This window comes from Bacteroidota bacterium (genome assembly GCA_016195025.1).
GTDB lineage: Bacteria > Bacteroidota > Bacteroidia > Palsa-948 > Palsa-948 > Palsa-948.
This window is the reverse complement of the sequence record JACQAL010000072.1, coordinates 1-55,207: the sequence shown is the minus strand read 5'-3', so window position 1 is coordinate 55,207 and position 55,207 is coordinate 1. Positions and strand designations below refer to the sequence as shown.

The 55,207-nt window shown below is 41.2% G+C and carries 47 protein-coding genes and 1 tRNA gene; 18 read left to right on the top strand and 30 right to left on the bottom strand.

The annotated features are described in order from the left end of the window. Positions 1-2,315 (bottom strand): hypothetical protein (locus tag HY063_13990; protein ID MBI3502897.1); only part of this gene is annotated, 2,315 nt, incomplete at its 3' end. Between the two features lie 500 nt (positions 2,316-2,815). Between HY063_13990 and HY063_13985 the strand changes: the two genes are divergently transcribed. From HY063_13985 to HY063_13965, 5 genes are all read left to right on the top strand, one after another. Further along, on the top strand, positions 2,816-3,643 hold the full coding sequence (locus tag HY063_13985) for a hypothetical protein (protein MBI3502896.1): 828 nt from the start codon (positions 2,816-2,818) through the stop codon (positions 3,641-3,643). A 622-nt stretch (positions 3,644-4,265) separates the two neighbouring features. Next, positions 4,266-5,369: a hypothetical protein gene (locus HY063_13980; GenBank protein ID MBI3502895.1), complete on the top strand. Its 1,104-nt coding sequence runs from the start codon at positions 4,266-4,268 to the stop codon at positions 5,367-5,369. 2 nt (positions 5,370-5,371) lie between these two features. After that, a complete protein-coding gene (locus HY063_13975) occupies positions 5,372-5,878 on the top strand; it encodes a hypothetical protein (GenBank protein MBI3502894.1) in 507 nt (168 codons plus the stop codon). 7 nt (positions 5,879-5,885) lie between these two features. After that, positions 5,886-6,443, top strand: coding sequence for a hypothetical protein (locus HY063_13970; GenBank protein MBI3502893.1), 558 nt, complete (start codon positions 5,886-5,888; stop codon positions 6,441-6,443). A gap of 98 nt (positions 6,444-6,541) precedes the next feature. Then, complete coding sequence (locus HY063_13965) at positions 6,542-7,426, top strand: hypothetical protein (GenBank protein MBI3502892.1); 885 nt, start codon at positions 6,542-6,544, stop codon at positions 7,424-7,426. 143 nt (positions 7,427-7,569) lie between these two features. Here HY063_13965 and HY063_13960 read toward each other — a convergent pair whose 3' ends face one another. Next, the gene (locus HY063_13960; protein MBI3502891.1) at positions 7,570-7,971 is read right to left on the bottom strand and encodes a hypothetical protein; all 402 of its coding nucleotides are present in this window, start codon (positions 7,969-7,971) and stop codon (positions 7,570-7,572) included. A 126-nt stretch (positions 7,972-8,097) separates the two neighbouring features. On the opposite strand from HY063_13960, the gene HY063_13955 reads away from it, so the two are divergent. Beyond that, entirely contained in the window at positions 8,098-9,222 is a 1,125-nt protein-coding gene (locus tag HY063_13955) for a hypothetical protein (GenBank protein ID MBI3502890.1), read from the top strand. 86 nt (positions 9,223-9,308) lie between these two features. On the opposite strand, the gene HY063_13950 is transcribed toward HY063_13955, so the two are convergent. The 10 genes from HY063_13950 to HY063_13905 all read right to left on the bottom strand — a co-directional run bounded on the left by HY063_13950 (position 9,309) and on the right by HY063_13905 (position 27,199). Further along, positions 9,309-11,060: a gliding motility-associated C-terminal domain-containing protein gene (locus HY063_13950; GenBank protein MBI3502889.1), complete on the bottom strand. Its 1,752-nt coding sequence runs from the start codon at positions 11,058-11,060 to the stop codon at positions 9,309-9,311. Positions 11,061-11,087: 27 nt separating this feature from the next. After that, positions 11,088-12,188, bottom strand: a complete 1,101-nt coding sequence (locus HY063_13945) for an SBBP repeat-containing protein (protein ID MBI3502888.1) — start codon at positions 12,186-12,188, stop codon at positions 11,088-11,090. A 65-nt stretch (positions 12,189-12,253) separates the two neighbouring features. Next, positions 12,254-13,423, bottom strand: a complete 1,170-nt coding sequence (locus HY063_13940; GenBank protein MBI3502887.1) for a hypothetical protein — start codon at positions 13,421-13,423, stop codon at positions 12,254-12,256. Between the two features lie 78 nt (positions 13,424-13,501). After that, positions 13,502-15,502: a hypothetical protein gene (locus tag HY063_13935; GenBank protein ID MBI3502886.1), complete on the bottom strand. Its 2,001-nt coding sequence runs from the start codon at positions 15,500-15,502 to the stop codon at positions 13,502-13,504. Positions 15,503-15,742: 240 nt separating this feature from the next. Beyond that, positions 15,743-19,453, bottom strand: a complete 3,711-nt coding sequence (locus HY063_13930) for a gliding motility-associated C-terminal domain-containing protein (GenBank protein ID MBI3502885.1) — start codon at positions 19,451-19,453, stop codon at positions 15,743-15,745. Between the two features lie 9 nt (positions 19,454-19,462). Continuing rightward, positions 19,463-19,612, bottom strand: a complete 150-nt coding sequence (locus tag HY063_13925; GenBank protein MBI3502884.1) for a hypothetical protein — start codon at positions 19,610-19,612, stop codon at positions 19,463-19,465. Between the two features lie 185 nt (positions 19,613-19,797). Beyond that, positions 19,798-21,858, bottom strand: coding sequence for a T9SS type A sorting domain-containing protein (locus HY063_13920; GenBank protein ID MBI3502883.1), 2,061 nt, complete (start codon positions 21,856-21,858; stop codon positions 19,798-19,800). A 15-nt stretch (positions 21,859-21,873) separates the two neighbouring features. Continuing rightward, positions 21,874-23,451, bottom strand: a complete 1,578-nt coding sequence (locus HY063_13915; protein MBI3502882.1) for a T9SS type A sorting domain-containing protein — start codon at positions 23,449-23,451, stop codon at positions 21,874-21,876. Further along, positions 23,451-25,328, bottom strand: a complete 1,878-nt coding sequence (locus HY063_13910; protein ID MBI3502881.1) for a T9SS type A sorting domain-containing protein — start codon at positions 25,326-25,328, stop codon at positions 23,451-23,453. The genes HY063_13915 and HY063_13910 overlap by 1 nt, the downstream gene beginning before the upstream one ends. A 95-nt stretch (positions 25,329-25,423) precedes the next feature. Continuing rightward, positions 25,424-27,199, bottom strand: a complete 1,776-nt coding sequence (locus HY063_13905) for a T9SS type A sorting domain-containing protein (GenBank protein MBI3502880.1) — start codon at positions 27,197-27,199, stop codon at positions 25,424-25,426. A gap of 174 nt (positions 27,200-27,373) precedes the next feature. Between HY063_13905 and HY063_13900 the strand changes: the two genes are divergently transcribed. Continuing rightward, positions 27,374-28,858, top strand: coding sequence for a hypothetical protein (locus tag HY063_13900; GenBank protein MBI3502879.1), 1,485 nt, complete (start codon positions 27,374-27,376; stop codon positions 28,856-28,858). Positions 28,859-28,860: 2 nt separating this feature from the next. Here HY063_13900 and HY063_13895 read toward each other — a convergent pair whose 3' ends face one another. Genes HY063_13895 through HY063_13885 form a run of 3 tightly spaced genes read right to left on the bottom strand, consistent with a single transcriptional unit; the run spans position 28,861 to position 31,705 of the window. Next, entirely contained in the window at positions 28,861-30,240 is a 1,380-nt protein-coding gene (locus HY063_13895; protein MBI3502878.1) for a T9SS type A sorting domain-containing protein, read from the bottom strand. A 29-nt stretch (positions 30,241-30,269) separates the two neighbouring features. Continuing rightward, entirely contained in the window at positions 30,270-30,557 is a 288-nt protein-coding gene (locus HY063_13890) for a DUF721 domain-containing protein (GenBank protein ID MBI3502877.1), read from the bottom strand. 44 nt (positions 30,558-30,601) lie between these two features. Next, positions 30,602-31,705, bottom strand: coding sequence for a DNA replication/repair protein RecF (locus tag HY063_13885; protein ID MBI3502876.1), 1,104 nt, complete (start codon positions 31,703-31,705; stop codon positions 30,602-30,604). Positions 31,706-31,806: 101 nt separating this feature from the next. On the opposite strand from HY063_13885, the gene HY063_13880 reads away from it, so the two are divergent. The 5 genes from HY063_13880 (at position 31,807) to HY063_13860 (ending at position 34,735) form a co-directional block, all read left to right on the top strand. Beyond that, the gene (locus tag HY063_13880; GenBank protein MBI3502875.1) at positions 31,807-32,490 is read left to right on the top strand and encodes a tetratricopeptide repeat protein; all 684 of its coding nucleotides are present in this window, start codon (positions 31,807-31,809) and stop codon (positions 32,488-32,490) included. Between the two features lie 7 nt (positions 32,491-32,497). Then, complete coding sequence (locus HY063_13875; GenBank protein ID MBI3502874.1) at positions 32,498-32,968, top strand: 6,7-dimethyl-8-ribityllumazine synthase; 471 nt, start codon at positions 32,498-32,500, stop codon at positions 32,966-32,968. Between the two features lie 89 nt (positions 32,969-33,057). Then, positions 33,058-33,148, top strand: a tRNA-Ser gene (locus HY063_13870). A 1-nt stretch (position 33,149) separates the two neighbouring features. Beyond that, positions 33,150-34,376 carry an MFS transporter gene (locus HY063_13865; protein MBI3502873.1) on the top strand — a complete coding sequence of 409 codons (1,227 nt, stop codon included), beginning with the start codon at positions 33,150-33,152 and terminating at the stop codon, positions 34,374-34,376. Next, the gene (locus tag HY063_13860) at positions 34,373-34,735 is read left to right on the top strand and encodes a CoA-binding protein (GenBank protein MBI3502872.1); all 363 of its coding nucleotides are present in this window, start codon (positions 34,373-34,375) and stop codon (positions 34,733-34,735) included. The genes HY063_13865 and HY063_13860 overlap by 4 nt, the downstream gene beginning before the upstream one ends. 48 nt (positions 34,736-34,783) lie before the next feature. On the opposite strand, the gene HY063_13855 is transcribed toward HY063_13860, so the two are convergent. The 5 genes from HY063_13855 to HY063_13835 all read right to left on the bottom strand — a co-directional run bounded on the left by HY063_13855 (position 34,784) and on the right by HY063_13835 (position 38,661). Beyond that, on the bottom strand, positions 34,784-34,987 hold the full coding sequence (locus tag HY063_13855) for a hypothetical protein (GenBank protein ID MBI3502871.1): 204 nt from the start codon (positions 34,985-34,987) through the stop codon (positions 34,784-34,786). Between the two features lie 141 nt (positions 34,988-35,128). Next, positions 35,129-36,445, bottom strand: coding sequence for a HAMP domain-containing histidine kinase (locus tag HY063_13850; protein MBI3502870.1), 1,317 nt, complete (start codon positions 36,443-36,445; stop codon positions 35,129-35,131). 4 nt (positions 36,446-36,449) lie between these two features. Continuing rightward, on the bottom strand, positions 36,450-37,124 hold the full coding sequence (locus tag HY063_13845; GenBank protein ID MBI3502869.1) for a response regulator transcription factor: 675 nt from the start codon (positions 37,122-37,124) through the stop codon (positions 36,450-36,452). A 5-nt stretch (positions 37,125-37,129) separates the two neighbouring features. Beyond that, positions 37,130-38,350 (bottom strand): aspartate aminotransferase family protein, encoded by a 1,221-nt coding sequence (locus HY063_13840; GenBank protein MBI3502868.1) that lies wholly within the window; start codon positions 38,348-38,350, stop codon positions 37,130-37,132. Then, the gene (locus HY063_13835) at positions 38,347-38,661 is read right to left on the bottom strand and encodes a hypothetical protein (protein ID MBI3502867.1); all 315 of its coding nucleotides are present in this window, start codon (positions 38,659-38,661) and stop codon (positions 38,347-38,349) included. Before HY063_13835 ends, HY063_13840 begins: the two co-directional genes overlap by 4 nt. Here HY063_13835 and HY063_13830 point away from each other — a divergent pair. Next, on the top strand, positions 38,650-39,432 hold the full coding sequence (locus HY063_13830; protein MBI3502866.1) for a class I SAM-dependent methyltransferase: 783 nt from the start codon (positions 38,650-38,652) through the stop codon (positions 39,430-39,432). The genes HY063_13835 and HY063_13830 overlap by 12 nt on opposite strands. On the opposite strand, the gene HY063_13825 is transcribed toward HY063_13830, so the two are convergent. Then, positions 39,425-39,895 carry a redoxin domain-containing protein gene (locus HY063_13825; protein MBI3502865.1) on the bottom strand — a complete coding sequence of 157 codons (471 nt, stop codon included), beginning with the start codon at positions 39,893-39,895 and terminating at the stop codon, positions 39,425-39,427. The genes HY063_13830 and HY063_13825 overlap by 8 nt on opposite strands. Positions 39,896-39,982: 87 nt before the next feature. Here HY063_13825 and HY063_13820 point away from each other — a divergent pair, with 87 nt between their 5' ends. Beyond that, a complete protein-coding gene (locus HY063_13820; GenBank protein MBI3502864.1) occupies positions 39,983-40,633 on the top strand; it encodes an aquaporin in 651 nt (216 codons plus the stop codon). A 9-nt stretch (positions 40,634-40,642) separates the two neighbouring features. Further along, positions 40,643-41,536, top strand: coding sequence for a 3-hydroxybutyryl-CoA dehydrogenase (locus HY063_13815; protein ID MBI3502863.1), 894 nt, complete (start codon positions 40,643-40,645; stop codon positions 41,534-41,536). A gap of 48 nt (positions 41,537-41,584) precedes the next feature. Here the strand turns inward: HY063_13815 and HY063_13810 are convergent, their stop codons facing one another. Continuing rightward, positions 41,585-42,229: a DUF4294 domain-containing protein gene (locus tag HY063_13810; GenBank protein ID MBI3502862.1), complete on the bottom strand. Its 645-nt coding sequence runs from the start codon at positions 42,227-42,229 to the stop codon at positions 41,585-41,587. 184 nt (positions 42,230-42,413) lie between these two features. On the opposite strand from HY063_13810, the gene HY063_13805 reads away from it, so the two are divergent. Next, positions 42,414-43,343 (top strand): hypothetical protein, encoded by a 930-nt coding sequence (locus tag HY063_13805; GenBank protein ID MBI3502861.1) that lies wholly within the window; start codon positions 42,414-42,416, stop codon positions 43,341-43,343. 60 nt (positions 43,344-43,403) lie between these two features. Here HY063_13805 and accC read toward each other — a convergent pair whose 3' ends face one another. From accC to bioB, 6 genes are all read right to left on the bottom strand, one after another. After that, entirely contained in the window at positions 43,404-44,897 is a 1,494-nt protein-coding gene (accC, locus tag HY063_13800; GenBank protein MBI3502860.1) for an acetyl-CoA carboxylase biotin carboxylase subunit, read from the bottom strand. Between the two features lie 109 nt (positions 44,898-45,006). Continuing rightward, positions 45,007-46,314 carry an adenosylmethionine--8-amino-7-oxononanoate transaminase gene (gene bioA / locus HY063_13795; GenBank protein ID MBI3502859.1) on the bottom strand — a complete coding sequence of 436 codons (1,308 nt, stop codon included), beginning with the start codon at positions 46,312-46,314 and terminating at the stop codon, positions 45,007-45,009. Positions 46,315-46,431: 117 nt separating this feature from the next. Continuing rightward, the gene (gene bioD, locus HY063_13790; protein ID MBI3502858.1) at positions 46,432-47,043 is read right to left on the bottom strand and encodes a dethiobiotin synthase; all 612 of its coding nucleotides are present in this window, start codon (positions 47,041-47,043) and stop codon (positions 46,432-46,434) included. Beyond that, a complete protein-coding gene (locus HY063_13785) occupies positions 47,040-48,212 on the bottom strand; it encodes a pyridoxal phosphate-dependent aminotransferase family protein (protein ID MBI3502857.1) in 1,173 nt (390 codons plus the stop codon). The genes bioD and HY063_13785 overlap by 4 nt, the downstream gene beginning before the upstream one ends. 11 nt (positions 48,213-48,223) lie before the next feature. Then, positions 48,224-48,958 (bottom strand): hypothetical protein, encoded by a 735-nt coding sequence (locus HY063_13780; protein ID MBI3502856.1) that lies wholly within the window; start codon positions 48,956-48,958, stop codon positions 48,224-48,226. Continuing rightward, the gene (gene bioB / locus HY063_13775; protein MBI3502855.1) at positions 48,955-49,947 is read right to left on the bottom strand and encodes a biotin synthase BioB; all 993 of its coding nucleotides are present in this window, start codon (positions 49,945-49,947) and stop codon (positions 48,955-48,957) included. Before bioB ends, HY063_13780 begins: the two co-directional genes overlap by 4 nt. 135 nt (positions 49,948-50,082) lie before the next feature. On the opposite strand from bioB, the gene trmD reads away from it, so the two are divergent. Both trmD and rplS read left to right on the top strand, forming a co-directional pair. Next, on the top strand, positions 50,083-50,757 hold the full coding sequence (gene trmD / locus HY063_13770) for a tRNA (guanosine(37)-N1)-methyltransferase TrmD (protein ID MBI3502854.1): 675 nt from the start codon (positions 50,083-50,085) through the stop codon (positions 50,755-50,757). Positions 50,758-50,817: 60 nt separating this feature from the next. After that, on the top strand, positions 50,818-51,219 hold the full coding sequence (rplS, locus tag HY063_13765; protein ID MBI3502853.1) for a 50S ribosomal protein L19: 402 nt from the start codon (positions 50,818-50,820) through the stop codon (positions 51,217-51,219). A gap of 117 nt (positions 51,220-51,336) precedes the next feature. Here rplS and HY063_13760 read toward each other — a convergent pair whose 3' ends face one another. Both HY063_13760 and HY063_13755 read right to left on the bottom strand, forming a co-directional pair. Further along, positions 51,337-53,526, bottom strand: a complete 2,190-nt coding sequence (locus HY063_13760) for a tetratricopeptide repeat protein (protein MBI3502852.1) — start codon at positions 53,524-53,526, stop codon at positions 51,337-51,339. A gap of 3 nt (positions 53,527-53,529) precedes the next feature. Next, a complete protein-coding gene (locus HY063_13755; GenBank protein ID MBI3502851.1) occupies positions 53,530-54,879 on the bottom strand; it encodes a tetratricopeptide repeat protein in 1,350 nt (449 codons plus the stop codon). Positions 54,880-55,207 lie beyond the last annotated feature (328 nt).

Sequence of the window (55,207 nt, the reverse complement as noted above, 5' to 3'; positions counted from 1 at the left end):
TAAGGGCTCTTTGCGCTGGTGTTGCCGCAACTATCTTTCACAGCAAGTTTATATCTCCAGGAAGTAACATTCGGGTCGCCATTGGCGGCATAGAGTGTGCGCACGGTATCAATGAACCAACTCAGCGAATCGTACGGAACTTTTCCGATTAATCCATACGCATTGTTTGCCGTGTCGCGGTAAATTAAAAAAGTATCGCCAAGCACATATGTGGTTTTATCCCACACAATCAAATTATTTTTGGAAATAGAATCCACTGTGATTAAACAAATCGAAGGAGGAGCAGGATTTGAATTAGTAATTGTTACGGAAGCGGAACTTGTGCATCCATTATTATCAGTTACTGTAACACTGTACGTTCCTGATAAAAAAGTATTGGGGTTGGGAATTACTTCCCCGTTGCTCCACAAATAAGTATAAGGAGCAACTCCTCCTGAGGGAGTTACCGCTGCGCTTCCATCCGGATTTCCGCAGGAAGCGTTAGCCACAACAGAAACACTTGCCGACAAAATAGCGGGCTGAGTGATGCTGACAGTTTTTGTTGCAGTGCATGAATTGGCATCGGTAATTGTTATAGAATAATTTCCGGCCGCAAGATTTGTAAATTGATTACCGGGTAAAATGGAATAAGTATATGGAAATGTTCCGCCCGATGCAGTGGTGGATATACTGCCGTTGTTTCCAGCGAAGCATAAAACATTTGTTACGGTAGTTGAAAGAGAAAGAGCCGCAGGCTGAGTAATGCTTACTGTTTGCTGCGCACTGCAGCCATTTGCATCGGTAACCTGAATAGTATTTGTTCCCTGCGAAAGTCCGGTGACCGCAGAAGTGGTTTGCCCGTTAGGCATCCATGAATAAGTATAGGGTGAAACTCCGCTTGAAACAGAAACCACTGCGCTGCCATTGTTTCCCCCGCTGCAGGAAACACTTTGAGAAGAAACAGAAAGCACAGGAAGCGCGTTCACATTTACACTTGCAACGGCTGTGTTTGTGCAGGCATTCGTGTTTGTGCCGGTTACAGAATAAGAAGATAAAGTTGTTGGCGAAACAACAATTGAACTTGTTGTCTGGCTGGTGTTCCACGAATATGAATTTGCTCCTGAAGCGGAAAGGGTGACGGAAGTTCCAGCGCACACAGTAGTAGCACTTGCGTTAACAGTAATATTTGGACCAAGGCAATATCTGAATATGGTGCCGACATTGCTTGTTCCACCCTGAAAAGTCATTCCGTACAAAACTCCTCCACCGGAAAGAAGAGAGCCGTAAGGGATGCTTCCGTTTGCTGTGCCCGAGAAATTTAGCAGTTTCGAAAAGCCCGTTCCATCCGTTTGTATTTTAAAAAGCGATCCTAAACTATTTGTGCCTCCGTTAGAGGTCATTCCATACAAAATGCCTCCGTCAAAAACAAGATTTGCCGTAGGTTTATCTCCATTGGTTCCATTGAAATCAAATAAATCGGAATAGCCGGTGCCATCGGTTCTTATTTTAAAAATGTTTCCATGAACTGGAGAGCCGCCATAATAGGTCATTCCATACATATAAGTTCCGTCATAAACGAGAGAGCCGTTAGGATCATATCCATTCGCTCCGTACATATCCAGCAGTTTGGAAAAGCCGGTGCCATCGGGTTTTATTTTGAATACGGTTCCATCATTGCTTGTACCACCCGTATTGGTCATTGCGTTGAAATATATTCCGTCAGAGGTAAGAGAGCCGAAGGGATAACTACCATTTGAAGAGCCAGCGAAATCAAGGAGGTCAGTATATCCAGTGCCATCGGGTTTTATTTTGAAGACGACTCCTAAATCGTTTGCCCCGCCCCGTCTTGCCATTCCATAGAGATAAGTTGTTCCGTCACTAATCAAATCACCCGCTGGATAAGAGCCGTTTGTGCCTGCGAAATCGAGAATTTTAAAATAGCCGGTACCATCGGTTCTTATTTTGAAAATTGTTCCAAGATTATTTGCCCCTCCATCTTCTGTCATTCCATATAAATAATTACCGTCATACAGAAGAGAGCCCTTGGGGTAAGCACCATCCTGAACATTGTATCCGAAATAATATATGTTGGTATATCCTGTTCCATCAGGTTTTATTTTAAAGATGGCACCCTGATTGCCCGCGCCTCCAATATAGGTCATTCCATACAGATAGGTTCCATCAGAAATAAGAGAACCCATTGGCTCGCTTCCATTTGCGGTGCCTGTGAAATCAAAGAGTTTGGTGTATTGCGCATTTGCAATTCCGCAAGCCGCAATAAATAAAATGGAGAGCAGCAGCGGAAGAAACTCACGGCAACAGCGAATACTGAACAATCGAACAATCGAACAATCGAAAGACGAATGAAAGTTTATGAGAAGTTTGTTCGAATGTTCGTAAATCGATTGTTCGAATGTTCGTACTTCTGTATTTAAAAGAGAGGGGTGACGAAGTCGGGGTGAGTTAGTTTTGGAAAGAGGGAGAGTTCTTAAAAGAGTAAAAAGTTTTTTCATCGTTATATATATTTTAGAAAAGAACGGCTAAAGATAAAAGAAAAAAAATAGCAGGAGCGGGAATAATTTCAACAGGTACGGATAACGAATAACTGCGAATCTTCGAATGAATACAAGGGCTGTTATTCGCTCCGAACAAAGTTAACTCGTCTCCGACTTGTCGGAGCGGTGCCGTATTCCATCGGACAGATTCGTAACGATTAGTTATCCGCACCCGCAAACTATTTTTTCTTTTGTTTATGGAATTATTTATGGAGGCGCATCTTCCCGCTAAACAATTAAAAACAATCAGTAACGCTGGCGAGCATAAACGCAAAAACAAAATGAAAAAGAAAACCATGACCGCAGGAGAATTATCAAGGATAATTATCCTGCTTGCAGCAACCAAAAAGAACCTCCCGAAAATCGTAGTGCTCAGCGACATCAGTTTGCTCACGGTAACCGATGCGGTGAGCGAAGTAAAAGGCGTTGTATTTACAGGCGATGCCGATGCCACCAATCCGCCCGTGCCCGATGGCACTGCGCATGCGCAAGCAGATACGCTGCTCAACATTCATACCAAGCGGCAAACCGTTCCGCCCACCGCCACGGCTGCCCAGGAAACCGAGCAGCGCAACATTGTAAATGAAACCTACCGCCTCAATGCCGTGTATGCGCAGGGAGTGGCGCGCGCGGTGGCGAAAGCGCAAGGCGATGTGAATGCAGGAATTGCTGTGGTGCTTCGCCTCGGACTTAAACTCAAAAGCAAAAACACCGGCACCAAACCCGATTTCGGACAAATTAAATCAGGACCCGGCACGCTTCACCTGCATGCAAAGAAAATGGAGAAGAGTAAAACAGAAGCGCACCTGTGGCAGTATGCAGGGGTTCCCAATAACAAAACCGTGCCCGCTGCCGCTCAACTGAAAACAAGAGTTACTCCGCAAACCGATGTTATTTTCAGCGACCTCGACAGCGGAGCCCTCGTAGCCGCCCGCCATGCCAGCATAGGAACGGCACGCAAGGGCAAGAGCCAGAAAACGCATCATACTACGAAGACCTCTGAAAAAAGCGTTTCTTCCTCTTCGGAAATCTCCGGTCATCATGTTTTCAGCGATAAAATGGATGACCCTTACACCTGGACGGCTTTTGAATACTTCTCCGTAGGGTAATAAGTGAGTGGAACGGCTTCTGTTAAGCCGGAAGTACCGCTCGTTAAATGAGAAGTACCGATGGTCTTAACAGAAGTACCGATTGTTAAGCCAAAAGTACCGATGGTCTTAACAGAAGTACTGATGGTTAAGCCAAAAGTACCGATGGTCTTAACAGAAGTACCGATTGTTAAGCCCGAAGTACCGATGGTTAAATGAGGAGTGTCTTCTCATTTAACAGAAGTACCTTTGGTTAAGCCGGAAGTACCGATTGTTAAACCGGAAGTATCTTCTGTTAAGCCAACGGTGCGCTTTTTACCCTCCGATAAATCGGAGAGCTATTGTCTGCACTTAATTGCCCCGACCTTCAGGTCGGGGATTAGAATGAAAAGCAAAAATGGACTTTAGTCCCAATAATCTTGTTTTTGTATTAAATAGGACTTACGCAAAACGGTGTCATTCCGAGCGAAGCGAGGAATCTCCTTTGTGCCAAACATACGAGATTTCTCCCTATGGTCGAAATGACAATACTCACTAAACTTCTGCGTAAGTCCTATTAAAAATATTTTCATATGCATACTGAAGCAACCCGGGCTACCGAAGGTATACTTACAAGTAAAAAATAATTTCTATACTTGACGGCATGAAACAATTCTTAAAAGATGCGCTGCGGTTTGCCGGATGGGTTTTCTTTGGCGTATTTTGCCTGCTCACGCTGGTGTGTTTCCTGGTTGCAGAATGGAAACTTGGAATACTGTTAGCAGTTCCTGCTCTGGGCATCCTGTTTTTATTCTGGCGTTTGAAGATGTTTCAGGTGGGAACGAATTTTTTCAGGCAACTGCTTATCTTTACCGGGTGGGTTTTGTTTGTGGTTTTTCTCCTGGTATCCTTGAATTTTTTCCGGTACGGGAACATTATTCAGGGTGTTAGTTTAGTGCTGCTCTCGCTCGCATGCCTGCCTCCGTTCACCAAAGCCATTATCAGCCGCGAGACAAGAACCGCGCTGGCAAAATCGTTTTCAGAAGGAATGGCTTCCATAAAAAAAGATATTGTGTCGCTGCCCGCTGCTATTTATCACGCGCCAAAAAACATTTTGCAAAGCATAAAACGGGGCGAGTTTAAAAATTTATCCCTCCTTGGATTTATCATCGCTAATAATCTTGTTCCGCTGGCGGGCATTGTATATTATAATTGGAATCCGATGGGAATTGTGCTGCTTTATTTTTTCGAAGTTTTCATAATCGGGTTTTTCAACATAATAAAAATCATTATCGTTTGCAGAGATTCGTGGTTGCTCCTGCTTTTTAATCTCGTTGTATTTTGCGTAACTTATTTCACCTTCCTGATTGTAATCGGTTATTCTTTTTTCCTTAATCTACTCAATTCAATAATCGGCTCGCCACATCTTGTAGATAGTATGCCAAACATCATATATCTCTATTGGATGGGTGTTGCCCTATTTATACAGCACTTGATTTTTCTGATTCAATATATTATTTCCGAAAACGACAATACCGTTAGTGACACGCAATCACAATTATTTGCTCCGCTAAAACATATACATGTGCTCATAATTTGCGTAGCGCTTGGAGGATTTGCAAGTATAGAAACAACAGGAAGCGGGAATGCAATGGTAGTGATTTTGGTTCTTTCCAAATTAAGCGTTGACATCTACAACTGGCATTCGGATTCTAAAAGCAGGATGATACCTGCTGCTGCGATTACAAACGCTAACAAAAAATTATAATCATGCGCGCATTAAAGTTTATATTTCTTCTGCTCAATGTTGCCGGATTGGTCTGGGCTGCCTATAATGCAAGATGGGAATGTTGTCTTCAAATTGAAAACAAAACAATTTCCTGCATTGTGTATGACTGCCCTTTATGGCAACCTCCGCCAAAACCCGCTTACAAAGAATTCCAAAGCAGTGACGAACCTTTGCCTGATAATCCTAAGAACATTGAAATCTCCCGAGACATTCAATATGATTCAGTAGCATTATTTTATTTAATCGCCTTATGGATTTCTTCCGCGCTCATCGGGATTGTTTACCGCATTATTAGAATGGAAAGAAGAGACCGGCTTCTTCATATTATTTCATGGATTGGCTTGGGCGGAACAATCGGGACAATTGCAACCATTGTTCTTTGGCTGATTTTCGGAGGATGGGGACCGCCTGTTTTTTTTGGAATACTGGGATTATCAGCAGGGCTTGTAATTGGATTTGCAACATCATTTAAAACACCAGCGAAGTAAAACCTGTATGACACGAAATCTGAAACTTTATATTTCCGCAGCAAGCATACTGCTGTTGTTTACTTCTTTTCAGCAGGCGAATAGTATTTTAATTAAACCCGGGGAAGGAGCAGGAAATATAAAATTGAATGAATCAACACTGAAAGACCTTATCAAAGAATTTGGAAAAGGCAAAAAAAGAAAGTTTAAGGATTTTAAATTATGCTGCGATTATGCAACGTATGTCTATCATTATTACGACTACGAAAATCTGGGAGTGAAATTTTATTTCACTTCTTCCTATAAGCATTCTTCGCGAACTCTCTGGCGGATTACTCTTTACGGGAATTGCAAATTTCAAACCGCGGAAGGCATTCAGGTAAATAAATCAACGCGCAAAGATATTTATAAAATATACGGACCGCCCAAAGAAGGATACGGGTACAACGATGTTCTTTATAAGGATAAGGGAATTGCCTTTTTCATACAATATAATAAAGACAAAAGATTTGCCAACTACATGACACCTGCGGACACCGATACGCTGAAAGAAATTTATATCATCCGCATTAAAAAAGAAAAGTAATAATCCTCCCACTGGCGCTCTTGCAGGTATTCTTAAACGGTTTATCTTTGCTGACAATCCCCAATTAGCCACAAGCGCAAAAAATAAATTTAATAGAAATGAAAACATATGTATTGATTTTATCATTTGCAATCGTAACAAACTTGCTTTTTGGACAGCCACTTCCTTCGGAGTATTTTTCCTTTATAAAAAAAGCGGACTCTTTATACAAAGCGAAGGACTATAAAAATTCTGCTCTTGCTTATTCTTCAGCATTTAAATCATATGGATGGAAAGCAACACCTGAAGATAGGTACAACGCAGCTCGTTCATGGGCTTTAGCAAATAATGCTGACAGTGCTTTTTATTGTCTTGAACGCTTGGTAAAAAAGAATTTATTCACAAATTCTGATCGAATGGTAAAGGAAGGAGATTTTAATCCGCTGCATTCCGACAAACGCTGGGATTCTCTACTTGCTCTTTTAAAAGACAACAAAGGATTCAATTTTGGATTTGAAAAAAATATTAATAAGGGTGACCTCCCTATCCCATGGTTTCAATGGGGAACGCATGACTATGTTTTCAGAGTAGACTCTACTGTAAAACATGGTGGGAAGTATTCTATGCTGATGGAACCTACTGAAGACATAACACAAAAATCCTTTGGTTGTGTAGCGTATGCTATTCCTGCAGATTATGAGGGAAAAGAAATTGAAGTAAAGGCATATGTTAAAATGGAAAATGTTGAAAGAGGAATAGGACTCATGTTGAGAATTGATGGAAAAGAACTAAATAAATCATTGGGGTTTGATAACATGATGTATAAAAATATAATCGGTACAAAGGATTGGACACTATATTCCGTTAAGCTTCTTCTGCCAAAAGAAGCAGTTACAATTTATATTGGTACAATTCTATCAGGAACAGGAAAACTTTGGTCAGACGATTTTCAAGTTTTGATTGATGGGAAAGACATTAGCGAAACTGTTTTAAAAAAACATTAACAATTACCTGCGTAAAGCAAAGATCTTCCTTCGTGCTTGAGTAAGTCCACAATATCCCCCTCCCACATACAAAAGATTTGGGAATAAGTCCCGATGGCTATCGGGATTACGATTAAGGATTTTAAATCCCAAATCCTAATTCCTTAATCCTTAATTTTTCTCAGAGGAGGGCTTTCTTGTTTTTCAGAGTGCGGGACAAAAGCAATATCCAAGGTCAAATCCAGCGCATGGGAAACTCTGACAATGGATTTTATTCCGTAATGCTTTATTGACAGGGAATTTTCGAGACGGCTTATATTCACCTTTGATTTTTTCGTGAGTTGATTAACCGAAAGTCCTTTTTTAATTCGCGCGGCACGGAAGGTTGCCGGTGGATGTGTCATTTCCATTTCTCCTTTAATGTACCTTTCAGGAATATTATTTTCGCGCAGGAGTTTTTCATATTCTTTGGGAGTGATGCCTTTTATTTTTTTTGCTTTTTTATATGTCTCCTCAACCATGCGAAAATACATTTTCATTTCTTTGAATTGTTCTGGAGTTAACATTTTCTTTAGCAATTTATTTTTCATGATGCAAAGGAAGCAATAATTTTAATTTGTTCCCTCGTCTTGCAGGAATTCTTAAACTGTTTATCTTTGCGGAAACGCACTCAACTTTAAAACCAAAACACAATGAAAAAATATTTTCTCTTCCTGTTCCTCATTTCATTTTCATTCACCTGCTTTGCGCAGCAAGCAAACTGGAGTTGGCAGATGGGTTCGGGCGGAGGAAAAAAACATAAAAAGTATTCTAAAGATGAACTGAACAAAGTGCTGGACATTAAATCCTATCCTGATTATGAAAAAGACAATGCGCGGTTAAAAGAAATTAATCGTGAATATTACAATCACGGAAATTATCTGAACGATTTAACGAAACCCGCAAACGATTTTCAAAAAGCATGTGAAGACACCGCAGCGCTCGCAAAAAAATACCGCGATTACTGGAACGCTTCGCTTGATTACAATAACATGCCGGGAGAGATGTACAATATGTATAACGAAACGCAAGCCAAAATGAATGACTTTAAAAAGTATATGGCACAAAATTATTCCGGCACCGATGTGTTGGCAAAAAAAGAAATAGAAAAAATAATATCTGAAACAGAAGAATCGGCAAAGAGCAAGCATAACATCACTGCAAGCCGGTTTGGCGGAGAATATTCCAACATTGATTTTTACATTGCCGCCATTCGCATGCTCAAAGGAACGAACGATGCCACCGCAATGAATCTGCAAACGCAGGCAGAGGATTCAAAGAAAAAAATCGAAACCATGAACGCGGAAGTGAACCAGAAATACGAAGCGGAGCAGCAAGCCGATAAAAAGGAACGGGAGGAAAAAGAAAAAAAAGAGTTTGAAGAAAAAGCCGCCAGCACTAAATGCCCGAAAGAAATTTATGCCGGTGCCGACAAAGAAACACTGCGAAAAAATTTAACGGCTGCATGGAAAACGGACATGGAGTGTAAAGATTATAAACTCTTAAAAGTTATTTTTCATTCCGCCAACTGGGAGAAGAAAAAAGGAACACAGTATGAAAGAAATGCAAATAATACAAATGAAATAACCGGAACCGATTTTAATTATTCTTTTCTTGAAGTTATGGTTGTTTTTCAAATGCCTGACGATGCTCCCGAAATAGCCAATATGTTTGAAGCCGAAGTAGCAAAAGATAATATCAATAAAACAGTGGCGTATAATTTCATTTGCCGCAAGGTGGATTCGTTTGAGCCCATTTTAACCAAAAATGTGAAATAAGAAAAAGCCATAGGGGTTTATACTTAGCGCACCAAACTCGCCCCGATAAACCTGCCCCGACTTGTCGGAGGTCGGAATAACCGGTTTTATTTTAGCAGAGTCACATTTCCTTTTTTGTTCACTTCATCTCCGTTATCAAAGCGGGCATACATATAATAGGTAAAGACACCGGATTGCATCAGCGTCCCATTGTACATTCCATCCCACATAAATGCGGCATCAGCGGTAGTAAACACTTTTTCTCCCCATCGGTCATACACAACCATTTTGAATTCTTTCACGCATAAAATATTTCCGAAGTAAACGCGGAAGAAATCATTTTCATTATCTGTATTGGGAGAAAAAGCGTTGGGCACATAAATCCCTTTGCAGGGAATTTCAACATTGATGGTTATACAGGAACTATCGGAACAACCGTTCGCATCTGTAATCAAAATGCAATAGGTTGTAGTTTCAGTTAGAGTTGCAACAGCGTTCGCACAAGAAATGCAGGACAATCCAGTTGAAGGACTCCACGCATAAGTATAGGAAGGATTTCCTCCACTCGCACTAGTAGAAATTGTTATGCTTTGCCCTGATGTAATGTTTGCATTTCCTGAAATGGAAATTGTGGGAAGTGTTGGTCCCGCAACTGAAACCGTTTGCGTTGCCGTGCAGCCGTTATTGTCTGTGATTGTTACGGAATAGATTTGAGAAGTGAGATTTGAGATTTGAGAAGTTGTTCCGCCATTGCTCCATGAATAAGTAAACGGGCTTGTTCCTCCGCTTGCATTTGCAGTCGCGCTTCCATTCGGTGAAACACAACTTGTGTTTGCAGTTGAAGAAGGGGAAACAGAAATAGCATTGGGCTGCGTGAGCATTACGGTTTGTGTTGACGAACATCCTGAATTATCTGTTACAGTAACAGAATAATTTCCTGCGGAAAGATTGGTGGCAACGGAAGTTGTCTGCCCGCTGCTCCATGAAAAAGTATAAGGAGAACTTCCTCCGTTCACCGTTGCTGTTGCAGTCCCGTTTGTTCCCGCGTTGCACAAGGGATTTGAAAAAGTAGCGGTAACTGTTGGCGCGCCAATCGCGCTCACGGAAACAGTTGCAGTTGCCGTGCATCCTGAATTATCCGTTACGGTAACAGAATAATTTCCTGCGGAAAGATTGGTGGCGGCAGAAGTGGTTGCGCCCGATGACCAATTATAGGTATAAGGAGAATTTCCTCCGCTCACCGTTGCAGTTGCGCTTCCTGTAGGAGAAGAACAACTTGCAGGAGATGATGATACAGCAACTGTCGGAGATGCGGCTGCGGTAATGGTGGCAGTGGATGAAACACTGCATCCGTTGGCATCGGTAATTGTTACGGTGTAATTTCCTGCAGCAAGCCCGGTAGCAGTTTGCGCGGTTTGCGAATTACTCCACTGAAAAGTATAAGGCGAACTTCCTCCCGTTGCGGTTGCAGTGGCGCTTCCATTCGGAGAAGAACAGGCGGCAGAGGTTGCAGTTACGCTTGCCGATAATTGCGCATAAGGAAGCGGAGGACCGCAAGTGAATTTGGCAGAGAACGAATTGTAAGTTCCGGTTAGAGGAAGGGAATTTGAACCGATGATTAAAGGATTCTTCGCGTAGTCACCGGCAAGAAACATTTGCCCGAAAGAATCCGTGGCAATGTCCATGATGTTATCGTAATCGGGCACACCGTTGTCGAGCGAAGTGGCGCAGAGAACATTTCCTGAAACATCGTATTCGGCAATGAACATGGGGTCGGATGCGCCTGTTTTGAAAAGCGTGTTCGTTCCAATGGTGATGGAAGGAGAAGTGAAAGTTCCGGTGAGGTAAACTCCCTTCAATGTGTCAACGGCAATGCTCGCGCCATTTTAATTTCCCGATGCGCTTCCGCCTGACTTCGCCCACTGCGCTGCGCCCGCTGAATTATATTTCGCTATGAAATAATCATAGGTCATGGGGAAAGAGGTCTGCGAATTGAAGAGCGTATCGGTTCCGAAAATAATATAAGGAGAACTATATTGTCCGCCCACATAAATATTTCCCGGAGCGTCCGTTGCAACTGTCTGTCCGATTTCAGTGGGACCGCTTGCGTTGTTCGGAATTCCTTTTGTTGACCAGAGGTCTGAGCCGGTTGACGCATCGTATTTCACGAGAAACATATCGCTGTTGAAAGTAGAATTGACGAGAGAAGTGTTTCCGAAGTTGATAGTGGTCATGTGCGAGCCGGTTACATATACATTTCCAAAATTATCTGCCGCGATGGAATTTCCAAAATCATTTTGTGTTCCCTGCGCGCTTTTCGCCCACACCATATTTCCCGCAGCATCGTACTTCACCACGAAAACTTCATAGGGAACTCCGCTTGACGAAGCATTTACAAGTGTAGTGGGAGCAAAAGTGATATTCGTAGTGGCGAACCAGCCGGTGATGTAGGAATTGCCCGCGGCATCGGTGGAAACGCAATGCCCCTGATTATCCACAAGTGTTCCGGGAGGAATTGGCGCGCTGCCCGAAGAATTTTTCGCCCACTGCACAACGCCTGCCGGATTGCATTTCACCAGGAAAACATTCGGGTTGGTTCCGCCCGGTGTGAGCGTGACTGAACCGAAGTTTGCCGTGCCTTCAATGTATCCGGTTACAAAAACATTTCCGCTGGCATCGGTGGCAACCGACCAGCTTGCATCGTAACTCGCGCCTCCGAAACTTTTCGCCCAGAGCACATTTCCGCAGGGAGAATATTTTACAAGGAAAATATCTCGGTTGCCCGCAGAAGTAACGGTGGTTGTTCCGAAAGTGATGGAGCCGCCATCAAAAAAACCGGTAACATAAACATTTCCCGAACCGTCCACCGCAACGCCCGTTGCCAGTTGAACGCTGCTGCCCGAACTTGCACGCGCCCAGTACCAGTTTTGGGAATTTACAATGCGTGAAAGAAAAATAACGGATAAGAGTAAAAATAATTTTTTCATTGTTTACCATTCAACTAAAACAAAACTGTTGTCACCTGATTTGTTCCACTAACTCCTATTCCGGTCTACCAAAATATGAGTATTCTACCTCCTGCGCCATTCCCGCCAGAAGAAGAACAACCACCACAAGCACCAACAGAGCCACCACCGCCAGCGCCTGCATTTGCAGCAGCATTAGTTCCTGAATTATTATAATACGCCCCGTTTCCTCCGCCATATCCTCCACCACCACCGCCACCGTTGCATAACGTGCTAAGAGGTGCACCTCCTGAGCCACCTTCGCCCCCGCCATTGAGCCCGGGCATATAAGGCGAAGCAGTGCTACCGCCACCGCTGCCTCCGTTACCCAGGGTGGTATTCAAATATCCCCCGCTTCCTATTCCGCCAGCGCCACCTATTGCGTTGAGTGTTGCTGAACCACCGGTGGCTGAAATAGTAAATGCTGCACCCGTAAGTGTTGTTGTTCCACCACCACCACCAGCCGATCCGCCTGTACCAACAGTAGAAGTATAAACATTAGTCGGGGTTACCGTAAATATACCTTCAGCATAACCACCTCCGCCTCCGCCTGCACCACCAAGGGTGGCACCAGTGCAGCTACATCCTCCGCCTCCGCCTCCCCATACCACTACCTTAACGGTTGTAACGCCAGCTGGTACAGTAAATGAGCCGGGAGTTCCTGTTCCCAGCGTTCCGCTGGTTGCTGTTGCTGTAGTATAACCATCAGCCCTGTAATACAGTTGCCAGTTGGTAAAACAATTTCCGCCTCCACCGGCAGCCCATTGGGGAGCATTCCCTGCGCCTTGTGAAGTAAGCACCTGCCCGCTGGCGCCAGGTCCGTTATTGGCAGCAGCCATAAACTTCCAGCCGGTAGTAGAACAGCCGCTGGAGCAGTAGTAATATAAGCCCACCCCGTTGCCGTTTGTCATGGCGGCATTGGTGTTATACACAATGAGTCCGTTAGCGGGCGAAGCAACGGTGGCTACATCGGTGATGCTTGCAAGCGAAACATGGGGGCAGAGAAAGCCCTTGGTGTCTCCTCCTGCGGTTAGGTTGGCATTTTCTCCTACTTCAAGCAAGGCAGAAGAGTTTGCCGGATTGCCTGTGGTGTTAATGCTGATGTTTTGTGAAATCACCGAAAAGCGGATTGATACGAAAAATACAAAAAGGAAAAAGAAGCGAAGGAGTCCCGAGAAATGCGGGATCAGTCCGTTGGCTGATAAAAGTTTCTTCATTGTGATTTATTTGTTAAGAATTATTTTTTTATTTGCTGTTCCTTGCTTTGTTTTGAGTTGCAGAAAATAAATTCCTCACTACTGTTGTACTACCGTAAAATACCAATTCATTGATGCCATATCAATCGCTCCCGCAGAAGTATTTTTAAATTTAACTTCCACAGTGCCTGCTGCCGATACTCTGCAGTAACATATAATTAGTCCGTCTGTTAAAGCAGTTGCGGGTGATACAAAAACTGCCGAGTTGGTTTGCGCATTTGTAACAGTAAATGTTTGAGCCAAAGATGCCGCGGTTGCAATACTTGGTAAATCTAATACAACAGTTGCATTTATAACATTGGTAATTGTAGTTCCGCTGCTCCCTAATTTTGTAGTTCCGTTTACAAACAATGTATTTGATAAGGTACTGCTTAAAATGCTAACCTGCCCTGTATTAAAATCACCGTAGATAAGAGGAGTGGTGCCGCTGCCGCCTGAATTGTACGATTGAATAAATAATTTATTAGAAGGGCTTGTTGTAGTATAACCGGCTCCATAGCCAAGAAATACATTTGAATTGCCAGCGTTGACGGCTTTACCTGCCCATGCCCCTATGGCGGCATTATACTGTCCGGTGATGCTGCCGGTACCTTGCAGCGCGAACTCTCCGCAGGCAGTATTATATCCTCCGGTGTTGGCATAGAAAAGCGCCTGGTCTCCTACTGCTGTATTCGCATTAGAGGAGATAGTGGATGAACCATATAGCGCCTGATAGCCCACAGCGGTATTGTAGAATCCGGTCTGGTTGTAATAAAGCGCTCCTCCCGAACCGGTAGTTCCCCCTCCGATGGCGGTATTATTGTATCCGGTGGTGTTGTAATACATCGCATAGTCGCCTACGGCAACATTGCCATAACCGGTACTGACACCCGGATTATTACTATACATGGAATAATTTCCTATTGCAACATTATTCGTATTGGTCATATTGCTTCCTGTTTGAGAATATAATGCAAGATATCCCAACGCGGTATTATAACTTTCCGCAGTGTTATTATAAAGCGACCACACGCCAAGGGAAGTATTGTAACTTCCTGTGGTATTAGATAAAAGTGAAGAACTGCCGATGCCGATATCAGATGCTCCGCTGGTAAGATTATATAATGAACGATAACCAATGCCGATATTATCATTGGCGCTTACAGCAGGCCATGTGTTGCCAAACATTGCCTGATATCCTATTCCAATATTATAACTTCCATTTACGCAGGATGCGCTGCCGTTCACTGCCTGATATCCTAACGCAGTATTACTGTTTCCGCTTACGGCATACATGGCTCCGCTTCCCACCGCAGTGTTGAAACTAACCGGATTGCACAAGGTCATTATTCCATTTCCAATAACGGTGTTGTCGGTGCCGGTGGCAATAGAGCCAATCCAAAAACCAGCGCCTGCTCCTATAGCAGTATTTCTGGCAGCAGTGGTTCCCATTGCTTGCATTGCCCCATCTCCCATAACAGTATTGTAGCCGCCCGTGTTGTTAGTTATTCCTGCCCGAAACCCCAAAAATGTATTTGAAAAATTTCCTCCGACTCCGGCATCAGATTCAATTCTACCTGCGTTGGTATTCCACACTCTGAAACTTAAAGGCACATCATCGGTGGTGCCAAGAAAATTTGTTCCGTCCAGTGTGCCGGCATTACCAAGAAGCAGCCAGGCATTGCCTCCTCCTGCTCCGGTATTAAATCGCACCCACTTTGTTCCGTCCCAGTAATAATAGCCGGGCGTAACATCGTTCACCGTTGCATTGTTGTAAACCATTAAACTTGTTACAATGCCTGCACCGATGGGGGCATTGGAAGTGGTGATGGTTAAGTTTACACGAGGAATGAGCAGTCCTAAAACATCTGGCGTTGCTAATGTTCCTTTGCCGATTTCAACCAATGCAGAAGGATCAGCCGCTACACCCGTGGTGTTGATGCCGATGTTTTGTGAAATCACCGAAAAGCGGATTGATACGAAAAATACAAAAAGGAAAAAGAAGCGAAGGAGTCCCGCGAAATGCGGGATCAGTCCGTTGGCTGATAAAAGTTTTTTCATGGCAAGAAATTTTTTTTAGGTTCCTGTTAAAAAAGCAACAGGGTAAAGATAGAAAGATTGGCGGGAGTAAAAAATTTTCAGAAGAGAAATTTAATAACGGAACTAAAGCATCTTTTTAACCGCAGAGGGAGCGGAGAATCCAGTAACCTTTGAGTGGAACTGGCGCATTTCTGAAATTGCTTAAGGATAAAAATATAAACTCATTCTCTGGAACAATTATAACAAAAGGTTCGAGTTCTTCTATTTTACTAAAGACAAATGCCCCATCATTCTCTCAGATTTTTTCGGAAAACATTGCGTGGTATAATTTATTTTCCAAACGTAAACGTCTTCCTGCGAAACTTCCTGTCCATCTTTTTTTAGAGTATAATGCCCGCCTTGAATGATTCCATCCCACCCTTTGTTCACATCATCTGAAGCAAAAATTAAATTTCCCCATCGGTCAAAAATATTCATATTGAAAGAAACAATTCCTTCTCCCTTCGCCAGAAAAATTTCATTCAGATGGTCGCCATTCGGTGTGAATGCGTTGGGAACATACAATGTTCCTTCTCCTCCGGGCATTCCGTGAATGTTTGCAATGGCTGTTGCCGCGCAATTGCCGAACATTGCGGTAACATAATAAGTGCCGGCAGTATCGGTAGAAATTGTTTGTGTTGTATTTCCGGTTGACCAATAATAAGAAGTGGCTCCACTCCCCGGGTCAAGAACAATGGGCGAAGTAGTGCAAAGCGAAGAATCAAAAAGAGAAATGCCGGGAGCAGAAAAAGTATTTACTGTATCCATCGCAAGACAATTTCCAAAAGCAACAATCACCCAATAATTTCCAACGGAAGAAATATTAATTGTCTGTGTGGTTTCGCCTGTACTCCACACATAACTTGCTCCGGTATTGCCTGCGTTGAGCGTAAGATTTTGTCCGTCACAAAGTGTTTGATTATTTCCAAGAGAAACGGAAGGCGCAGGATTGACAGTTACTGTTGCCTTGGCAGTATCGGCACACGAGCCGATGGAAACAACCACCGAATAATTTGAAGTGGCAGTGGGCGAAACGATGATGGAAGAATTTGTATTGCCGGTATTCCACAAATAATTTCCTCCACCGCTTGCAGTGAGCGCTGCGCTTTGCCCTGAACAAATGGTGGCTGATATGGCGGAAGCAATTGGAGGAGGAGAAACTGAAACTGTTACGGATGCGGAACCGGAACAGCCGCTTGCATTCGTTCCCACAACTATATAAGTAGTTGTGGAAGGAGGATTAACAGAAATTGGATTTGAGGTTGAACCATTACTCCACGAATAACTTGTTCCCCCACTGGCAGTAAGCGTTGCAGCACCGCCAATACAAATAGTTGTATTCGGAACAGTAACAGTCGGCAATGGATTCACCGTTACCATTGCAGAAGCAGTATCCGTGCATCCGTTCGTTGTAACAATTACTGAATAGGTTGTGCTTGATGCAGGAGAAATGATAATGGATGAATTTGTATTTCCGTTCGTCCACCAATACGTTCCGCCTCCCGTTGCGGAAATAGTTGCCGATTGTCCCGCGCAGATTGTGGGATTTGGTCCTGCAGTGGCTGTGATTCCTGTTGATGGCGCAACCGAAACTGTTTGAATGGCTGAACATCCGCCCGCATCGGTAACCGTTACGGTATAATTTCCTGCTGCAAGATTTGAAATGGCAGAACTTGTTCCTCCTGATGGCGACCAACTGTATGTGTAAGGAGCCGTTCCGGTAGTAACGGTTACGCTTGCCGAGCCGTTATTGTTTCCACAGGTGGTTGGAGACGCAGTTGCAGTTGCCACCACAATACTTCCTCCGGTGATTACAACAGTTTGTGTGGAGACAGGAAAGCAATTGCTTGTGACTGTTACAGTATAATTTCCCGGACATAAATTTGAAATCGCAGTAGTGGTTTGCCCTCCGGGCGCCCAAGAATATGAAAACACTGGCGGAGCACCGCAGGTTACAGTTGCGGTTGCAACAACATTTGCAGTTCCGTTGCAAGCACTGCATCCTGATGATGGGGTGGATGAAACCGTTACAGAATATGTTGTGCTGCTCGTTGCAACTGTATTATTTATTTCCGTTACAAATCCTTTTCCGCTGGCGTATAATTTATTGTTCGGAGCGAGGTGTAAATCATAAACTGTATCGGGAAGATTGTAAGTGTTGATAAGATTGAAAGATAAATCATAAACTTTAATTGCTTTTCCTACTCCCACATAAGTGTTGTCGCATTCATCCACATCAAGCCCTCCCCAATGAATTTCAATTGCACCGCTATTAAACCAACAGCTACTGTAAGATGGCGCTGTGGACGAAACATGTGCGGAAGCAACCAATGCGCCTGAGTTTTTATCCCATCTGCAAATCGAGTCGCTGTCATATGTATAAACATAAGTCGGGCTCACGGCAATTCCGTTATAGCCGTTTGAACAACCAGCGCCATTGCAGGGACCGCCAACATTCGGAGTAGCTTTGTACAGCGCGCTATATGCTTCTGCAAATTTATGCTGCGTGGGAATATTCCATACAGAAGATAATCCAGCCATTGCCATTTTTACCAACCGGCATTTATTGCCGGTATACGTATTATAGTCAGTAAGAATATATCCATATTGGCAGCAACTATATTTATCTATTGCTAACAATTGCACATCCACTCCATCAATAGTGCTTACCACCGAAGTTTGATTAACTACTGTATTAAGGTTTAAATCAAACACCACGGCTTGCGTGTTATCAAAGCCCGAAGAATTCGGAAGACCGCCTGTGCCGCACACAATTGTCTGATTGCAATCATTAAATTCCAATCGCTGAAATTCAAACACTGCTTTTTTATTTGTAGTGTTATTATAGAAAACACTTTTCATTAACATTCCATTAGTTGAAATTTGCATTATCGTAGGATAACCCGAATTGCCAGCCCATTGTTCAGCCACATAACAGTTGCCTGTATTTTTATCCACAGTAAAATCTCCGAAATCATTTTGATAACTCGCAATACTCGTTGCGCTGTATATCCATTGTAACGCTCCCGCGCTATTGAACTTCGCCAGTTGATGGGGAGTGCTCGCAGCAGCGCCCGCACCGTACGCATACACATTTCCCGCATTGTCATACGCCACTTCATATGCTTTATTGTTCGTGTTGAAAGTGGGATTGGTTGTCCAAGGGTCAATGATAATAGTTTGGAGTTTGAGGTTTAGAGTTTGGAGTTTGAACGAAACGATGTTACCTGCCAATTCAAAAGACGAACCAATCTTTTCACCATTTTCATAATAAGAAACAGGAGCGTGGTCAATGAAATTTCCGAAGGAAGATTTAATAGTAATGTTTCCCGAAGCATCGGAAGAAATTTTGCCGCTCCATTTCATTTTTACATCCGAAGGATTTGCACCGGGATGAAGAATCAAAGAATACTTCACACCTTCTTTTCCTTCAGGAAATTCATACACTGCATCAATGTTTGGATAAAGATTTTTGTAAATAATTTTTTTGTATGCGCTTGCTTTTGTATTTTTTCCATACGAGTAATAAAATGAAACCGGCTCCTCGCTGATAGTTTGGACATTGGGGTTCGCATTCAGCCATTCTACAGAAAGATAATGGGGAATTTGTTTAATCATTGACTCTTCTTCTACATATTTATTTTTCTTTGCTGGTGTTTCTATTTTTTCTTTTTCTTCTTCCGTCATTGGAACTAATTCAACATACTTGTAAATTAATCCGTTTGATTTGAAAAACAAACCAACTCCGCCTTGGGAAGAAGCAAACAATATTTTTTTTGATTCGCTGTCAAACTGCCCTTTGTTTTCTATGAAAACCTTTTGATTGCAAGGATTGGCATTCCAAGTATTATTTTTTGCGAAGACATACAAACTCGCAAAAAACAACAATGTCGGCAGAAAAAAATATTTTTTCATTGCAATAGTTGTTCTCATGTATTATTATTAAGCAAATATTCCATACAAAAGAGAAGGATTCGTCAATAGTATATTTCTTGTTTTACTGTAATTAATTCTCTTTATTAATTTGCTGGTTGCTTTTTTCTTTTTAGCAGCAGAAAACGTTTTTGTCTGGTTGTCTTTGGTTGTTTTCATAACACAAATTTGATAACAATACTGATAAAAACAAAATAAAATATGTGATATTATTAATTACCCAATTTTACAATATAAATGAGATTTTGATTCTAAACATAGGGTATTTATTAGGAGATTTCATTAAAAACCCATCACTATTATAATTGATGGATGTGAAAGAAAAAACGCTCTTATAAACAGGACTAAAGGTTAATAAACTTTTTGGCAATTTCTTTTTTGTTGAAATCTGCTTTTATTATATAGAGTCCTTTGGCTATATTATTTAATTCCATTTTGAAAAAAATAGAACCTTTCTGCCCCTGCAAATTTTCCTCTTTGATGATTCTTCCCTGTAAATCAACTATGGAAATTTTTATATCAGAATTTTCAGGAGTGACCAGCGTGCCTTTCAATTCATCCTCAGAGAAAAAATTTTGCAAAATCAGATTCCATTCATCAGGTAAGGAGCAGTTCACCGAAATCGGTCCGTAATAATTATTTCTGCCGTCATAGTCAGTTTGTTTGAGGCGATAGAAATTGGCTGATTGGTTGATTGACTGATTGGTTGAATAGGGAGTTTCATCTGTGAAAGAATAATTTTTTTCTGTGGAAGAATTTCCTGCGCCTTTTATTTTTCCAATCGGTTCAAAATTTTTTCCTTCTGAACTTTTTTCAATTTCAAAATAATCATTATTGATTTCGGAAGCGGTTGACCAATCACAAACTACGGTTCCGTTTTTGCACGCAGCATTAAAAGAAATAAGTTCAACCTGCAAAATTGTGGCAACACAACTTCCCGGGCTTCCCACTACCTGAACTTGTTTCCATCTGCATTGCGTACAACCAACATCGTTTCCTGTTGTTCCATCGCCTAACTGACCATCTGCATTGTATCCCACAGAATAGAGAATTTTAGTAGTGCCGTTATAAAAAAGAGAAGTGCTGTTGCCTCTTGATGCCGCAACTTGTGTGATGCCGCTCAAAAGAGAAGGCGAGCCGAGCTGCACAGGACTTTTTTTTGTTGCAGTAGTTCCGGTTGCTAATTGTCCGTATGTATTAGTTCCTGAACCCCAAACAGTATTGTCATTGCGGACAAAAAGAGAATAACCGCTGCCTGCTGCAATATCAATCCATGTTCCAGCAGGAAGATCATTACATTGCATGGGTGTGGGTGTATTCATAATTGCTAATAATGAGCCGGCAGCATAACTTGTAGGAGTTGTTCCTATAGCAGTAAACTCGCAGCAGCTTGTATTAATGGTTCCGTAAATACTTCCTGCCACATTGCTGAAATTATCTCCTGCATTATAAGTTTTAATAGAATACTGTGCTCCGATAACCAATGCTCCTGAAGTAATGGATGCAAGGGCTAAATTTCCATTCCTATCGTACGGAACAAGGAATCCGCAAGTGGAAGAAACTCCATTATCACCGCAAGCCCAAACCGTGCCGTCATTTTTTAGAAAGAGTGTGTGAGCAGCACCCACGATAATCTTTGTAACAGTAGCGGTTATTGAAACCTGAATAGGCGATGTTCTTGGGCTTGTAGTCGTTCCATCTCCTAACTGGCCGGATGAATTATTTCCCCAGCCGTAAACAGTTCCATCACTTTTAATAGCAAAAGATTGATATGCTCCTGCAAAAATATTTGTAATACCTGTTAAAAAACCCACACCTCCAACTCCTACTACTTGCTTGGGTGCCCACTCGCAATTAGTACTAACGCAGGTGCAGGGGCTGGAGATGCAGGACGCAGAGATATCTCCGGTGCCTAATTCACCATCGGCATTTCGCCCTAATCCCCAAACCGTTCCGTCATTTCTTAGAAGAAGGCAGTGGTCTTGGTCTTGCCCGCAAGCAATATCAGTATATGTATTTCCCGCTCCTATTTGTATGGGAGTATTTTGCTGTGTAGTATTGCCTGTGCCTAATTGACCAACATCATTTGCTCCGCAGCCATATACGGTGCCATCATTCATAAGAAAAAAAGTGGTTTCTTTTCCGGCAGCCACTTTTGTAACCGTTTTTCCTGCGGGAAGAACAACTGCAGTAGGTGTAGCAATTGGATTGGCTGTTCCTCCGTACCCAATTCTTCCTGTTCCGCCATTTCCCCAGCCGCATGCACCGTTAGGCGCAGCAATAACCGAGTGCATATATCCTCCAACAGCAATCGATGTTTGAGCAAAGCACACATAGCTGAAAAGAAAAAAATAAAAAGTGAATTCCGATATAATCAGGATGCAGAGCCATAAATATTTTTTCATTGCATAAAAATTGATTTAATGTTGTATAATAATTTTTCCCGAAGAAGTTTTATTTTCCGTTTCTATTTTATAGAAGTAAACTCCGCTTGACAATTTATTTTCATTTTCATCTTTTATGTTCCAAATGATTTGCCTTGTTCCTCCGCTTTGATTTTCAGAAAGAGATTTTATTTTTTTTCCAAGTTCGTCATAAAAATTAATTTTCACAATAGAAGGATAATCTAAATAATACTGAAAAGCTATTTCCCGTGAAGTAGGATTCGGAAAAGCGTAGCAGGAAAAATTGGAAGTAGGAATTTCACTCATGGCAGTTGGAGGATTAAGCAATGTATCAAGAGAAATATTTTCATCGCCCGACTGATAAGGCAAATACTGAAATGCAACCAAAAACATTTCATCAGTGGTTTGTTCACCTGCGACTACCAATTGAGGCGGAGAGTTCGGATTATTCGGATTGTTTACTGTGTTATCATATAGCCCGCGTGAATGAAGTGTGCTTCCAGCCGGAAGTTTTATTATTTTTTTGAAACTGTAAAAATCCTGCCAGTGAAAATTCCAATTATTAATTTTTACAAACTTGGTGGTGTCATTCATCGGACCGACTGAATACGATTCAATTTCTTTCCCTATCAGATGCATGTGCGGAAAAACCGAGAGCAAGGAATAATCCACAGGAGTTGTGGTTGTGTCAGGATAGCGTGCGGTATAAATTTTTGTGGAATCGGGAGGAATGGCGAGGTTCCAATTGCCGAGCAAAAAATCAGCGTAAATTTCTCTTATTCCGCTTGTGTTTAAAGGATAGAAAAAAATATTTACAGAGGTGCTGTCCTGCTGTCCTGCCGTGTTTCTCGGGTAATGAATCTGCGCCCGGATAGTGGCACCGGCTGAAAGTCGCATTCCCATTTTCACATTTGCTCCGTTCGGAAAAATAGCGGGTGTTGCACCGGGGACATACACACTTAGGATTTTTGTAGTCGATAAATTACATGAAGTATCTACGGTTGGAATCATAACTGTATTCACCGTGTCTTCAAAAACCACTACGTGATGAACAATCTGTTTATTACCGGGAATAACTTCAATTGCCCTGATAAATCTGTCCTGTGGAAAATTTGTAGGCAAGGAAAAACACTGATACTTATCGTTGGTTGACGCAACACTTGTATAGAGAGGAATCGTCAACTTTAAATCAGGAGTTCCAAGAAAAGAACCATTGTTGTAAACAGGAGGAGTTGGAGCAAGAGAAAGATTTCCTGAAGGCACTCCGTTATTCACCCATGTTACAATTGTATTTATTTCCTGCTGAGACAACACCCGCTCATGAACGTAATGTCTGTAGGTTGTATCAGGAACCCACGGGGGCATTTTCCCGCTCTGTACATCTGCCTGAATGAGAGAAGTCCAGGGCTGAGCGTCTGTATAAGTTATCAAAGGGAACGGAGCAATTCCTCCCGAGTGATGACAGCTTGTGCATTTGTTATATAATATAGGAGCAACATTCTGCGCCCAGTCAGGTGACTGAGAAAAACTTTGAAGCGCTCCGAGATAAAAACTCAGAATTGAAACTGCGGAAATAGTTTTTGTAAAATTCATTACTGAACAATAAGTTTTGTTCTTTCAATTTTATTTTCAGAACGAAGCTCTATGAAATACATTCCCGAAGATAAATTTTCTCTTTGAATTGCCAAGGGAAACTGACTGATATTTGAAAAACTCTTGACCAGGTTGCCTGTAACATCAAAAATGCTGACAGAACAGTCTTTCATTTCAGAAATGATTGTCGCTGATGTATTCATCGGATTTGGAAAAACAAACAGCGCTGCTTCTTTCTGTTCTTCATTCACTGCAGTAATACCTGTTAGCTTAACATTATCCAGATAAAGCAAGTTAGACCAGTTGGGTCTATCTTCAAAGCGCAACATTACTTTAGGTTGTCCAACAAGACTGGAAAGATTTATGGTTTCTGTTTTCCATTGCGCAGAACTGCTTGGAATAAACCAGGAGTTCGTTGTGCTTCCTGTTGAACTTAATTGCATTCCACCTTTATATAAAAGTTGAGTCCATGTGCTTCCGCAGCTGGTGGAATAAAAAACTACAAGCGTATCGCCATAAATTCCCTGCGCGTCCTGATACGGAACATACGCGTAGTCATAAGTGAGAATGGCATTTCCAGCATTTGTAAAATCATATTCAGCAGTGTAAATGGAATATCTTCTTCCTGTCTTATCAAATGTCCAGTTGTCAAATTTTATGCAGGCGCTGCTTCCGTTCGCGCCAATGCCAGTAACCTTCTGCCATTTCCAAACTTTATCTGTGCCAGACTGTTTCCATCCAACAGGAGGATATGCTGCGTTTTCAAATCCTTCAGAAAGAGAAACAGAGCCGTTGGTGAGCGAAGTAAAATTTCTCAGCGATGCATCGTTGGAAGGAACCGCATCTGTTTGTCCGTTCGGAGAAGAAGTGTAAGCATTGAAAGTGTGCGAACCGAGTGCAACTGACTGCGATGGAAGCGTTACAGAAGTTTTTTCCAATCGCTTTAAATTCCCCGACCAGTTATACGTTTGTATTGGTCCGCCATCTATCTGATAATTTATCACCACTGAAGTAAGATTGTTCGCTCCTTTGTTCTGAATTTTTATCACGGGAGAAAAACTTGTTGAGCACTCTTCGTCAAACGGAGTTACGATATCAGAAATGCCCGCGTCATTGTTCGCGTAGGTAGAAACATTTGCATTAATATAGTTGTAATTGTTGAAAATGTATGCGCTGCTTGGCGCTCCGTGAGGCGCACCGAGTTCAATCTGCATGTTTGCCAGCGCTCCAGCAGAAAGAAACTGATTCATGCTTGCATCAAGTTGTCCATTCTCAATATAGCCGTCTTCTGAGCCGATTGAAATGCTTACCGGAATATATTTTCCGTTCTGATAAGGGTAGGTAAAAGAAGGGTCTTGATTATTTGCTTCCGCGAGCGACTGAACAGCCGGGCACCATAATTCAATTCCGCAGAAGCGGGAATAATTTATCAGACCATAACGGAGAGCCGCACGACCTCCGAGAGAAATTCCCTGCAAGTAAATTCCATTTGCGTCAATGTTATAATTATTCTTAGCAAGGTTCATCGCAATGGTGATGATGCTTGTATCGCAGGGATAAGTCCAGAAATCCGTGTTGGAGCCGTCACCGTTTGATGGCGCAACAACGATCGCATTATACACGGGCGAACTGGGAACACCTGCAACATTTTGCGCCAGGTAATTTCTGTAGTTCTGGCAATTATCTCCCAGCCCGTGAAGCCCGACAATTAATTTATACGGATTGGCGGGATTATAATTTGAAGGAACATAAAATGAAATAGGAAAGTTGGGATTTCCCGCAAAGTTCACCGTCATGTCAAATGAGCCGGTTTGCTGTGCAAACGCGGTGTGGAAGAAAAATAATCCCGATAAGATTACTAAGTAAATTTTTTTCATGTTGTATTTTTTAAAAGTTGTCCGACAAAGCTCCTCATTTTCATTCTCAAATCCAACACCAAATGCTTTCCTTATTATAATCCCAAATCTCTCAATTACTCTATAACGAGTTTGGTTCTTTCAACTTTGTTTTCATTTCTAAGTTCAAGAAAATAAATTCCTGAAGAAAGATTTCCTCTTTCAATTGTAAATGGAAATTGATTCACATTTGAAATTTTACGAACTGCATTTCCAGTTAAATCAAAAATATTTACTGAACAGTTTTGCATTTCGGAAGAAATTGTCACAGACGAAGTGAACGGATTCGGATAGACAGAAACAGCACTTGTATTTTCTTCTTCTAAAATTGCTGTGGTTGATGAATTACATCCCATGTTAAATGGATTTCCATTCATTGTAACTGCAGTTTTAGAAGTTATATTATCGGTTGCAGTAATTCGGATAAAGCAATTTGAAGAATTCACCGAAGCCGGAACATTCCACTGGTAAATTCCATTGTTGGGTGCAGCGTTTGCAATCACTGTCCATGGCCCGGAATTTCCTGCAGTGGAATATTCAATCTTCACCGATGAAGAATGATTAGAAGGAATCGCAGAAATCCAATTAATAAATCGAACTGCATTGTTGGGCCAGCATTCTCCTCCTTTGGGATAAGTGAGCGATGCGGAAACATCTGTAGGAATTTTATCGTCTTTTATTAAAACCAGTGCATTGCCACCTGTCGTGCTGTACCAATATGCAATGTCAGGATAGCCGCTGTGATTTACATCGCCAAATGCCATATCTGCAACCTGCGCCCAATACATATTTGGAAACGGAATGGATGTCCAAAGAGTCCACGATGTTCCACCGTTTCCTTTATAGATTTCTAAATTCTTTGTATCGTAGTTTGCCGTTATCACATCGAGATACCCATCCATATCCATATCTGCCAAACGATTGATGTAGAACCATGAAGTAGTTGATGTAGGAAGCCCGGCTGAAGCATTGTCCCACGACTGTGTTACTTTATTCCATTTGTAAACATAAACTCCGCGGACTCCCGCAGCATCCCAGTTTGAAAAAATAAAATCATCATCGCCATCGTTGTCAATATCTCCAAGCGAAACATCTTCATATGGATATCCGCTTATTGAGTAAGGAAGACCGTTATCCTTATTCGTGAAAGTTCCGGTGCCGTTTCCGAAATAAGCAGCAACCAATTCATTGGAAACAACAAAATCCATATTACCGTCTCCGTCAATATCTCCAAACTTAACATACTTGCCTACAGCTCCATTCTGCGCAAATGCTGCGCTTTGCGTCCATGTTCCGTTTTGGTTATTCTTATAGATGTGCACACCGTTTCCCTGTCCGAAAGAATTGGAAGCAAGATCGAGCCAGCCATCGTTGTTGATATCTGCTAAATCTGTTCCGAACATTCCGTAGGTTTCTCCGTTCGTGGCAAGCCCGGCTCCATATGCAGACCAGTTTGTACCGCTTCCGTCTCCGATAAGTGCATCAATATATTTTCCGGAATGATGACAACTGTAAGCAATATCTTGTTTGCCGTCATTATTAATATCTCCTACTGCGCATCCGCCATAGCCAAAACCACCATTCATTGACAGAAAAAAATTTGTTCCGGTGCCGTCACCGAAATAAGTCATCACACCGTGCTGATTGGTGTTGATGTTCGGGCTGCCGTGATCTCCTATGGAAATCAAATCCAGATGACCATCCTGATCAACATCGGCAAGACGAACTTGCGTGTTACCGCCTTCGAGTGATGCGCCAAGAAAAGCGTTTGCATCAACGGTGTAATTGATTTGTGCATGCATTCCTGCATATTGCAGAAAAATAATTGAGGGAAAGAGTATTAATTTTTTCATCGTAATTTAATTTGGTTTGTTGGTGTTTGATTTCTTATTCAAAGATTCTCATAAAAGCAGAACAATCCAAATTAAAGTAGTGGATTTATTAATAACCCAAATGTACAGTTTGACTTGATTTATTACCTTTACTCTATGACGCGCGCTTCTGCCAACTATTTTGATTAAATACCTATGAAACGAAAAGAAGAACTTTTCCAACTGATTCATTCACTCAATAAGCACGAAAAACGCTTTTTCAAACTTTTCGCTTCCATTGAAGAAGGCGACCATACCTATATGAAAATTTTTGATTTGATTGACAAGCAGAAAGAATACGATGAAGAAAAAATCATTCAGCAAACAGGCATTCCCAAAAATATTTTTGCTGTTCAGAAACATTTTCTGTTCAATCTAATTCTTAGCCGCCTTGCTGTTCTTCATTCCAGCAAAGAATCTGATTTGAGATTGCTCCTTACGCAGGCAGACATTCTCTATAAAAAGGGACTTTATTTTTCTTATGAAAAATTAATCCGCAAAGCAAAAGAGCGCGCAAAACATTTTGAGATGTATGGGTTCATCCTTGAAATTCTAAGAATGGAGCATGCCAACGCCTGGCGCAAAACTGATTTGAATGAAGCGGCAAAAATAATGGAGGAAGAAAAAAAAATCCTTCTCCTCTTCAATAACCAGAAAGAATATACACATCTTGCGAATGAAATCATCACTCTTCTTTCTCTATCCGGTGAAAGCAGGAATAAAAAAGAAGCAAAACGCTTGAACTCAATCATGCGGCACCCATTCATGCAGGATGAAAAAAATGCGCTTACGTTCAATGCTTCCTACACGATGTATCACACACTTTTCACTTATAATTTCATTGATGGTAATCTCAGCAAACAATATTTATATGCGAAAAAAGCAAATGCGCTTTACGATGCACATCCCGAAAAAATAACACACAACCCTCAGCAATACCTTTACTCGCTTCACAACCTGGTAAATTCATGCAATCAGGTAAAAAAATATGAAGAAGCAAAAATTTATATTGACAAACTCCATGCAAACTCTTCTTTAATGATTTCGGAACGCGAAAAAGCATGGGCATTTTTTACGTACCATGATAATTACCTTGATTACTTTCTTAATACAGGGAAATTTGAAGAAGGAAAAAAAACAGCTGAAGCATTACTTCATGAATTGGAAGAAACAAAATTCAAGTTGGATAAGATGCATGTTTTCCTTTTGCTTTTCGATTCCGCAAAAATATTTTTCGGGGCAGGAGAACTGAAAAAATCCCTTGCCTGCATGAACCGCATTCGCACAGGAGAAGAAATCCTGGCTGCACGTTTGGATTTGCAGGCGGCCGTGCAGATTTTCTATCTTCTTCTTCACTATGAAAAAGGAAATATTGAATTACTTGAACATCTTGCTAAATCTAAACAACGGGCATTGCCTGAAGTGCAGCATTCATACAAATGCCTATCCGTGATGTATGAGTTTTTCGGAGGAATAATTCCAAAAATAGATTCAAAAACAGAATTGAAACAGGAATTGGAGAAATTAAAAAAGCAATTGCTTGAACTCAAAAAAGACAAGCACGAAAAAATTCCTCTTGACCATTTTGATTATATATCGTGGATTGAAAGCAAAATTAAAGGAAAGAATTTTTCCCTGTAACTTTATTCAATCACAATCTTCTTGGTAATAATTTCGTTTGAAACAGAAATCTTTACCATGTAAATTCCGCTTGGCTGACCAACTAAATTAATTTCAATTTTTGAATTGTTGATTTCAGATTTATAAATTCTTTCTCCCAGCATATTATAAATTTCAATCTGTGATTGCTTTGCTGTTCCCGCAATGGTGAATTGCCCGTTTGAGGGATTCGGGTAAAGGCGCAAATTTTCCGTGAGAATATTTTCAGCCACTGCATTCACACCCACACTGCAAAGACCGGTTATTTGAATTGGGGTATGCTTATCGGTAGTGGTGCCATCGCCCAACTCTCCGTAAATATTGTAGCCGCATGACCAAACGGTGCCGTCATTTTTCAGGAAGAGCGAATGAGAGCCGCCCCCTGCCACTTCCGTAATGCCGGATAATGAACTTGCCTGCACTGCAGTGTGCTGGTCGGTAGTGGTGCCATCACCCAATTGCCCGTAACCGTTTTGCCCGCAACACCAGACAGTGTTAGTGTTTTTCACAAAGAGGGAATGATACGTTCCTCCTGCAACATAAATAATTCCGCTGAGCCCGCTCGCCTGCACGGGAGTTTTGCGGTTGGTGGTGGTGCCATCGCCCAACTGCCCGAAATTATTTCTTCCGCAAGCCCACACCGCACCGCTCTTTATAAACATGGAATGCGAAGCGCCCGCAGCAATAAATGAAATTCCGCTGAGCGAAGTAATTTGTACGGGAGAATGCCGGTCGGTGTTGGTTCCATCGCCCAGCTGCCCGTAATTATTTCTTCCGCATGACCAAACAGTGCCATCGTTTTTCAGAAACAGGGATTGATATTGCCCTGCTGCCGCTGCAGTAATTCCTGTCAGGCCGCTCACCTGCACGGGAGTTTTTCGCTGAGTGGTGGTGCCATCGCCCAACTGCCCGTAGGTGTTGTCTCCGCACGACCAAACAGTGCCGTCATTTTTTACAAAGAGTGAATGCTGGTAACCGGCAGCAATAACTATTATGCCCGACACCCCGCTTACCTGCACGGAAGCATTTTTGCCCGTGTTGGTGCCATCGCCTAATTGTCCGTACGTATTATCTCCGCACGACCAAACGGTGTTGTTGCTTTTCAGAAAAAGTGAATGGTCATACACCGTTGCCACTGCAATTACGCTGGTTGCTCCGCTCGCCTGCACAGGCGTGTGTTTGTCAATGGAAGTGGCATCGCCCAACTGCCCGTAAAGATTTTGTCCGCAGGCATACGCGGTGTTGCTGGTGCAGTTGAAAAGCGAATGATAGCCGCCCGCAGCAATAAGTTGTGCGTTTGCAGAAGACGAACCAAGAAATAAAACTCCGCAAAGGATGAATGAAAGGTGTAAAGATTTTTTCATAGGGAATACATTTAATAGTTTGTATTTATTTACCTGAAAATAATTTCTTGAATTATTTCTTCGCCTGCTTCTTCATTTAACATGCCGATTATTTTTGAGCGCGCGTAAAAAAGTTCCTGCTTGAGCGGTGCCGAATCAAGCGAAAGAAAAAGTTTTTTGTTGATAATCGAAACTTCTTTGGTATGCTTTGCAATCATCTTACCCATTATTTTTTCCCATCCGCTGATTATTTTTTGCTCGGAAAGTTTTTTGCCCAGCCGCGTTGACTTCAGAAATTCATTGACCGCTTCTTTGATATTTTGTTCGTTGGTGGACATGGGCACAAATGTATAAGTTAAAAGGAATAAACAAAATCATTTTTTCAACCTTCCGATATGGCTCCTTGTTTCACTTTAAATAATTTCATTTCTGCACCCGCGCTTTTGCAAAGTTTCTGAATTCGTTCTTTGCTGGTATCGGTGATGAACACCTGCCCGAAATCATTTCCGCTGACAAGTTCAATTATTTTTTTCACGCGGTGCTCGTCCAGTTTATCGTGAATGTCATCAAGCATGAGAATGGGAATAACCTGCTTGTGTTGTTTCACAAATTCAAACTGTGCCAACTTCACCGCGAGCAAATATGATTTTTGCTGCCCCTGCGAAGAAAATTTTTTCACCGGGTACTTATCCATCCGGAATTCCCAATCATCTTTGTGAACTCCCACGGTGGAATATTCCATAATCCTGTCTTTCTCCAGCGCCTCGCTAAGCAGGGCTTCAAAATCGCCTTTATGCAATTGCGACTGGTAGGCAATTTCCACTTTTTCTTTTCCACCAGAAATGAACTCATACTGTTTGTTGAAGATGGGTTCAAATTCAGCCGAAAATTCTTTTCTCTTGGCGTAAATTTTATTTCCAAGTTCCACCAACTGCACATCCCAGATTTTCAGCGACTCGTTGTCAAACTTTCCGCTTTTCGAAAATTGTTTCAACTGCGCGTTGCGCTGCAGCAAAACTTTGGAATAAGCAATAATGTTTTCAAGATACGCGCGGTCATATTGAGAAATAATGCTGTCGGAAAATTTTCTGCGCACTTCACTTCCTTCAAGAATCAGTTCCACATCGGAAGGAGAAGTCATTACTGCCGGAAACATTCCGATGTGGTCGGCAAAACGGGCAACTTCTTTTTTATTCAACTTGATTTGCTTGCGCTCGCCTTTTTTCTGCGCGCAATACACTTCGTCTTCTTTTCCATCCTGAAAAAAATTCCCCTGTATCACAAACAGGGGCGCATCGTGAAAAATATTCTGCGAATCAATGGGATTAAAATAACTTTTTGTGAAGGAAAGATAATGAATGGCGTCCAGCAGATTTGTTTTTCCTTCCCCGTTATTTCCCGCAATGCAGTTGAACCGCGGAGAAAAATTCAACTCGGCATGCGCGTAATTTTTAAAACTCACGAGTGAAAGTTTATGGAGAACCAGCGGCTGCATTGCTACGAAAATACAAATCTAATCATGTCTTCTGCTTAAAACTTCCGTTACAAAATAATTCTATCTTTGCCACTCTTTTAAGAAAAAATTTCATGGCAGAAAAAGAAGAACCCGCTATTGATGTGCAGGAAACCATCAGCAAGGCGGAACGCTACATAGAAGAAAATAAAAAAAGTTTGTCAATTATTGGCGGAGCCATTGCGGTGCTGGTGGGCGGATATTTTGCATGGACAAAACTTTACATCGGCCCCATGGAAGAAGAAGCCGAAGGACAAATGTACATGGCGGAAAAATATTTTGAAAAAGATTCGCTCGACAAAGCCATTAACGGTGACGGACAATTTCTCGGCTTCAAGGAAATTACCGACCAGTACGGCTTAACAACTTCCGGCAATCTTGCTCATTTATACCTTGGGTTGTGTTATTTACACAAAGGAAAATATGAAGATGCCATCAGCGAACTGAAAGCGTATGACGGAAAAGATATGATGCTTGCTCCCATTTCTATTGGCGCGCAAGGCGATGCGTATGCCGAACTCGGAAAAACCGATGATGCGATAAACCAGTATCTGAAAGCGGCAAAAGAAAATGAAAATAATTTCACCACTCCCGTTTACCTGATGAAAGCAGCCACCCTTTACGAAACGCAGGGAAAATATAAGGAAGCGCTTCAACTCTATGAGCAGTTGAAATCTGATTTCGCGGAAGCGCGCGAAGGCAGAGAGGTGGAAAAATATATTTCACGCGCGAAAATAAAAGCAGGGATCGCTGAATAATTTTCTCATGTCTTCTTCATCAAAGAGAAAAAATTTTTTCAAAAAAAATTTATTGCTCACTCCCGGTAAAATTAAAATCGGCATTGCTGTTTCCGAATGGCATCCTGAAGTAACCGAAGAACTTTATGCAGGCGCAGAAAAATTTCTCCTTGAGAATGGCATTGCAAAAAAAAATATCCTGCGGAAAAATTCTCCCGGAAGTTTTGAGTTGCCGCTCACCGCGCAATTCCTTCTGAAAAAAAAATGCGATGCAGTAATTTGTCTCGGCTGCGTTATAAAAGGCGAAACCGACCATTATCATTATATCTGCAAAACCGTTTCGCAGGGAATCATGAATGTTTCGCTTGCAGCAAATAAACCGGTTTCCTTCGGTGTGCTTACTACCGATACTCTTGAGCAGGCATTGAACCGCGCAGGAGGAAAATTCGGGAACAAAGGAGAAGAGGCAGCAGAAGCGGTGCTGAAGATGCTTTCTTAAAAATTCACTGCTAATCTTTTTTCTTAAATTCGCTCCCGTTTTTGAATGCAGAAATTATTGTGCAGAGGAAAACTGCCGCAAAAAATTTCGGAGGGTTGGCCGAGTGGTTGAAGGCACCGGTTTGCTAAACCGGCATACGGTTGAAAAGCCGTATCGGGGGTTCGAATCCCCCATCCTCCGCATGTCCGGAAATTCCGTTACAAAAAATCCTCTTAACATTGTTGTCATCGTTGCCGCGCTCGGCTACTTCGTGGATATTTATGATTTGATTCTCTTCAGCATTGTGCGCGTTCCCAGTTTGGCGGAAATCGGAATTGCACAGGAGAAAATCAAGGACTCCGGAATTTTTCTCATCAACATGCAAATGATCGGAATGCTGCTTGGCGGAATCGTGTGGGGAATTCTCGGAGATAAAAAAGGAAGATTGTCCGCGCTGTTTCTCACCATTCTCCTCTACTCGCTCGCAAACATTGCAAACGGTTTTGTTCACACCTTTCAGCAATATGCATGGCTGCGCGTGATTGCCGGATTCGGATTAGCCGGAGAATTAGGAGTAGGAATCACGCTGGTTTCAGAAGTAATGTCGAAAGAAACACGCGGATGGGGAACGAGCATTGTATCGGGAGTTGGAATTGCAGGCGCAGTGCTTGCATTCACAGTAGCAGAATGGGGCTGGCGCGAAGCATACTGGGCTGGCGGGGTTTTAGGATTGCTGCTTCTCGGATTAAGAATTTATGTTCACGAATCAGGAATGTTTGACAAAGTGAAAGAATCAAAAGCAAGCCGCGGAAATTTTTTTTCCATCTTCCGCACGCGCGAAAAATTTTTCAAATATCTTTTCTGCATTCTCATAGGGCTTCCTGTTTGGTATGTCATCGGGATTCTCGTAACATTTTCAAAAGAGTTCGGAGAATATCTCGGCATTGCTGAAAAAATAAATCCCGGAAGAGCCATCATGTATCATTACATTGGCGCAGCGCTCGGAAGTTTGATTACCGGCTTCATAAGTCAATGGCTGAAGTCAAGAAAAAAATCCATTCTCATCGCGCTTATTACTCTTACAATTTCCATGGTTGGATATTTTTATTCGTTTGGCGCAAGCGCAAATTTCTTTTACCTCATCATTTTCATTCTCGGATTAGCGCAGGGATATTGGGCAATGTTCGTCACCGTTGCTTCGGAACAATTCGGAACGAACATTCGTTCTACAGTCACCACCACCGCTCCGAATTTTGTTCGCGGATCGCTTGTGCTCATGACGCTGGCTTGGAATTCTATCGCTGCCTCTTTGGGAATCTGGAATTCTGCTCTTATCGTTGCAGGAGTTGTAATGTCGCTCGCTTTCTTTTCTCTTTTCAATCTGAAAGAAACGTACGGAAAAGAACTTGACTATATAGAAGTGGAATGAAAAAAACTGTAGTCATAGGTGCTTCAGAAAATCACGAACGGTTTTCCAACCGCGCTGTGCGCATGCTTCACTACAATCATATTCCGGTGGTGGCAATTGGTTTGAAAGAAGGAGAAATTATGGGAATAAAAATTCAAACCGGCTTTCCGAAAATTGAAAATGTGGATACGATTACGCTTTATGTCGGAGCGAAAAATCAACCGCACTATTACGATTATATTCTTTCGCTGAAACCGGAAAGAATTATTTTTAATCCGGGAACAGAAAATCCGGAGTTGGAAGAAAAAGCGCGCAAGGCAGGAATTGAAGTGCTCGAAGCGTGCACGCTCACCATGCTTTCTGTCGGCACATATAAATAAAAAAGTCCGGACATTTCTGTACGGACTTTTTTACAATCGAAAAAAGAATTAGTTCTTTTTAGGAGCTTCTTTCTTTTCTTCTTTCTTTGCTTCTTTTTTCTCAGCAGGAACTTTCTTCGCTTCTTTCTTTGCTGTGTCTTTCTTCATTTCAGTTTTTGGTTTTGCTTCAGATTTTTTTTCACCTGATTGCTGTGCAAGAACTGTTGTCATTGAAAATGCAACGAGTGCTGCAAATAAAACTACTTTTTTCATTTTGTTGTGTTTTAGTTGTTGAACTTTTTGTTTTTCACACGCAGGATTTTCCTTTGTGTTTACTGAACAAATGTATGACTATGCTGTGAAGGAATTATGAAGGTGGAAAAGAATTTCAATGAAGATAAGATGAAGTATTCTTCACGATGGAAAAATCAATTTAAAAACAGTTCCTTTTCCTTCGGAAGAACTGATAGTAATCATAATGTTATGAAAATCGGCAATGGCTTTTACAATCGGAAGCCCAAGCCCGTGGCTTTCTTCATCGGTAAATTTCATTTTCTTGAAACGGTCAAACAGCATTTTAATTTTTTCCTGCGGAATTCCGATGCCGCTGTCTTCAACTTCAATAATAAATTTTTTATTTTCAAAAAATGTACGGATAAAAATTCTTCCGTGCGTAACATTATACCTTATTGCATTATTAATCAGATTAAATAAAAGAGTGAAGAGCAAACTTTTATTTCCCTGAATTACAAAATCGGTTTCTGCTTTTACATCCACATTTAATTTTTTCTCTTCGAAGCGTTCATCAATTTCCTCCAGCACATCTGCAACAAGGTATTTCATATTCACTGCATCTTCTTTCAAATATTGTTCGTGTTCTATTTTTGAAATCATCAGCAGCGCGTTGATTATTTTTTTCAGGCGCGTTAATGTTTTCTGCGATTCAATAACTTTCAGCGCAACATTTTCTGAAATATTCTGGTCTGATAAAATATTTTCAAGGCGGCTTTGCAGGAGAGAAATAGGGGTCAATAGTTCATGCGAAACATGACTGGTAAAATCTTTCTCGCGCAGAAAAGCATAATTAATTTTCTCCATCATTTCATGAATTGTTTTTTCAAGAATTCTAAAATCGTCTGTAGTGGTTTTAATTTCCCTGAAATCAAAATCCGTTGGATTGCTGATGGGTTTCAATTTTTTTTCAATAATGGTTTTAAACGGGCGAAGAAAATAATTTGTAAACGTAATATCCGTTATCACAGTAATTATCAAAATAGCTATGAGAATATATAAAGCAAACTTTTTAATGGTATTATCTAATTGATTTATGTTCGACAAACTCTTTCCTATTTCCAGAAGATATTTTTTATTCTCCTTCAGAAAAACAGAACTCAGCACGCGGTAATCCACTATCACATTTTCAATATTCCGTTCATCATTATTAATCTTGTCAGAAATTTTTGTTGAATCAGAAATCGGTTCAAGAGAAATATATTCTTCTTTCAAAATATTGTAACTCGCAAAACTGCTGTCGCTTTCCGTGCGGATAAAATTATTTATTCCCACTTTATCAATAATTCCTATTACTCTTTTTTGCATTACAACCAGGCGCTTATCGGTGAGGTCAAGCACAACTTTTCTCACCATGAAGGGAACAAGAAAAACAATGGCAATAAAAATTAATAGTTTGGAAGCCGTGTTGACAAGTGTGAGTTTATTGTTGAGTTTCATTATATCAGGCGTTAACGCGATAACCGATTCCGCGGACTGTTTCGAGCCAATCAGCAGAAGCGTGTGCTGCTAATTTTTTCCGGAGATTTTTTATATGCACGTCCACATAGTTGGAATCGTAATCCTCTTCGAGCACATCACCCCAAATGTGTTCGGTAAGTTGGTTGCGCGTAAGCACGCGGTTTTTATGAAGCACAAGATAAACGAGAATGTCAAATTCTTTTTTCGTGAGAGCAATTTCTTTTGCTCCTTGAAGAACGGAACGCTTTTGAATATCTATGGTGAAATCAAAAACTTTAATGAGATTTTTTTTCAGCCCGTGTTTTCTCCGCGTAATCGCCTGCATGCGCGAAAGCAATTCCAGAAGTGAAAACGGTTTTGCCAGATAATCATCCGCTCCAAGATTCAATCCTTTTATTTTATCATCCACCGCACCGCGCGCAGTCAAAATTATAAAAGCCGATTCACGGTTTGCTTCACGGGCTTCCTTTAGAAGATTTAATCCTTCATAATCCGGCAAACCCAAATCAAGCAAAACAAAATCATAGTTGTTTACAAAAATTTTTTCGGATGCCTCCTTGCCCGTGTAGGCGCTTTCGCATAAAAAATTTTCTTTCTCCAGAAAAGATTTTATCTCTGCCGAAAGCCCTTTTTCATCTTCCACTATGAGAACATTCATAAAATTTATTTTATAGATTCAATTGAACGAAGAATTATTTCGCATGCAAGTTTAATCTCTTTTTCCGAAATTATGATAGGAGGCGCAATGCGCATCGCATCCGCGCGAAAAAGAAACCAGTCGGTGATGACACCATTCTCAATACATTTTGAAATTATTTTTTTATTTTCTTTTTCACTGGAAAACTGAATTGCTAAAAGCAATCCTTCTCCCCGTATCTCTTTTATGCGCGAATGTTTGAGAAGTTTTCTGAACAATTTATTTTTTTTCTCAGCAGAAAGAAATAATTTTTTTGAAACAATTTCTTTCATGGAAGCAATTCCCGCAGCGCAACTCAGCGGATGACCGCCAAAAGTTGTAATGTGCCCGAGCACCGGTTCGTACGAAAGCGTTGACATAATTTTTTTAGAAGAGATGAATGCGCCCATCGGCATTCCACCTCCAAGTGCTTTTGCAAGGCAAAGAATATCCGGGACAACTTTATATTTTTCAAACGCAAAAAGTTTTCCGGTTCTTCCCATTCCGGTTTGAATTTCATCAAAGATTAATAATGCTCCGGCATCACCGCATTTGTCCCGAAGTTTTTCCAGAAAATTTTTTTGCGGTAAAATAATTCCTGCTTCTCCCTGAATGGGTTCAACAATTACGCAGGCAGTTTTAGAACTTATCAGCGCTAAATCTTTTTCATTGTTAAATTCCAGAAAGCGGATATCCGGAAGCAGCGGGCGAAATGCCTGCTTGAACATTTCATTTCCCATCACGCTCAACGCTCCGTGCGTGCTGCCATGATAAGAATTTTTGAATGCAATGATTTCAGTTCTTCCCGTAAAACGTTTTGCAAGTTTCAGTGCGCCTTCAACCGCTTCCGCACCGGAGGAAGTGAAATAAACATTATCTAAATTTTTAGGTCCGCTGGAAGACGGACTCCGTAACTTCGTTCGGAGAAGATATTTTACAAGAAGATTTGCATATTCCACCTGCGGGGAAACAATAAATTCTCCATAGACCATTACATATTTATGCTTATCGAGTTGCTTTTTTATCGCGCTGACAATTTTTGAATTGCCATGCCCTAAATTGCTAACCGATATTCCTGAAATCAAATCGAAATATTTTTTTCCATCAGCTCCATAGATATAAATTCCGTTTGCAGATTTTATTTCAAGCGCAGGCGGAGAAAGAGATGTCTGCGCGATATGATTAAAAAATATTTCCCGGTTGGTCATCGCAAAATCTTTTTAAGAACTTTCAAAATCTTTTTTCCAATTACAAATCCTTTTCGCATAATAGGCGCGGCTTTTTCTGCCAATGGAACCGCTTGTCCTGCCAGATTGCTTATGCCTTTCACTACGGCATTTCTGTTTTCTTCTCTTTTATACGCATCTTTCACAATGGGCGCAGCCACTGCGGCAATATTTTTCGCTCCGGAAATAATAGAATTATTTTCTGCCACACGCTGCGAAAAACATTTTCCGGAATAAAAAAAGAACAACCATGCGAGAAAAAAACATAAAACTATCTTTGCATGATTTTTCACGGTAAAACTATTTTCAAATTTACTAATAATAATACAATGACTGATTGGATTGAAGATTGGTTTGGCTCGGAATATTATGCACTTCTTTACAAACACAGGGATTGTGAAGAGGCAAAATTATTTCTCGATACTCTTATTTCATTTCTAAAAATTGCTTCCTCCGCAAAAATTATGGATTGCGGCTGCGGAAGAGGAAGGCATTCGGTTTATCTGAATGAAAAAAAAATTGAGGAGGTTACCGGAATTGATTTATGCGAAAAAAATATTTTAGAAGCAAAAAAATCGGAAAGAAAAAATTTAAATTTCTATACACACGACATCAGAAATCTTTTCCGAATAAATTATTATGATGTGGCATTAAACTTATTTACAAGTTTCGGATATTTTGAAAATGATTATGAAAATAATAAAATGCTGAAATCAATTTCTGCTGCTCTGAAAAAAGACGGATTATTTGTATTTGATTTTATGAATTACAAAAGAGAAATTCAACAATTAGTTCCTGAAACAACTTTCAACTGCAGTAATGTAAACTTTAAAATAAAAAAATCACTTCGGGGAAAAATGATTGTGAAGGAAATTGAAATCACTGATAAAGGCAAAAAATATTTTTTCTCTGAAAAAGTCCGCGCTTATGAAAAAACAGAATTAGAAAAACTTTTTGAAGCAAATAAACTTACGGTTATAAATTTCTTTGGCGATTATAAACTGAATGCCTTTGACGAAAAAAAATCGGAGCGGCTAATTTTGATAGCCAAAAAAATTATTTGAGCGATTCCAACGTTTTTTTAATTCCTTCAAAGTTGGGATAATCTCCTGGGGCAGGAAGAACTTCTGCAAAACGAATCGTTCCCTCTTTGTCAATCACAAACGAAGCGCGCTTGGCAACTCCTTTCAATCCCACAGAAAAATTTTCATTGCGCACATCATAGGCAGAAATCGCTTCTTTATTAAAATCGGAAAGCAGCGGAAATTTAATTCCATTTACTTCGCGGAATTTTCCCAATGAAAAAGGCATGTCAACCGAAATGCCGTACACGTTTGCATTCAGCCCACTGTAATACGAAAGGTCGCTGGTGGTTTCGCACATTTCTTTGGTGCAAACTCCGGTGAATGCCGCTGGAAAAAAAAGCAAGACAACATTTTTTCCTTTCAGTGCTTCGAGCGAGTGCATGTTTTTATCCTGGTCAGGAAGATTGAAGTTGGGCGCTTTTTGTCCGATTGTGATTGGCATAAAAAATATTTTAAAGTTGTGAATTTCTTTTCTGAAGGACGAATGTAAAAAATTTATCTTTGCCTCCAACTTTTAAAAACATTACCCATGAGAAAATATCTTGTAGAATTTATCGGAACATTTTTCCTTGTTTTCACTATTTGTTTTTCGGGCGGAAATTTTCTTGCTCCCATCGGCATTGGCGCTGTACTGATGGTAATGGTATACATGGGCGGGCACATTTCTGGCGCGCATTATAATCCTTCCGTTACACTTGCCATTTTGCTTCGCGGAAAAATAGGAGTGAAAGATTCCCTTATATATATGCTAATCCAATTCATCGCGGCATTTTGTGCAGCGCTAATTTTCTTTCTTGTCTGGGGAAAAAGTATTGGCGGGCCAAAACCAAATCCCGATATAAATATTCTCAAGCCGCTTGCCTGCGAAATAATTTTTTCTTTTGCGCTTTCTTTAGTTGTGCTTTCTGTCGCCACTTCAAAAAAAACCGAAGGCAATCATTACTACGGGCTCGCTATCGGTTCCACAGTTCTGGCAGGAGCAATTACTGTTGGAGATATTTCAGGAGGAGCATTTAATCCTGCCGTTGGAACAGGACCGATTCTCGTTGACACTTTCTTCGGAACATGCCCTTGCCATCCAATTCAACATCTTTGGCTTTATCTCGTGGGACCATTTGTTGGCGGAGCAACAGCGTCACTTGCTTATAGAATCATTAATCCTGACGAGTTCGCTTCTTAATTTTCTTTCATGCAAAACATTACTGTAATCGGAAGTGGAACAATGGGCAACGGCATTGCTCACACCTTTGCGCAATTCGGATATAAAGTTTCGCTGGTGGATATCAAACAGGAATTTTTGGATAAAGCAATTGCAACTATCACAAGAAATATTGACAGGCAAGTCGCTAAAGGAAGTTTAACCGAAGAACAAAAAAAAATTACGATCGGAAATATTTCCACTTACATTAAATTAGAAGATGGCGCGAAGAATGCTGATTTAGTAGTGGAAGCCGCTACAGAAAATACGGAACTTAAATTAAATATTTTCAAACAACTCGATTCCATTTGCAAACCGGAAACGATTCTTGCGAGCAATACTTCATCCATTTCAATTACTAAAATTGCTTCCGTTACCCAGCGCACAGACAAAGTAATCGGAATGCATTTCATGAACCCTGTTCCGTTGATGAAACTGGTGGAAGTAATTCGCGGAAAAGAAACTTCTGATGCAATTACAAAAACAATCATGGATATTTCTGTGAAACTCAAAAAAGTTCCGGTAGAAGTAAATGATGCGCCAGGTTTTGTTGCAAACCGGATTTTAATGCCCATGATTAACGAAGCCATTTATACTTTGCACGAAGGCGTTTCAGGTGTTGAAGAAATTGACACGGTGATGAAACTTGGAATGGCTCACCCGATGGGTCCGCTTCAACTGGCAGATTTCATCGGGCTGGATGTTTGCCTTTCTATTATGAAAGTTCTTTACGAAGGATTTCAAAATCCGAAATACACGCCTTGCCCTCTTCTTGAAAACATGGTGGCATCGGGAAATCTTGGAATAAAATCCGGAAAAGGTTTTTACGAATACGCTGCAGGAAGCAAGGAATTAAAAGTGGCGAAACGGTTCAGGAAAAAATAATCAGAAAGCCCTTTTCGTATTTTTCGTACAAATTCGTTTTTCGAAGATTTAAACTTCACCGTCTTGAATTTGTTGAATGAGTTCTTCAATTAATTTATCTTCTCCTTTTGACGGGTCGTATTTCCATTTGAGATTGTTGCCCCAGAGCAAAGAAAAAGATTGCCAAACAAAAGCCGAAAAAGTTCCGCGATAATCGTGAATTACTTTATAAGTTGTTTTTCCTGTTTCGCGGTCAATCAGGCGAATTAAAATTCTTCCCTGATTCATAGTGAGATTTTTCAAATCACTTTCAAACTGTTCTTTTAATTCTCTCTCCGTTTTTTTCAGATAAGGTGTGCGTTCTTTTTCATTCATGTTCGCAAGAATGGCATCGTACTCTTTCAGTTTTACAGAAGCAAGAATGGCATACGGATATGCTTTCTTCACATCGCGTTTAAGTTTCAGGTATGCTTGTTTTTCTTTTTCACTTCTGAAAACACGCGCGGCAATTACGGGAAATTCCTGAATTGTTATAGTGGGTAAAGTTTCTCCGTTATAAGCAAGAGTAGGAAGAAGAATTTTATTTTCATATGCCGGCTGAGGAACTATTGTTTTATTGTTTGAATCTTTTTTTCTTTTGGTTTGAGCAAAAGTTCCAAAAGGAATATATATAAGTAAAAGTAAAAGAGTATATGTTTTACGAAAAACTGCCATGATTTATATAAACTTTCAACAATTATGCCATTCTATAACGAACCAAAAGCTGAATTGTTTCATCAAAGGTAACTATTCGTTATTAATCTGCAAAAAACTTTATTAAATGAATGCTGTAACTTTTCTCTTTTACAAGTCGTCATACTCCCAAATCAGAAATAATATTCACAAAAAAATCAAAACAATGAAAACAACTAAAATTACATTTTCAATCGCTGCCATTTTATTTGCAATGGGAATGGCAATGGTTTCCTGCAAAAAGCACAACCCTGACGCGCCCACACCTGCCGACATTGATGGCGCCAGCGCAAACGACAACAACATGGCAGAACGCAATGCCGATGACGTTACCAACATGGCAGGGCAGGCATCGGAAGATGGCGCTATGACTTCTTACCGCTACGGAGATGAAAACATTTTAACATCGTGTGCAACCGTAAGCACTGACACAGCACTTAAAACAATTACGATTACATTTAACGGAGGAACCTGCATTGACGGGCACACACGCAGCGGCACTCTGATGCTTGATTATTCGGCTTCCACCAATGGCGCCAAGTATTACAGAAATCCCGGTTTCAACGTGCATATAACATCAAGCAATTATATTGTGGATGGAAATGCGGTTAGCGTGAACAAAACCATTATCAACACCACTTCTCCGACTTTTAATCCGGCAACCACTAATTTAACATGGTCAGTAAGCGCTACTGTAAGCATTGTTACCTCAAACGGAACGATTAGCTGGACTTGCGCAAGAACCAAAACACTTTTAAATACCAGCGACCCTACAGTATATATGGGACAAGCCACTCATATTATATGGAGTAAAGCGCGTGTAGGAATTACCGGAACTGCAAGCGGCACAACTGCGAAAGGAGAAAGTTTTACTGCAAACGTAGTAACCCAACTTGTGCGTGATTTCACCTGCTCGCCTGATGCCCTTCATCCCGGTCATCATCCGTTCATTGACGGTGCACTTGACTTCACTCCCGGAACCAAAAAAACCAGGAACATTAATTTTGCTTATCCTAATTCCCAGGGCAGCGGAGCGTGCGATAATCAGGCGCTCCTAACTATCGGCACTTATACTGCTGCCATCACTCTCAAGTAAATTGTTTTGTTGGTTGTGTTAACTGAAAAAGTCCCTGAGCAATCGGGGACTTTTTTTATTTTATTCTTCCGAATTCAGCCGCTTCAGTTTCCATTTTGAAACAGAAGCATGATTGCCGCTGGAAGAAATTATTTTTTCTTTGGCAGATATTCTTCCCGCAATTACAGAAGCAATAAACGCTTCTTCTTTTGAACCGGAAAATAATTTATCAGGAGAAAAATAGTTGCTTACGAAATGCGTATTGAAATTTCCCGAAGCAAATGCTTTATGGTTCAAAACAAATTTGCAGAAAGGCAAAGTTGTTTCCACGCCAGTAATTTTATATTCACCAATCGCACGAAGCATTTTTGATATTGCTTCTTCCCTGTTTTTTCCATGCGAAATCAATTTTGAAATCATAGGGTCATAATAAATGGGAATGTCCATTCCTTCTTCAAAGCCATCGTCAACACGAATGCCTGCGCCTTGCGGAACTTTGTACGAAATAAGTTTTCCAATATCCGGCAAAAAATTATTAGAAGGGTCTTCGGCATACACGCGAACTTCGATTGAATGCCCGTTGATTTGCAAATCCTCCTGTTTGAAGGAAAGTTTTTTCCCTTCGGCAATTTTAATTTGCTCCTTCACCAAATCAATTCCGGTTATCATTTCCGTAACGGGATGCTCTACCTGCAGTCGCGTATTTACTTCAAGGAAATAAAAATTCTTTTTTGCATCAACTAAAAATTCCACTGTTCCTGCGCCAGCATACTTACATGCCTTAGCCAAACTCACCGCGCATTCGCCCATCTTTTTTCTGATTGCGGAAGTAAGAACGGTAGATGGCGCTTCCTCAATTACTTTCTGATGCCTGCGCTGAACGGAACACTCGCGCTCGAAAAGATAAACCACATTGCCGAATTCATCGGCAAGAATTTGTATTTCGATATGGCACGGCTGAGTAACATATTTCTCTATGAACACAGCACCATCACCAAAAGCAGATTTTGCCTCGCTCGATGCGCGCTTCACTTCTTCTTCGAAATCATTTTCATTTTCTACTACACGCATTCCTTTTCCTCCACCGCCCGCGCTTGCTTTCATCAGAACAGGAAAACCAATTTTCTTCGCAACTTTTTTTGCTTCTTTAAAATCCTTTATCGCTCCTTCCGTTCCGGGAACCATCGGCACATTCTGTTTTTTTGCTGTTGCTTTTGCCGAAAGTTTATCGCCCATCATTTCCATTGCTTCTGTGGAAGGACCAATGAAAATGATTTTATTTTTTTTTACTTCGCGGGCAAACGCTGCATTCTCGGAAAGAAAACCATAGCCGGGATGAATGGCATCGGCTTTTAATTTTTTGCAGGCATCAATTATTTTTTCCCCATTGAGATAGGACTCGGACGAAGACGCAGCGCCAATGCAAACCGCTTCATCGGCATAGCGAACGAAAGGCGCATTCCTGTCGGCTTCAGAAAAAACTGCAACGGTAGAGATTCCCATCTCCCTGCATGAACGCATGATACGCAAAGCGATTTCTCCGCGATTGGCAATCAATATTTTTTTTATTATCATAAAAAAATAAATACCAAATAACAAAAAACAAATAACAAATAAATACCAAATTGAAAAATATAAAATCTCAAACTCATCATTTTGAATTTGAAGTTTGTGTCATTAGAATTTATTTGTCATTTGGGATTTGGTCATTGGCGCTTGCTTCAATGAATTCTTCAATTGAAGCATAAATGTAATCCAAATCTTTATCGCTTATGCAGTATGGCGGCACAAGATAAATTACATTGCCGAGCGGACGAAGAAGAATTCCCTTCTGAAGAAAAAATTTAGTTGCCTTATCGCGGATGGAATTAAAATAGGAAGTTTCATTTTCTGTTTTCAATTCTATTGCCAATATAACACCCATTGCTCTTAGTTCTCTTATCACTTTATTTCCATCGATATGTTTCGAAAAAATTTTATTTCTATTCTCAATTCTTCCAATATTGTTCCACGTTGCTTTCCTTTCCATCAAATCCAAACTTGCCAGCGCGGCAGAACATGCAACCGGATTTGCAGTGAACGAATGTCCGTGAAAAAAAGTTTTCATCCGGTCTTCTGAAAGAAATGCATTGAAGATTTCTTCCGTGCAGGAAGTAATTCCCATCGGCATGGTTCCGCCAGTTAATCCTTTCGACAAACAAAATAAATCCGGTTTCTTTTTAAAATAATCAGTTGCAAAAAATTTTCCCGTTCTGCCAAACCCTGTGAACACTTCATCGGCAATAGTGAAAATATTATTCTCTTTGCAAATGCGAATCATTTCTTCCAATGCTTTTGCTTCGTGAATTACCATTCCGGCAACGCCCTGCACAATTGGTTCGAAGATGAAAGATGAAATGGTTGATGGTTGATGGTTGATGGTTGATGTGAGTTGCTGAATAGATTTTTGTTCTTTTCCTTTCACAGGAGCATCAATAAAAATTGTTTCAAATAAATTTGAATGAAACGGTTTTGTAAATGCACCGCGCTCACTCACTGACATTGCTCCAAAAGTATCTCCGTGATAAGAATTTTTAAAAGCGATGACTTTTGTTTTCAGAATTTCTTTGTTGTGCCAATATTGAAAACACATTTTCAGCGCAACTTCCACAGCGGTGGAGCCGTTATCAGAAAAGAAAATTCGTTTTTGATTCTTCGGAAGTTTTTTCAATAAACGCTCTGCAAGTTCAACAGCAGGTTGATGAGTAAATCCTGCAAAGATTACGTGTTCTGTTTTTTTTAACTGCGCAGAAACTTTTTTAGCAATGTAAGGATGTGCATGCCCGTGCAGGCAAGTCCACCAGGAACCGAGAGCATCAATATATTTTTTTCCGCTCTCGTCATATACATACGTACCCTTTGCTTTTACAATTCCAATAGAAGCAGGGTTGAGTTTATGCTGCGTATACGGATGCCATATTATTTTTTTATCTCTCTTCGAAAGAGTTTTCATTTTTTTCCGGTAACGAATTATTAATTGGATTGCGAATTTAACGAATCATGTGCATGCCGAATTATTTATAATTCGTAACATTCGTAAAAAGATTCGTTGATTCGTTACCAGAAGAAATCAGAGAGATTGAAAATCTTTTTTGTATTTCTGAATCACGTCTTTGGTAATAGCGTGCTCTTTTGTTATCCAGCAAATTGTTTTCAGCCCGCTGTAACTTTCAATAATTTTTTTGGATGGTTCGTGAGGAGAGCCGTTGAAAACAAGACCGATGATTTTTATTCCGCGATGACGAAGCATATCAATAGCGAGAAGCGAATGATTAATGCTTCCAAGATAATTCTGGATGACAACAATTGTTTCCGCATCAAACTTTTTTATTAAGTCAATGATGAAATATTTTTGATTGAGTGGAACCATTACTCCGCCAGCACCTTCAATCACGAGCGTATTATTCGTCTGCGGCAAAATTATTTTTTCGAAATCCACATCCACTCCTTCCATCGCAGCCGCTTCGTGCGGTGATTTATGTTCGCGGAGTTTATACGCTTCAGGATGAATTACGCTCTTGTTGTTGCTGATAAGTTTTTTCACCCGCTCGGAATCGGTAGTGTAATAAGTTCCCGCCTGCACGGGTTTCCAGTAATCTGCCTGAATGGCTTCCACCAAAATTGCCGAAGTGACGGTTTTGCCGACATCGGTTCCGATTCCTGTTACAAAAATTTTTCTCATCCGGAAACGACTGCTTGTTTTGAAGGTGCAAGGTTACAATTTTTTTTCAACGAAGAGGTTAACTTAAAAATTTCAACTTCGGTATTGAATGAATGAATGCAAATACGGATTCGTTCTTTTCCTTTTGGAACAGTGGGGCTGAGAATAGGGCGCACATCAAAACCGTCTTTCTGAATCAGCGATGAGATTTTTTTCACACGTTCATTTCCTGCAATGATGAGAGATTGAATAGGACTTGAACTTTCCGGCAAACCGGAAATATATTTTTCTTTCATCTGTGATTTAAATGCAGTAATTAATTTCCTGAGTTGATTCGTCTCGTTACTTTTTTGAAGAAGTTGATATGCGCATTTGATTGCCGCCAAACTATGAATGGGCAACGCAGTAGTATAGATAAACGAGCGGGCGAAGTTGATGAGATAATTTTTCAGCGCATCGCTTCCCAGAACAATGGCGCCATGGCAGCCGAGCGCTTTTCCAAAAGTGTGAATGCGTGCAAAAAAATTTTCCTGCAGGTTGAATTCAACGCATCTCCCCTCGCCTTTGGCTCCGAAAATTCCTGTGGCGTGCGCTTCGTCAACAATTAAATGCGCATTGTGACTTGAACATAATTCTGAAATTTCTTTCAGCGGAGAAAAATCTCCGTCCATAGAATACACGCTCTCAACAATTACAAAACAATTTCCAGAATAATTCCTCCGGAAATATTTTAATCTTTCTTCGAGATGCGCGCTATTGTTGTGACTGAACGGAAAAGATTCCGCTTTTGACAAACGCACTCCATCGTAAATGGAAGCGTGCGAAAGTTCATCGTAAAAAATTGCATCGCCTTTTTTTGCAACGGAAGAAATCAATCCGAGATTTGCATCATAGCCGGAATTAAAAAACAATCCTGTTTCTGCGTAATGAAAATTTGCTATGAACTTTTCTAATTCTTCGGCATAAAAAGAATTTCCGGTAAGAAGGCGGGAACCGGTGGAACCGGTTTCAAGTTTAAAGTTTAAAGTTTCAAGTTCAACTGCCAAACTATTTTTTAATTCTTTGGAGCGGGCAAAGCCGAGATAATCGTTCGAAGTGAAATCAATAAGATTATTTTCAGAGGAAAGTTTTCTCAGCAATCCTTTTTCTTTTCGCCCGCGCAATTGTTCGCGCAAAAATTCTTCTTTCAAGTTCAGCTATTTTAGTCGTGGAATTTTCCCATGTCAATGCGCACTCCGCAAATAATGGAAGCCGTAAAAACACTGTGGCGGATTTGCACGGGAGCTTCCGTACGCGCGTTGTCGTAAAATTTATATTCAAAATTTGGAAATGCAAAAATATAAACGGAAGGATAAATTTCATAATCAGCCATAAGCCCGGTAGTGGCAAGAATTGCAATGGGAAACGGCTTTTCTCCTATGAAATTAAAGCGTTTCACGTTTGTGTAGCCATACCATCCTCCTCTGAAATTCCAGTTGAAGGAATATTTCTTTTTCGATTCATAGTTGAATGGGATTTCGGATTGAAAATAAATTTTATCGAAGCGCAAACTTTCATCGAACAACAAATATTCTTCCCCGCCTTTTGCATACACTTTGAGCTGCGATAAATAATGATGCTCAAAACAAATTCCCATGCCAAGGCGAATGTGTTTGATAGGTGCCATAACATTCATATCGTAATGTTTCGTGGGGCTGTTCGCACCAAATTCGAAATCGCCCGTATTGATTACGCGCCCGTCTTTATCATAAAACTCCGTGCTTCTGAAAACAGATTTCCAGTGAGCGGTTCCTTCGCCATAGCCGAGTGAAACAAAATATTTATCTCCATCTCCTTTCCTATGGTAAAAATATCCCTCCTGCGAATGGCAAACGGCAGATGGCAGATGGCAGATGGCAAAAAGAAAAATAATTATATAGAAGTATTTTTTTTTCATACGGAAATTTCTTCACTTGCTTCTTTATAGTTGAATGCTTCGCGCGATTTCAAGCCGAGAAGTTTGAACATTTCCATGTCCTCATTAAAATCAGGATTCGGAGTGGTGAGCAGTTTATCACCGGCAAAAATCGAATTCGCACCTGCGAGAAAACAAAGCGCCTGTCCTTCAATGCTCATTTCAGTTCTTCCCGCAGATAAACGTACTACTGATTTCGGAATCACAATTCTTGCAGTGGCAATCATGCGGAGCATTTCCCAGATAGAAATTGGTTTTTGTTTTTCAAGAGGAGTTCCTTCCACTGCCACCAGCGCGTTAATCGGAATTGATTCGGGCTGGGGATTCAGATTGGAAAGCGTGTGAAGCATTTCGATTCTGTCTTCCACCGATTCTCCCATTCCGATTATTCCTCCGCAGCAAACCGTAACTTTTGCCTTGCGCACATTTTCAATCGTGTTCAGGCGGTCATCGTATTTTCTTGTAGTAATAATTTTTTTGTAGAAATCTTCTGAAGAATCTAAATTGTGATTGTAGGCATACAATCCCGCATCGGCAAGTTTTTTCGCCTGCGATTCAGTGAGCATGCCGAGCGTGCAGCAAACTTCCATTCCCATTTCATTAATTCCTTTTACCATCTCGAGCACTTTATCGAAATCAGAATTATCACGCACTTCGCGCCACGCAGCGCCCAAACACATGCGCGTTGCACCGTTTGCTTTCGCGTTTGATGCCGCATCTAAAACTTCGCGGAGCGAAAGCATTTTATGAATGTTGACCTCCGTTTGATATTTTGCCGACTGCGGACAGTAACCGCAATCTTCCGGGCAGCCGCCCGTTTTTACTGATAGCAGTGAACTCACCTGAACTTCGGAAGGGTTGTGAAATTTCCGGTGAACCGATGCCGCGTGGAAAATCAAATCGAGCAGCGGAGTGTTATAAATTTCTTTTATCTCTTCGCGAGTCCCGATTTTATCGGGATGCAGAGCCATAAATTTTTTCATAGTAAGAGGAATAAATACAAAAGTACGTTTTTGTTCGGTGATATGAAAATCTATTTTATGAAGGGGAAGAAAAGATTTGTTGATTACTTTCGGGGCATGGGAAAAAAGAAAAAAACCGAGCCGCTGCATATTGACATCATCACCGTTCTTCCGAAATTGCTCGAAAGCCCGTTCCAGCATTCGATTGTGAAGCGCGCAATTGAAAAAAAACTGGTTCAACTAAATATCATCAACCTGCGCGATTATGCTTCGGATAAATATAAAAGCGCAGATGATTATATGTATGGCGGTGGCGCAGGAATGGTGATGATGATTGAACCGATTGCAAAATGCATAACGAAACTAAAATCGAAACGTGATTATGACGAAATAATTTACATGACTCCCGATGGGGAATTGTTCAATCAGAAAATGGCGAACCATCTCTCGCTGAAAAAAAATCTTATCGTCCTTTGCGGGCATTATAAAGGAGTGGACGATCGCGTGCGCGAGCACTTCATCACCAAAGAAATTTCAATCGGAGATTATGTGTTGAGCGGTGGCGAACTTCCGTCCGCTGTTATTTGCGATGCAGTAATCCGTCTTTTGCCCGGAGTTATTTCCGATGAAACTTCCGCGCTCACCGATTCTTTCCAGGATGGATTGCTTTCCCCTCCTGCCTATACGCGTCCGGCAGATTATAAAGGAATGAAAGTGCCGGATGTTCTTCTGTCGGGAAATGCAAAGCAAATTGAAGAATGGCGCCATGAAAAATCACTGGAACGAACCCAAAAGCGCAGGCCCGATTTGCTGAAGTAATTTTTTCGTTGATTCAAACTTTCTATTATCTTTGCGTCCCTTTTATTAAAACGTACGGTTATGAACTTACTTAAATATGCCGAAGAGCAATTAATCGCCAAAAAAAGCATTCCTGATTTCAAGGCGGGAGATACTGTTACAGTCAACTATAAAATTAAAGAAGGCGACAAAGAGCGCATTCAGCAGTTCACCGGAGTTGTTCTTCAGCGAAAAGGCGATGGCACTACCAGAACTTTTACTGTTCGGAAAATTTCAAACGGTGTTGGCGTTGAACGTATTTTTCCTCTAAACTCTCCTTTCATTGAATCCATTGAAGTTGAAAAGAAAGGCGAAGTACGCAGGGCAAAACTTTTTTACCTGCGAAAAGCCATCGGCAAGAAAGCGAAGATTGAAGAAATGAAAGACGACATCCAAACCATTGAAAGTGCAGCCAAGCCGGAACCGGAATTGGCGGAGAAGTAATTTTCTTTCTTCTGCTTGCTGCTAAATTCTAATCCCAATTACCAACACATCGTACATCCCGATGGAAGCCGCATCGGGATGGATTCAAACCTTTACAGCAAATTCATTTCTTCCCTTCTATATTCTAATACCTATTACAAGTACGTCATCCACCTGTTCAAGATTTCCTTTCCACTCATCAAAAGTTTTTTCCAGTTCTTTTTTCTGTTCGGTTAAAGTAAGATGGTTGAGAGAAATTAATTTTTCATTGAGTTGTTTGTACTTGAATTTTTTTCCTCTCTCACCACCAAACTGGTCGGCAAAGCCATCGGTGTAAAGGTAAAGGGTTGATGGCTGACGGTTGATGGTTGATGGAACAACCCTGTGCGTAAAAGAGTTTTTTCTTTCGCTCAAGCCAACGGACATATTATCGGTTTCGAGTTCACTGATTTTTCCATCACGAACAAGAACAGGCGCATTGTTTGCTGCCGCGTATTCAATCTTAATCCCTTCTTCTTTGGAACAGCATAGCAATATTCCATCCATTCCATCCTGCGCGCCTTCGGAAGAAATATTTTCAATGAGCCGCTGGCGCACGTGATTAAAAATTTCGTGCGGGTGCGTGTTGCTTTTTTCATTCACCGCTTCATTCAGATAAGAAATGTTCAGCAAACTCATGAATGCACCCGGCACGCCATGGCCGGTGGAATCGCATACCGCGAGGTAAAACCGGTTGTCTTTTTCCGCAGCCCAGTAAAAATCTCCGCTCACAATATCTTTCGGCTTGAAGAAAATAAAATAGCCGGGAAAATTTTTCTGAAGAAGCGCATCCGATGCAAACAGCGCGCGCTGAATGCGCTGTGCATAGTTGATGCTGTCAGTGATGCCTTGGTTTTTTTCCTGGATGATTTCTTTTTGCCGCTCCACTTCTTCTTTCTGCTGCGTGATGATTATATTCGCTTTCTGCTTGCTGCGGTAGCCGCGGTAAATAAAAAAAACCAGCGCAAGCATAAGTACAGAGGCAGCGATGAAAAAATTTCGAATCATCAGTTCGCGTTCGCGCTCGCGTTTGGCAATGGCATCTTTGCGTTCCTGTTCTAATTTTTCTTCTGCCTGCTTTTTCTCAAACTCGTAATTCATTTGCGCCTGCACGGTCTTCTTGGTGATTTCTTCGTTCACCAAACTATCGCGGTAAGCAACGTAGCGCTTGTAATCGTTAAATGCTCCTTCGAAATTTTTTTCTGCGCTGTCGGCAAGTGCAAGTCCTGCAAAACTATCTTTAATATATTCCTTCGCGCCAATTTCTTTTGAAAGTTCGAGCGCTTTGTTCAAATGCTCTCTTGCAATGCCGATTTTTTTCTCGGTGGCAAAAACATTTCCGATGTTGATATGCGAAGAAGCAATTCCTTTCTTGTCGCCAATTTCCTGCCGTATGCTCAGCGCTTTGAAATGACTTGCCAGCGCATCGGAATATTTTTTTTGCTTCTCGTAAATAATTCCGATGTTGTTGTAGGAATCGGCAATTCCTTTTTTATCGCCTGTTTCTTCGCGTAGTTTCAAAGCAAGCAAATGGTTTTTCAGCGCATCGGAATAATTATGCTGGTCATAAAATATCAACCCGATGTTGTTGCACGAAGTAGCGATGCCGGGTTTGTCATTTATCTCCTTCCTTATTTTCAGCGATTGATTGTAATAATTCAGCGCTTCGGCATAATTCTGCTGCGACCAATACACCAGCCCGATATTATTTTGCGTAGCGGCAATTAAGCGCTTGTCGTCTAACTCTTCAAACACTTTCAGCGCTTTCAGGTAATTGTTGATGGCTTCGGGATAATTGCCCTGCGACTGATAAATGTTGCCGATATTTCCATAGGAACTTGCCGCGCCTTTTTTATCGCCAATCTCTTCGCGGATTTTCAACGCCTGCAAATGATTTTTGAGCGCATCGGCATAATTTCCCTGCGACCAGAAAATTTTCCCCGTGTTGTTAAGCGCATTCGCTTTTCCTTTTCTGAAATTTATTTTTTCAGCAAGCGCCTTTGCATCTGACGCAACTTTCATTGCCTGCGAATAATTGCCGAGTTCAAGATAGTATTTGCTTAAACTATTTTGCGCGTTTACTTTATCGGTATCTTCTTTCGCAGTGAGAATAAGTTGCTGGAGAGAATCCACCTTAGAAAGTTGGCAATAGGCAGTTGGCAGTTGGCAAAAGAACAGCAAAGTTCCAAATCCCAAATTCCAAATTCCAAGTCCCAAGGAACAGCCAACGGCTTTTGCCTTTTCTTGGGGCTTGGGACTTGATACTTGATATTTGGAACTTGTTTTCATTTTTTATTTCTTTCCTTGCGCTTTCAGCCGCGCAATTTCTTTTGCAATCCACTTCTCATTGGGCATCATGCACTTTTGAATGCGGGCTGCGTAGTGGATGCTGTCGAGAATATCTTTTTGCTTTTCTTCTATGATTCGTTTTTGCTCGGAGATTTCTTTGTTCTTCTTTTTGATGGCGAGAAAAGCACGTAGAATAAACGCAGCGAATGCAACGACTAACAACAAACCGCAAACAACAAACAGCAAAACTATCTTTTGTCTTTTCTTTTCGGCTGCTGCAACCGCATCTTTCTTTTCCTGTTCTGCTTTTGCCAGCGCTTCTTTCTTGTCAAACTCGTAGTTCATTTCTACGCGCACTTGCTTTTTCTGGTTCTCATCGCTGTTGATTGTATCGCGGGCAGAGATGAATTTTTTATAATGCTCCAGCGCACCTTTGAAATTGCCGCGCGCGCTGTCTAACACACTGAAGTTTTCATGCAGTTCTTTTTCTCCTTCCAAATCACCGAGCGAATCGCTGAGAAGAAGGGCGCGCTGCAAAAACTTTTCCGCTTCGTTGTATTTTTGAGTGGCAAGATACACCGTTCCGATGTTGCCGAGCGTGATTTCAATTTCTTTTTTATCATCCAGTTCTTCTTTCATCTTCAGCGCGCGGAAATAATAATCAAGCGCACCGGCAAATTCTTTCTGGCGCTTGTACACGTTGCCGATGTTGCCCGTGTGGCGTGCAATTCCGTTTTTATCTCCGCGCTCCCGGGCAAGTTTGAGCGCCTTGGAATGATAGAACAATGCCTGCGGATAATTGGCTTGCTCGTCATATACAATTCCGATGTTGCCGTAATTTCCTTCTTCGAGTTTTTTGAATCCCGCTTCTTGCGCAATCTTCAGCGAGCGAAAATAATACGCCAGCGACTGGCGGTAATCCTGCTGAATCCAATATACGATTCCGAGGTTGCTGAGAATGGCAGCGGTTGTTTTTTTATCGTTCAGTTCTTCGCTGAGGCGGAGGCAGGCGAAATAATTTTTTAATGTTTCGGGATAATTGGCGTGGTCAAAGTAAGTGTTGCCGAGATTAAACAAAGCGGCAGCCATTCCCTTCTTGTAATTTAATTTCTCCGCCAGTTGTTTTGCCTGCATGGAATAACTTATTCTTTTTTCATTATCACTGCCCGCTTCCATTTCTTTTCCAAGTTCTATCAGCGCATTCACCTTATTCGTGTTTTCTTTTGCGGTGAGGAGGGAATCCACTTTAGAAAGTTGGTCCGATGGAATACGGACTCCGTCACTTTGTGCGGAGCAGTTGGCAGTTGGCAGTTGGCAAAGGAAGAAAAGCAACAGCAAAGTCTCAAGTCCCAAATTCCAAATTCCAAGTTTCAAGGAACAGCGAATGCCGGCTGCTTCTTGGAACTTGGGACTTGATACTTGGGGCTTGGGACTTTTCAAGAAAATGCAAATACAGAACAACCGAACAACCGAACAATCGAACAATCGAACAGGGCTGTTGTAAACCTTCAAGGTTTTCAAAACCTTGAAGGTTTGAATGTTTGGCGCGGTTCCGCGCCATTCGTACTTCTGCATTTTGGTTTTCATTTGTTACTTTGGCATTTTCGCTTTCAGCCGCGCAATTTCTTTTGCAATCCACTTCTCCGTTGGCATCATGCACTTTTGAATGCGCGCGGCATAG

Bases quoted from the DNA above. Each gene is read 5' to 3' on its own strand.
- HY063_13985 (MBI3502896.1), top strand. From the start codon at position 2,816: ATGAAAAAGAAAACCATGACCGCAGGAGAATTATCAAGGATAATTATC.
- HY063_13980 (MBI3502895.1), top strand. From the start codon at position 4,266: ATGAAACAATTCTTAAAAGATGCGCTGCGGTTTGCCGGATGGGTTTTC.
- HY063_13975 (MBI3502894.1), top strand. From the start codon at position 5,372: ATGCGCGCATTAAAGTTTATATTTCTTCTGCTCAATGTTGCCGGATTG.
- HY063_13970 (MBI3502893.1), top strand. From the start codon at position 5,886: ATGACACGAAATCTGAAACTTTATATTTCCGCAGCAAGCATACTGCTG.
- HY063_13965 (MBI3502892.1), top strand. From the start codon at position 6,542: ATGAAAACATATGTATTGATTTTATCATTTGCAATCGTAACAAACTTG.
- HY063_13960 (MBI3502891.1), bottom strand. From the start codon at position 7,971: ATGTTAACTCCAGAACAATTCAAAGAAATGAAAATGTATTTTCGCATG.
- HY063_13955 (MBI3502890.1), top strand. From the start codon at position 8,098: ATGAAAAAATATTTTCTCTTCCTGTTCCTCATTTCATTTTCATTCACC.
- HY063_13945 (MBI3502888.1), bottom strand. From the start codon at position 12,188: ATGAAAAAATTATTTTTACTCTTATCCGTTATTTTTCTTTCACGCATT.
- HY063_13940 (MBI3502887.1), bottom strand. From the start codon at position 13,423: ATGAAGAAACTTTTATCAGCCAACGGACTGATCCCGCATTTCTCGGGA.
- HY063_13935 (MBI3502886.1), bottom strand. From the start codon at position 15,502: ATGAAAAAACTTTTATCAGCCAACGGACTGATCCCGCATTTCGCGGGA.
- HY063_13930 (MBI3502885.1), bottom strand. From the start codon at position 19,453: ATGAGAACAACTATTGCAATGAAAAAATATTTTTTTCTGCCGACATTG.
- HY063_13925 (MBI3502884.1), bottom strand. From the start codon at position 19,612: ATGAAAACAACCAAAGACAACCAGACAAAAACGTTTTCTGCTGCTAAA.
- HY063_13920 (MBI3502883.1), bottom strand. From the start codon at position 21,858: ATGAAAAAATATTTATGGCTCTGCATCCTGATTATATCGGAATTCACT.
- HY063_13915 (MBI3502882.1), bottom strand. From the start codon at position 23,451: ATGAATTTTACAAAAACTATTTCCGCAGTTTCAATTCTGAGTTTTTAT.
- HY063_13910 (MBI3502881.1), bottom strand. From the start codon at position 25,328: ATGAAAAAAATTTACTTAGTAATCTTATCGGGATTATTTTTCTTCCAC.
- HY063_13905 (MBI3502880.1), bottom strand. From the start codon at position 27,199: ATGAAAAAATTAATACTCTTTCCCTCAATTATTTTTCTGCAATATGCA.
- HY063_13900 (MBI3502879.1), top strand. From the start codon at position 27,374: ATGAAACGAAAAGAAGAACTTTTCCAACTGATTCATTCACTCAATAAG.
- HY063_13895 (MBI3502878.1), bottom strand. From the start codon at position 30,240: ATGAAAAAATCTTTACACCTTTCATTCATCCTTTGCGGAGTTTTATTT.
- HY063_13890 (MBI3502877.1), bottom strand. From the start codon at position 30,557: ATGTCCACCAACGAACAAAATATCAAAGAAGCGGTCAATGAATTTCTG.
- HY063_13880 (MBI3502875.1), top strand. From the start codon at position 31,807: ATGGCAGAAAAAGAAGAACCCGCTATTGATGTGCAGGAAACCATCAGC.
- HY063_13875 (MBI3502874.1), top strand. From the start codon at position 32,498: ATGTCTTCTTCATCAAAGAGAAAAAATTTTTTCAAAAAAAATTTATTG.
- HY063_13865 (MBI3502873.1), top strand. From the start codon at position 33,150: ATGTCCGGAAATTCCGTTACAAAAAATCCTCTTAACATTGTTGTCATC.
- HY063_13860 (MBI3502872.1), top strand. From the start codon at position 34,373: ATGAAAAAAACTGTAGTCATAGGTGCTTCAGAAAATCACGAACGGTTT.
- HY063_13855 (MBI3502871.1), bottom strand. From the start codon at position 34,987: ATGAAAAAAGTAGTTTTATTTGCAGCACTCGTTGCATTTTCAATGACA.
- HY063_13850 (MBI3502870.1), bottom strand. From the start codon at position 36,445: ATGAAACTCAACAATAAACTCACACTTGTCAACACGGCTTCCAAACTA.
- HY063_13845 (MBI3502869.1), bottom strand. From the start codon at position 37,124: ATGAATGTTCTCATAGTGGAAGATGAAAAAGGGCTTTCGGCAGAGATA.
- HY063_13840 (MBI3502868.1), bottom strand. From the start codon at position 38,350: ATGACCAACCGGGAAATATTTTTTAATCATATCGCGCAGACATCTCTT.
- HY063_13830 (MBI3502866.1), top strand. From the start codon at position 38,650: ATGATTTTTCACGGTAAAACTATTTTCAAATTTACTAATAATAATACA.
- HY063_13825 (MBI3502865.1), bottom strand. From the start codon at position 39,895: ATGCCAATCACAATCGGACAAAAAGCGCCCAACTTCAATCTTCCTGAC.
- HY063_13820 (MBI3502864.1), top strand. From the start codon at position 39,983: ATGAGAAAATATCTTGTAGAATTTATCGGAACATTTTTCCTTGTTTTC.
- HY063_13815 (MBI3502863.1), top strand. From the start codon at position 40,643: ATGCAAAACATTACTGTAATCGGAAGTGGAACAATGGGCAACGGCATT.
- HY063_13810 (MBI3502862.1), bottom strand. From the start codon at position 42,229: ATGGCAGTTTTTCGTAAAACATATACTCTTTTACTTTTACTTATATAT.
- HY063_13805 (MBI3502861.1), top strand. From the start codon at position 42,414: ATGAAAACAACTAAAATTACATTTTCAATCGCTGCCATTTTATTTGCA.
- accC (MBI3502860.1), bottom strand. From the start codon at position 44,897: ATGATAATAAAAAAAATATTGATTGCCAATCGCGGAGAAATCGCTTTG.
- bioA (MBI3502859.1), bottom strand. From the start codon at position 46,314: ATGAAAACTCTTTCGAAGAGAGATAAAAAAATAATATGGCATCCGTAT.
- bioD (MBI3502858.1), bottom strand. From the start codon at position 47,043: ATGAGAAAAATTTTTGTAACAGGAATCGGAACCGATGTCGGCAAAACC.
- HY063_13780 (MBI3502856.1), bottom strand. From the start codon at position 48,958: ATGAAAAAAAAATACTTCTATATAATTATTTTTCTTTTTGCCATCTGC.
- bioB (MBI3502855.1), bottom strand. From the start codon at position 49,947: ATGGCTCTGCATCCCGATAAAATCGGGACTCGCGAAGAGATAAAAGAA.
- rplS (MBI3502853.1), top strand. From the start codon at position 50,818: ATGAACTTACTTAAATATGCCGAAGAGCAATTAATCGCCAAAAAAAGC.
- HY063_13760 (MBI3502852.1), bottom strand. From the start codon at position 53,526: ATGAAAACAAGTTCCAAATATCAAGTATCAAGTCCCAAGCCCCAAGAA.